The organism is Paenibacillus sp. sgz302190, from assembly GCF_059820445.1.
The window spans coordinates 63,075-110,106 of the sequence record NZ_JBZYAO010000024.1; the positions used below are offsets into that span (position 1 = coordinate 63,075).

Below are 47,032 nucleotides of genomic sequence, written 5' to 3' on the forward strand. Positions count from 1 at the left end.
CACAGAGGTCTCCGGCGCCGCTTTGACGCAAGGGTCGCCCGCTCCGAACGGCGACACCGCCACGGGCAGCCCCGCCTAAAGCGGCTGGCGGGCCTTGTCAGGCCCAGCCTGGCGCGCAGCATCCTCGCAGATGACTACGCGCCGGCCGCACAGAGGTCTCCGGCGCCGTCTTGCCGCAGGGATGCCCGCTCCGAACGACGCCACCGTCTCGGGCAGCTCCGCCTTCTGGCGGGCCTTGTCGGGCCCATGAGCCTGGCGCGCAGCAGCCTCGCAGATGACTGTGCGGCCGGCGGCACGGAGGTCTCCGGCCGCCTTGCCGCAGGGCCGCCCGCACCGGCCGGCGCCACCATCACGGGCAGCCCGCCCAAAGCGGTCGGCTGCCGAAATTACTTCGCCTCGTACCAGGTGAGGCCGAAATCGACGTCTGCCTGAAGCGGCACGTCCAGCTTGAGCGCGGAAGCCATCACTTCCGGCACGATCCGGCGCATCGTCTCCAGCTCTTCTTCCGGAACCTCGAAGACAAGTTCGTCATGCACCTGAAGGAGCATGCGGCTGCGCAGCCGCTCGTGCTTCAGGCGTTCCGCCATCTGTACCATGGCGAGCTTGATGATGTCCGCGGCCGAGCCTTGAATCGGCGAGTTCATCGCCGTGCGCTCCGCAAACGAGCGCAGGTTGAAGTTCGATGCCGCAATTTCCGGCAAATAGCGGCGGCGCTGCAGCAAAGTCGTGACATACCCGTCTCTGCGGGCATCTGCCACGATATCGTCCATATATTTGCGAACCCCCTGGAATACGGCAAAATATTGCTCGATAAAGCTGGCCGCTTCCTTCCGGGTAATGTCCAGGTTCTGGGACAGGCCATAATCGCTGATGCCGTAGACGATGCCGAAGTTGACCGCCTTGGCCTGGCGGCGCATGTTCGCGTCGACTTCGTTCTCCTGCACGCCGAATACGTCCATCGCCGTCTTCGTATGAATGTCCATGTTCTGAAGGAACGCTTCCTTCAGCTTCTCATCCTGCGAGATGTGCGCAAGCACCCGCAGCTCGATCTGCGAGTAATCCGCAGCCAAAATGTACCATCCCGGTTCGGAGGGGACGAATACTTTGCGGATTTTGCGGCCTTCCTCCATACGAATCGGAATGTTCTGGAGGTTCGGGTACTGGCTGCTGAGCCGCCCCGTAGCGGCAATCGTCTGCCGGTAATACGTATGCACTTTGCCGGTCTCCGGCCGCACCTCTTTAAGCAGCCCTTCGACGTACGTCGACTGCAGCTTCGCCAGCGAGCGGTAGTGCAAAATATGCTCTACGATCTCATGGTAGGGCGCAAGCTTTTCCAGCACCTCGGCGTCCGTCGAGTAGCCGGTTTTGGTCTTCTTCCAAGCCGGCAGCCCCAGCTTCTCGAACAAAATCTCGCCAAGCTGCTTCGGCGAATTGATGTTGAATTCGCAGGCCGCCAGCTCGTAGATGCGGGCCATGATGCCTTCGAGCTGCCCGGCCAGTTCCTCGCCGAGCTGCTTTAGGCCGTCGGCGTCGACCTCGATGCCGCGCAGCTCCATCTCCGCGAGCACGCCCGCGAGCGGCAGCTCCAGTTCGTAGAAGAGGCTGTGCATCTCGCTCTTCTCCAGCTCTTCCCGCAGCGCGGGCACCGCGCGGCGGATCGTGTCCGCTTTGCGGCACAGGTGCGCGCCAAGCGCAGGAAGCTCCGGCAGGCGAAACTTCACGCCTTTGCCGAACACCTCTTCATCGGCCTTGATGCCAGGCAGGCCGTATTTGCCCGCAAGGCCGCTCAAGGTGAGCGTCGACTCCGTAGGGTCGAGCAAATATGCGGCCAGCAGCACGTCGAAGTCCACCCCGCGGAGGCGGACTCCCTGCCAGGCCAGCGCCAGCTCCGCACGGTGCTGGTCGAACAACTGCTTCTTCTTCGTCTCGTCGGACAGCCAGTCTCTGACCGGCCCCGCTTCCTCGCTCATCAGCAGGCTGAACGGCACATACGCCAGCTTGCCGCTTTGTTCCATATAAACCGCCATCCCGGCCACATCCGATTGATGCGGGTTTTCGCCGATCACTTCTATATGAATGACGGCCGAATCGCCGAGCGCGGCTATGAGACCCGCAAGTCCGTCAGCCGTAACGATTTCCGTCTCCAAGCTTTCTTCGGCTTGCTCCGCCTCGCCGGCATTTGCCGAGAAATCCATTTTTTCCAGCAGCGATTTGAATTCCAGCTTGCGGAACATGCCCGCCAGAGCTTGTCCGTCGTAGCCTTCATAACGGAAGCCCGCCCATTCCGTAGCCATCGGCACTTCGCGGAAAATCGTCGCAAGCTCCTTGCTCATGATCGCATCCTGCGAATGCTCCTCGATCTTTTCCTTCATCTTGCCCTTCATATCGGCGCTATGGGCCAGCACTTCCTCAACGGAGCCGTATTCGTGAAGCAGCTTCAGCGCCGTCTTCTCGCCAACCCCCGGAATGCCGGGAATGTTGTCCGAGGCGTCGCCCATCAGCCCTTTCAGGTCGATGATCTGATTCGGCGTCAAGCCGTACTTTTCCATAATTTCTTGCGGATTGTAGCGCTCAACCTCGCTGATGCCCTTGCGCGTAATCGCGACCGTGACATGCTCGGAGGCAAGCTGCAGCATATCCTTGTCTCCCGACACGAGCAGCACCTTCTCGCCGTGCTCGTCGGCAATCCGCGTCAGCGTGCCGATAATGTCATCGGCCTCGTAGCCCTCCAGTTCAAACTGGGGGATTTGAAAAGCCCGCAGCAGCTCTTTAATGAGCGGAAACTGCTCGGAAAGTTCAGACGGGGTTTTGGCCCTGCCGCCTTTGTACTCGGTATATTCTTTATGGCGAAACGTCACCTTCCCCGCGTCAAACGCTACGAGAAAGTGGGTCGGCTTTTCTTCTTCAATCAGCTTCAGCAGCATGGTGGTGAAGCCGTACACGGCATTCGTGTGCAATCCGCTTGAGTTGCTGAGCAGCGGAAGGGCGTAAAAAGCCCTGTTGGCAATGCTGTTGCCATCGATAATGATCAACTTGTCCATAGTAGCCTCCCCGATTTCAGACATACTCTCTTCATCATAGCATAGGAAATAAAAATAAAAAAACAGTTATGCACATAAACATGTAATAGAAGCGAGTAAACGGGTCGCAAGGTCTTCAAAAGGAGGTTCTCCGCATGAGTCCTTTTTTTTCTCCAACCCGCAAAAAAGTCATTTTTTTCGATATGAACAATACGATTCTGGATCGCAGGCAGTGCTTCGACTCCGCGTTTTTGCAAGTGATGAACGAGTATACGGCAAGATGGGAACCGGAAGGCCACACATGGTCCGGCCAGGACGCGCTGCAAAGCTATAAGCTGGAATGGAGCAAGCATCGGAAGGCGCCCGTAAAAAGCCAGATTTCCGCCGAAGAGCTCCGGCTATTGTGCCTGAAAAAGGCGCTCCAGCCTTTTCCGGTTGCCGTAAACCCCGCTTTTACACGCGCTTTTTTCGATCAGGTCGAACAGCAGGAGGATACCTTTGTCGCTTTATTTCCCGGCGTCGAAGAAACGCTCGGCGTTTTGACCAAAAATTTCGAGCTGGCCATTATTAGCAACGGCAATTTGCGGCGTCTGCAAAACAATTTGCACAAACTGAAGCTTACTCAGTGGATCGGGCCGGACCGTCTGTTCAGTTCGGAGAAGGATGGGCCGCGCAAGCCTCATCCCGCGATTTTCGAAGCGGCTATGAAAACGGTGGGCACGACGCCCAATCAAAGCGTCATGGTCGGTAATTCGTGGCGCAACGACGTGGTGGGGGCAACCTCCTGCGGCATGGACGCCGTCTGGATTCATCCAGGCAGCGTGAAAAAAATATCGGAACGCCGGGTCGGCAAGCAAAAGGTTATCATTATCCGCTCTTTTAAACAGCTTCAGCATACGTTCTCGGAGCCGATACGGTGACCGGCATTCAGAGCGCTCAATTTATGCAGTGCATGCAATAAACGCTCCCTTGATGCGCCTTCGCTTTCTTCTTCAAAGCAGCCGCAGCTTGTGAAATCTGCTCGAGGGTCATCGCGGATTCACTGCTGCATACGACGAGTGAAAGCGAAAGCGTCACCCCATTGCTCGGAACCTGGGCGCCGCTGCGGTCCCACACGTATTCCCACGTCTCTCCCTCGTAGAACATCTGTACGCCCTGCTCGAACCGGCGAATCATTTCCTGGCACAGCGTCTCCGGTAGCATCGTAGAGGAAATAGCTATAAAATCGTCCCCGCCCACATGCCCGACAAAGTCGAGCGGCGTGCCGCATACCGCAATCGCCTGCTGCATGATGTCCGCCGTATATTGAATCAACTGATCCCCTCTTTGAAAGCCGAAGCGGTCGTTGAACCATTTGAAATAGTCCAAATCCGCGTAGACGACATGGAACGGCTTCTTTTCCATAATCCGCTTGTTCAGCTCCCGGTTGATCTGCAAATTTCCCGGCAGTCCGGTCAACGGATTGGCAATCCGCGCGGATTCCATGCGGACGCTCGTAATGCTTTCCAGAATGGAGCGGATGGAAGCCGTGCCCGCCATTTTTCCGCCGCTCGTAATAATGACGAGATCGTACAGGTTATGTATGGAACGCGAGGTCGCCATTTGCGAGACTTGCTCTACGGGCGTGAACTCGTCCACGATGAGCGGAGAATCGTCCATGATCTGATCGATGCTCCGGTTCCAGAACAACGAGAATCCGTACTGCCCCGCCAGCTGCTGAAACAGCCTGTCCCTCATCATCAGCCCGACCGGAACGGCTTCGCTTACGATAACGGCGCCTACGGCGTCCTGGTTTTTTTTCAAATAGTCGGCGACTTCGGAAATAAGCGCACGCTTGTCGAACACCTTCACCGGCGCGGCCAAATCGCCGATCGACCAGACCGCTGCGCCGCCTTGCAGCTTTCGGTGCTGCCAGATCAGCATCTGGTGGCTTTCCTCGACGGTAACGGGATCGGTGCCGGGCCTTCCGAGCAAATAGCCTTGACCGTAATGAATGCCCATCCGGGTTAGCTTGATCAGCTCGTCCATATGCTCGATGCCTTCGGCAATAAGCGAAATATTCATTTTCTGGGCGAAGGTGACGAACGTTTCTACGATATACTCCTTGACTTTATTTAAATGAATGTTCTCGATCAAAGAACGGTCGATTTTAATAAAATCCGGCTGCAGCTCCGCAATCGCCTGAAGGGACGAGTATCCGGCCCCGGCATCGTCGATCGCAATCCGATATCCCTGTTTGCGGTAATGCTCCAAAATCTTTTTGGCCAAAGTAAAATCCTCGATCGAGCTTCTCTCCGTAATTTCAAAAACGACATTGTTCGGCCGCAAGCCGTGGGCATGCAAAATCTCCATCGTTTTACCCGGAATAAATTGCGGGTCGTGCAGCACCTGAGACGAAATGTTAATAAATAAAAACTGCTCCGGCCGCAAAAAAGATCCCTGAATCGCCTTTTCTCTGGCCAGTTTTTCCAGAACATAGAGCTCGCCTTGTTGTTCGGCAAATTCAAACAGGTCCAGCGGCGATTGAAACGCACTTTCCCGCGGCCCCCGCGTCAACGCCTCGTACCCGGTAACTTCTCCGCTCTGCAGCGAGACAATCGGCTGGTACACCGAAAAAATGGACTGCCGCTCAATGATTTCGCGAAAATGCGCGAACATGTCTGACTGAACTTGCATCAACATCATCCCTTACCGACTCAACTTTTACCCCAAGTGTAACAAACCAAACGTCCAGACATGTTAAGCTTGTGTAAAATCATTGTAAATAGGTTTAATAATCTGTTTCAACATATTTTCTCACAGCCAAAAAGAGGGAATCTGCCCTTTTTCCCGAAAAAAGAAAGCAGGAGATTTTACAAAGCTGTGTTCATACCTTTTGGATTGTATAACCGAAAGAAGGAACTGAAATGGATGATCAAGTAAAAATCTTGGCGGTGGATGACCGCTACGAAAATTTGCTGGCTTTGACCGGCATACTTGCCTCTTCTGACTATGATCTGATTACGCTGCAATCCGGCGAAGAGGTTCTCAAATACTTGCTCAAGGAGCCGGCCCACAATGTGGCCGTAATCCTGCTGGACGTGCAAATGCCCGGCCTGAGCGGTTTTGAAACAGCCGAGTTGATCAAGCAGAAAAAGTCCTGCGAAGATGTGCCCATCATATTTTTGACAGCGATCAGCACTTCGATTGAACACGTATTAAGAGGTTATCATGCAGGCTCCATCGACTACGTTTTTAAACCCGTGCATCCTGATCTGCTTAAAATGAAAGTGGACGCTTTTGTCAAGCTTCACCGCTATCATCAAAAAATAAAATCCCAAAGCGAGCTGTTGAACCAGCGGGCGCTTGAACTGGAGGAGACGAACCACAAGCTCGCCAGAGCGGAAATGCTGCTCAAGCAGCAAAACGAGCTGCTGGAAAAACGCGTGGAAGAAAGAACCCGCGAACTCGTGGACGCGCATCAAAAATTGATGAAATCGCAAGAGCATTTTCAAAAAATGTTCAAAGCCTCTCCCTGCTTGATGGCGATCAGGCGTCTGTCCAATTACGAATATATCGATGTCAACGATACCTGGAAGCAGTACACGGGCTACGGGGAAGAAATCATCGGCACGTCCTTGAACTTGTTCGGGATGAGGGGCGATTCCGCCGAAAGCGAAGACGCCTGTGCGGAGCAGGTCGGCCACAATGCCAAAGTCAAGTACGAGACGAAAAACAAAGAAATCCGCAGCGCCGTGCTGTCCACGGAAATTATCGACATGGACGACGAAAAGTGTCTGCTGCAGGTAGCGATCGACATCACGGAAAACCTTCGATACGAGACCGAAATGGCCCGTCTGGCCCAGTTGAACCTCGTCGGGGAGATGGCCGCCGGGATCGCGCACGAAATCCGGAATCCGATGACGACCATCCGCGGCTTTCTGCAGCTGTTCCGGGACAGCAAAGGCACGATGGAAAAAGAATACATACATATCATGCTGGAAGAGCTCGATCGGGCTAACAAAATCATTACCGAATATTTATCGCTGGCCAAAAATAAACAAACGCACCAGCATACCGCACAGTTGAACCGCATTTTGGAAACGCTCTATCCGTTGATCCAGGCCGAAGCGGTCATGACCGGCAAGCATCTTCAGATCGAATACGGCGATTGCCCCGAGCTGCAATTGGACGATCAGGAAATCCGCCAGCTGATCCTGAACATGTGCATCAACGGGCTGGAAGCGATGGACGCGGGCGGAATGCTTTCCGTCGAAACGTACGCCGAAGCGCAAAGTGTCGTTTTAAAAATATCCGATCAAGGAAGCGGCATCAGGGAAGAAAATTTGGAAAAGCTCGGCAGGCCGTTTTTCACGACCAAAGACCACGGCACCGGATTGGGGCTGGCCGTCTGCTACAGCATCGCCGCCCGGCATCAGGCGCCTATCGAAGTGCAATCGAGCAGCCTGGGCACGACGTTTTTCATCCGCTTCGCGATCCCTTCCGCCGTCTTGGCGCAGTAACCCTTTGATCGGCCGTTCAGTGGTTCCCGGCGTGGGTGCAGCACTGCAGTTCCCGGCGCGCGTTGTGCATTGCAGTGATGCACGGCGGGGGGCATGAGATAACTCGACTGGCTGGGCTGTGAAGGGAACCTGGCTGCAGGCAGAAAGCCTGCAAAAGTGCAGGTTTTTGCCTGCTGATACGCTGGAAACGAAAAATTCCTGCAAATGTGCAGGCTTTTCGCCAAGCACAAGAGCTTAGATTCATTTTCTACGAAAATTCCTGTACATTCGCAGGCTTTCTTCGCTCAGAAACCAGGCATTCATACAAAAAGGGGAAGCTAGCGGCCCAAAGCCGTTAACTTCCCCTTTTTTCCACACCATCAGACGTTCAAATCTTTGCGCTTCCCGGTCACCATGTAGATGACACCTTCTCCGATGTTGGTCACATGGTCGGCAACTCGTTCCAGATAGTGCGCCACCATGATCAGATGAGCCAACTGACGGTTGCGGTTCAGGTCCGCATTCATCATGCTGATCAGCTCTTGCATAACCGTGCTGTACAGCTTGTCGACCTGGTCGTCCTTCTCCGCAAGAGCCGCTGCTCTGTGCACATTGCGCTCCGTGTAGGCGATCATGCTCTCCTGCAGCATTTCGATGGCGATATCGGCCATCTGCGGAATGACTTCGAGCGGTTTGACCAGCTCTTCGCCGGCAAAGCGAATCGTAATCTTCGCGATGTCGACGGCATGATCGGCGATCCGCTCCAGATCGGTCGCGATTTTAATCGCCGTGCCGATAATTCTCAAATCGCTGGCCATCGGCTGCTGCAATGCGGTCAACCGGAGGCACAGCTCGTCGATTCTTGTCAAGAAGTCATCGATAACATCGTCCCTCTTGATGATTTGCCCCGCCAGTTGTTCATCCAATCTGGCCAGTGAATCCACCGCCGAGCGGATCAAATGTTCCACACTGCTCCCCATTTGAAGCAGTTCATGCTGAAGCAGTTCCACCGACTGATGGAAACCCGGTCTCGTATCCATTTGTACACTCCCTTTCCCTTCTGTTAACCGAATCTTCCGGTAATGTAATCTTCCGTGCGCTGGTCGTTAGGACTTGTGAAAATTTTGTCCGTTTTGTCCGTTTCGATCAAATATCCGTTCAGGAAGAACGACGTCATGTCGGAAATCCTGGCGGCTTGCTGCATGTTGTGCGTTACAATGATGATTGTGTACTTGTCTTTCAGCGTCTGGGTCAGCTCTTCGACCTTAAGCGTGGAGATCGGGTCCAGCGCTGAAGTCGGCTCATCCATCAGCAGCACATCAGGCTCGACCGCCAGCAGACGGGCGATGCAAAGACGCTGCTGCTGACCGCCGGACAAGCCGAGCGCCGATTTGTTCAACCGGTCCTTGACTTCGTCCCAAAGCGCCGCTTGTATCAAGCTGCGCTCGACGATTTCATCCAGCACCGATTTTTTCTTCGTGCCGTGAATGCGCGGGCCGTAGGCGATGTTGTCGTAGATGCTCATCGGGAACGGATTCGGGCGCTGGAACACCATGCCGACCCGCTTGCGGAGCGAAACGACATCCGAATCCGAGCCATAGATGTTCAATCCGTCTACCGCGACGTTGCCTGTAATTCTGACGCTTTCGATCAAGTCGTTCATCCGGTTCAGCGTACGCAGGAAAGTCGACTTGCCGCAGCCGGAAGGGCCGATCAAAGCGGCGATCGTACCGGCCTCAATGCTTAGCTCTATATCATGCAGCGCATGGTTGTCCCCGTAAAACAAGTTTAATTTGTCCGCTTTGATTTTGGGCTTTGTCATTGTCGTTACCATTTATTTCCCTCCGGAAAGTCTTTTTTGTAAAATCCGACTTGGAATACCTACAAGCAAGTTGAAGACCAGCACGACGATGAGAAGCAACGCCGCACTGCCTTTGGCGATATCTTTCGCGTCAGGCACCAACGCTTCCGCACCGACATACCAGAGATGAACGGATAAAGTCTCGCCCATTTTCAGCGGATTGAAATCCGGGAAAAACCGCGACACCGACAAGCCTGCGGTGTAAATCAGAATGGCCGATTCCCCAAGCGCGCGGCCGGAAATGAGCGTAATGCCCGTAATCAGATTCGGCATTGCCGCAGGAATGAGCACCTTGCGGATCGCCTGCCATTTGGTCGAACCGAGCGCAAGGCTTGCTTCCCAGTACGAATCCGGCACCGTGCGGATCGCTTCTTCCGTCACGCGAACCATGACCGGCAAATTCAGCAGAGCGACGGTCGCCGCGCCGCCGATAATCGAAAATTTCAGCCCGAGCAAATTGGCGAACAGCAGGAAACCGAACAATCCGAAAACGATCGAAGGGACGGAAGCCAAAGCTTCGACCGAAATGCGTACGATGTCGGTAAAACTATTTTTTTGCGCATAAACAGCCAGATAAATCCCCGAGAACACTCCGATTGGAACCGAAATGATCAGGGAAAGGATCAAAATGTAGAAGGAGTTGAACAACTGCGGCCCAACGCCGCCGCCGGCTTTAATTTCCTCCGGCTTGCCGAAAATGAATTGCCAAGATAAATGAGGAATGCCGTCGCCAAGTATCCGTATCAGAAACCAGGCCAGAATGAGGATAATGACAATGCCCGAAGCCCAGAAGTAGACAGTGGCCAAACGATCCGTATTTCTGCTGTTCATTTAACTTCGCTCCTTTTAGCCACGATCCGGATAATAAGAATTAACAATAAGGAAATAATAAGCAGAAGCAGCGCCATCATATAGAGCGCGTTATTCCAGGTCGTTCCGTAGTTCGTGTTCCCCATGTCCTTGACAATCGCGGTTGTCAGCACCGTCGTCGAATCAAGCAATGACTTGGGCATTTGCGGCGAGTTCCCGATCACCATGAACACCGCCATCGTTTCGCCGATTGCGCGGCCCATGCCGAGAATGATGCCTGTCAAAATACCGGGTCTTGCCGCCGGAAGCAGCACGCGCCACATCGTTTGCCAGCGTGTCGCTCCGAGAGCCAGAGACGCTTCTTCCAACCGTCCGGGCAGCGAGCGGATCGCATCCTCGGAGATGGAAAGAATCGTAGGCATAATCATAATCGCCAAAATGATAGCCGCCGGCAAAATGCCGTACCCGACTCCACCGGTCAATTTCCCAAGCGCGGGCACGATAACTGTCATACCGATCAGACCGTATACGACAGACGGAATGCCGACGAACAAGTCCGTGGCAGGCCGCAAAATTTCGCGCATCCATTTCGGCGCGATTTTCGCCATAAACAGAGCCCCGGACAGCGCCAGCGGCACCGACAATACGACGGAAACGAGCGTCAGCAGCAGCGTGCTGTACAGAAAAGGCAGCGCTCCGAATTTGTTTTGCCCGGGCGTCCAATCGGTCGAAAAGAAGTACTCCAAAGGACTGACCCCTTGAAATGTTTTGAGCCCCTGCATCCCTACGAAAATAATGATGGAAAAAATAATGGCCGCTACGAGCGCGGCGCTCCCGACGAATACCCACCGCATCACGCTGTCTTGTCTATATTGTCCCTTCGTCCATTTGCTCGTCATCGGGCGGTTCCTCTCTTCCGCCGTGTTTGCCAGCTTGTCTGCCACCGTGTTCAATGGATAATCCCCCTTCTCCTGATTCACATTACACTCATCATAGGTGATGAGTGTCAATGCATCATCAATGAATTGTAAAGACAATGTAAAAATTATCGTCTCTTCTCGAGCAAAAAGAGCGCTGCAATAGCTGCAGCGCCCTGATGGTTTTTAAACGTTATTATTTGTTTCCAAGCAGATCGGCAGGCAAGAATTTCAGATCGCGAACTTGCTTGCTTTGGAAGTCTTTGCTTTTGATATAGTCGATGAAAGATTTAGCAGGTTCTTTAGCTTCGCCTTTTGTGTACATACGCTCAACACCGAACAGTTTGTAAGTGCCGTTTTTGATGTTGTCTTCGGAGAAAGCAACTCCGTCGATTTTCAACGCTTTAACCGTATCGTCGATGTAAGGAGTATCAACGTAGCCGATGGAAGCGGATTGGCCGGCTACCGCTGTTTTCATAGCACCGCTGTTTTCTTGCGTAATACCGTCTTTAGTGAATTCTTTGCCGTCAAGAATGATTTGTTGAACCAGTTTGCGGGAACCGGAGCTGTCAGGACGGTGAACAAGAACGATTTTCGCGTCTTTACCGCCTACATCTTTCCAGTTTGTGATTTTGCCCATATAGATGTCGGCAGCTTGCTGTTTAGTCAAGTTATCGACAGTTACATCTTTATTAACGATGAAAGCGAAAGGAGCAACTGCAACAAAGTTCTCTTTCAAGCCTTTGTCTTTGTACTCATCTCCAGGAGCCACGTCGGAGTTACCGATATCGGAAGTGCCGTCCGCTACGTTTTTGATACCTGTACCGGAACCGCCTGCTGTTACGTTGATCGTTACTTTCGGGTTTTTCTCCATGAACTCGGTAGCCGCTTGTTTCACAAGAGGAAGCAGGGCGCTGGAGCCGGATGCCGTAATTGTGCCGGAAAGCTCAGTTTTTGCTGGAGCCGGAGAATCGCTTGGTTTGGTAGAAGCGCTTGCGCTTGCACTTGGTGAAGGAGATGCAGCGTTTTGTGTAGTGTTTGTGTTGGCGCCGCAGCCTGCCAAAGCCCCCATTACTAAAATCGTAGAGAGTGAAAATGTAATTCCTTTTTTCGACATGAGCTTAAACATAGTCAGCATGTCCTCCTTTATTTTTATAAACCCTAATTGCAGTTAGACTCGAAGTCTGTTCTCTGTCCGTCGATCTAACCTTCTTACACATCGTAACAACAGATTGTAAATTAAAAACTCGCGAAACGTAAACGTAATGTAAAACTTTTATTTAACACTTCTTTAACACAGTTCGGCTTTTCGCTTAATAGATGATTATTAAAGTAGAAGCAATACATAGAAATTAGTCGAAAATTGTCAATTAAAAATGGAGGGAACGAAAATGAGGAAGTTAACGTTCAATATGACCATGCGCAGCAAATTGATCGTCAGCTTTAGCAGTATGCTTCTGATTTTTCTTACGGTCGCATTCTTCAATCTCTATCAGGTCGGTCAAATCAAACAGCACATGAACGATCAAAACGATAAAATACAGCTCAAAGTGATGGCGCTGGAGCTTAAAGAAATGGTGCAGGAGCTCAATATTATCGCTTCCGGTCTGGAGATTTCCAAGAAACCCGAATATATTTTAAAATACAACGCAAAGCGGCAGCCTTTTACCGATATGGTCAAAATGATCGGCGACACCGCCTCCACGCCGGAACAGCTAAAATGGCGAAGCCAGCTGATCCAGGCTTCCGTCGACTACATCAACAATTTCGATTCGGCGGCCCAAATGGTTCAGGGAAACGGCACGAATCCGGTAGATCTGCAAATCAATCTGCTGTATCTCTATAATGAATCGCAAGATTTGAAAGATAAAATTTTCGGTCTGGTCGACAATTTTTACACGACATACGCGGAATCCGCCGATAATGCGGTGAGCGAATCCACTTTGCTGCTGGATCAAACGGGTAAAGTGATGCTTATCGTAGCGTCCCTCGTGTTCGTTTTGACTTTGTTCATTGCGTTCATCATCATCCGCTCTTTCATGAATCCTATCACCCGCTTGCAAAAAGCGGTGGCCTTAATCGCCGAGGGAGACTTGAGCCATACGATCAACTCCGAGTCTCGGGATGAGCTTGGCCAATTGAGCCGCAGCTTCGACCATATGATCGTCCAAGTTCGTCAAATGCTGAGCGCCGCGAGCAAAATTGCCTCCTCCTTGACAGAGCATTCGCAATCGTCCCGTCATTTTTCGGAACTGACCGCATCGGCGAATATCGATATTTTAAAATCGATCCAAGACATTTCGGCAGGCGCTAACGAGCAAGCCTACAAAACGGAGCAAAGCTCGCAAATCATTGCCGAGCTGGACGCGGAAATCCGCGCGATCACGTCGTATACGGACGATATGAAGCGTTCCAGCGAAGAGGCTTCGGCCGGCACGCTGAACGGAACGGCGTCCGTTCGGGCGTTGAAAGCCTCCTCGGACCGATCCCAGGAGGTGCTGAGCAAAGTTGACGCAGCCATGCGGACTCTCGCGGCGAGCTCCAGACAGATCGGCGCGATCACGCAGTCGATTACGGAAATTTCGACGCAGACGAACGTGCTGTCGCTGAACGCTGCCATTGAAGCGGCCAGAGCCGGCGTTCACGGCCGTGGTTTTTCCGTTATCGCCGAAGAGGTGCGCCAGCTGTCCCAGCAAACGAACGACTCCTCCAAAACGATCAGCGGCATGATCCAGACGCTGCAGCAGCAAATCCGCGAGCTGCAAAGCAGCTTGAACGAAGCCAAGGAGCAGACGGAGGCGCAAAACAGCCGCGTGTCGGATACGCTCGACTCTTTTGTCGGCATCGAACAATCGATGAGCCATATTACGGGTCAGATCGAACAAATTCATGACAAAATCGAGCAGGTCCGCCTGAAAAACGATACGCTCATAGAGTCCGTTCAATTCGTCGCCGCCGTAGCGCAGGAAACCGCGGCAGGGGTGGAGGAAGTTCATTCGACCTCGATTCAGCAGGACGCCTCGATCCGTCAAATCGCCGACCAAGCGGATGACATTCACACTTTGGCCGCACAGCTGTTCACGGAAATCAGCAAATTTCAAATCGGAACCGAGGATGTGGAATTAGCTCAGGAAGGGCATCCCGAATCCGAACCCGGGAATGAGGCTGGACAAGCGAAGTTCCTTGAAGAAGCGGAATCGGCCGAAGAGGAGCCTGCTGATGCAGCTCCGGCGGAACAGCAGCTTGATGAGCAGGAACAGTCCCGGACACCGAACGGGGAACTGGAACAACAAGAGCAGCAGCAAAAACAAGAGCAACATGAAAAGCAAGAGAAGCTTGGCGAGGTGAGCGAAGCGGAGAAAAAATTGCTCGTTACCGTGTAGCTCTAGCGATCGCGGCGCGACGTAGTACTACTGCTGCGCCAACGAGAGTACACCAACAAAGACGCCTCCGTTCCACTATTACAGTGGTTCGGAGGCGTCTTTGGCCTTTTCTTTTATTGCTTGACCGTATTTTCTGTCGTTTTGAGATTACGGAGAATGCTGACTTCAACGCGCCGGTTCTTCGCTTTGCCTTCCGGCGTATCGTTGGATTCCACCGGATGGTATTCGCCGAATCCGACGGAACGGTACATGACAGGGTTCAAATTGCCGTTATTCAGCAGCACTTTCATAAAATTGACCGCGCGCTTGGCGCTCAAATCCCAGTTCGTTTCGAACTCCGGTTTATGTATCGGCACATTATCGGTATGTCCTGCGACTTCGACCTGGTAGTCCGTGTAGCCGCTCAGCATCTCGGACATGGAGACGGCAAGCGTTCTTGCCTCAGGCTTCACAGTAGCGGAACCGGAATCGAAAAGCGCCCGGTCGCTGATCGTAATCGTCAGCTTCTCGCTGTCCAGTTTCGTCTGCAGCTGGTCGGCCAAATTGTTGTCCTTAATAAAAGCGTCCACGCTCTTCTTAAGCTTCTCCAGATCCTCTTCTTCCTTCTTGAGGCGCTCCGCCAGCTTCCCGGCCTGCTTGTCTTCGGGCTTCGTCGGCGGATTCTGGTTGTTGTTGTTATTCTGGGTAGAGTTCGCAGCGTTATCGATCGGGATCAGGTTGGACATATTCATTGGTGCTGTTCCGCCAGTAAACGCGTTGTTCAAAGCTCTCATGATCGAATCGTATTTTTTGCTGTCCACTTGGCTGGAGGCGAACAAAATAATGAACAGCGCCAAGAGCAGCGTAAGCAAATCCGCATAGGGAATGAGCCAGGTTTCGTCAATATGCTCTTCGTGTTCTTCGTGCTTTTTCTTTTTGCTCACTGTGGAGTGGCCTCCTTCGCCCCCTCTTCATACTGCGCGCGCTCCGTGTTCGTCACAAAAATCATCATTTTTTGCTTCACGGAGTTCGCAGATACGCCGGATTGAATCGACAGCAAACCTTCCACGATCATCAACTTGATCTCGACTTCTTTTTTCGATTTACTTTTCAGCTTGTTCGCGAACGGGTGACAAACGACGTATCCGAGGAAGATACCGAACAAAGTTGCGACGAAAGCCGCGGAAATCAAGTGGCCCAGCTTCTCTACCTCGCTCAGGTTGCTAAGCGCCGCGATCAAGCCTACAACGGCGCCAAGAACGCCAAGCGTAGGCGCTGCCGCACCCGCCTGTGTAAAAATGCCCGCAAATCTTTTGTGTCTCGCTTCCATCTCGGCAATATCTTCAAGCAGCACGTCGCGGACAAAATCGGGATCGTTCCCGTCGATGATCAGACGCATACCCGTTTTCATAAAAGGATCGGAAAGCTCCTCGGCTTGTTTTTCCAGGGAAAGCAAGCCTTCACGGCGCGTAATGGAAACCCAGTTGATAAACGTTTCAATAAGCTCTTTTTTCGGCATTAACGGTTGTTCGGTAAAAATAATTTTCAATAATTTCGGAAATTTTTTCATATCTTCCATTGGAAACGATATAAAAAGCGTAGCTGCCGTTCCTCCGAAAATAATTAACGCAGCGGCGGGATTCAAAAGCGCCGACAGACTGGCCCCTTTTAACACCATGCCCACTCCGACCGCAAGAAACGCAAGAACGATACCGATTAACGATGATTTCTCCATCTTTGGTGCACCTCTCCATGTTTTCTACGTTTTCTTTGTAACAACTTTCCACTATGTACTGCACGAGCCGGGCCCGATTTCCCCCTCCAGAGCAACCTCCTCCATGCATCGTCATTTGTAAAGCTTCTAAAAATTCGACAAAATATGTATATAAACTTATGATAAAAACAATCAATATAAAACACAATACTTTTTTTGTCGAATAGTGTAAGGTAACCACGAATATGGAAGAATACATTCACAAAGCCCTTATACTTCTTTTATACTTAGATCATGCAAATCCCTGCTCAATTCGATATAGACGAGAGGAGTGAGCCATTTGGAGCACAGAAATTATGGCAAATCAGACAAACAATTCCCGATTCTCAGCTTTGGCGCCCAAAGAATCGTCGACGAACACAACTGCTCGGAGGAGGATGCAATCCGAATCGTAAACCGGGCCATCGATGAGGGGATCACTTATTTTGACACGGCGCCGAGCTATTCCGACGGACAGTCCGAAGAGCGGCTCGGCAAGGCACTGCAAGGACGCAGGCATGGAGTGTGGATCACGACCAAAACCCATGACCGCACGAGAGACGGCTCGTGGAGGCTGCTGGAGGCGAGCCTGAAGCGCCTGCAGACGGACAAGGTCGAGGAATGGCGGCTGCACAACATCATGACGATGGAAGAGCTGGAGCGATGCTTTGCCAAAGGGGGCGCGCTCGAAGCGCTGATCGAAGCGAGGGAGCAGGGAATCATCCGTTCGATTAGCATCAGCGGACATACGAACCCTGCCGTGCAGGCGGAAGCGATCGAGCGGTTCCCGTTCGACAGCGCGCTGGTGCCCCTCTCCGCCGCAGATCATTTCGTGTACAGCTATGCGCACGAGTTTCTCCCGAAAGCCGCGGACAAAGGAGTCGCCGTCATCGGCATGAAGGTGATGGCGCTCGGCAAGCTGGCGCCTTGGTACGAGCAGGCGCTCCGCTACACGTTCTCGCTGCCGATCGCGACGGCGATCGTGGGCATGGAATCCATGGAGCAGCTGGAGCAAAACCTGGCGATCGCCAGAAGCTTCGCGCCTATGTCCGACACGGAGAGGCTTGAATTTTTCAAAGAAATCATCCATCTGGCTTCGCCTGACGTTCTCCGCTGGAAAGCGAGCGAATGGATGTCCGGCGAGTGGTACGCCAGATAAATTTCCCGCACAAAGCAAAAGGGGCAACCGTTGAGGCAGCCCCTTTGTTCATTCCTCGAAAATCGTGCCCAGCAGCTGCCCCAATTCCTCCAGCGCCTGCGCTTCCTGCTCGCCGTCCGTTTCCAGCGTCACCTCATCGTTTTGCTCAATACCCAGCGTCAGCATGCTGAGCGAGCTTTTTCCGTTCACTTTCCGGCCGTTTTTCGTCACATTGACTTTGCAGGGGAAAGCACTCGCTTTTTGCACGAATACTTTCGTCGGCCGCGCGTGAAATCCGGATGGGTTTAATACGGTATAAGTTTGAGCAATCATTGCAAGCCACTCCTTGTTTTCTCGTTTACAAAAGATTGTATTTGCGCCTGGCTGCCCATGCTTAAAATTTGCTCCGCATAGTCCGCCCATTCATGGTAAGACGAAGCGCGGATCAGCGCTCTGGCCGGCAAAATCGAGCCCGCGCTCATGCTGAATTCATGCAGTCCAAGTCCGAGCAAAATCGGAATAGCCGTTTCGTCGCCGGCCATTTCTCCGCACATGCCGACCCATTTGCCTTCTTTTTCGGCCGCGCGGATCACCATGTTCACAAGGCGTAAAATGGCCGGATGGCAGGGTTGATATAAATAGGAGACCGTCTCGTTCATCCGATCCGCAGCCATCGTATATTGAATGAGATCGTTCGTTCCGATGCTGAAAAAATCCGCCTCTTTCGCCAAAACATCCGCGGCAAGCGCCGCCGCCGGCACTTCGATCATAATTCCGACCTCAATGCTATCGGATACCTTGACACCTTCCTGAACGAGCTTCTCCCGCTCTTCGTTCAGCAGTTTTTTCACTGCCTGCAGCTCCTCCACGACCGCGATCATCGGAAACATGATCTTCAGCTGGCCGAAAGAGCTGGCCCGCAGCAGCGCCCTGAGCTGGCTGCGGAACAAATCCGGCCGGTCGAGGCACAGGCGCACGGCCCGCAGCCCGAGAAAAGGATTGTTCTCTGCGGGAAGCTTCATGTATAGAAGCTCCTTGTCGCCGCCGATGTCGAGCGTGCGGATGACGACAGGCTTGTTGTTCATTTTTTCAAGAACATGCTTATATACCTGGAACTGCTCCTCTTCCGTCGGAAGAGCGCTGCGTCCCATATACAAAAATTCGGTGCGGAACAGCCCGATTCCTTCGGCTCCGTTGCCCAGCACCTTTTCCAGATCCTCGACGCTTCCGATGTTGGCGGCCAGCTCGACACGATGACCGTCACTGGAAACCGACGGCTGCTCCAGCAGTTTGCGCAGCTCCTGCCTGCGGCGGTCGTAAGCCTCTTTCCGCGCCCGATACGCATCCAGCTCCCGATCGCCCGGATCGACGATGAGCGTGCCTTCCAGCGCATCCATAATGACCGTCGTTCCGGTTTCAATATCGGCGGCGGCAGCTCCCGCCCCTACGATGGCCGGCACTTCCAGCGAGCGTGCCATGATCGCGGAATGCGACGTCCGGCTGCCGATTTCGGTAACGAAGCCAAGGACGAAGTCCAGATTCAGCTGCGCGGTATCCGACGGCGTCAAATCCTCGGCAATCACGATGCACGGCTCATGAATCCCTGACACGGCTGCGTATGCTTCTCCCCGGAGGTGGCTCATGATTCGGCCGGCAACGTCCCGCACATCGGCGGCGCGCTCTCTCAAGAGCTCGTTGTCCATAGAGCTGAGCACTTCGATAAAGCTGCCCGCGACTTCATGCAGCGCGAATTCCGCGTTGTCGCCGTAGCTCTCGATTTTGTCCAGGATCGCATCGATCAAATCAGGGTCTTCCAGCAGCAGCAGATGCGCTTCGAAAATTTCCGCTTTGGCCGCGCCCATGCGCTGCTCGGCCAGCGCCCTGATCTGCTCCAGCTCCTGCGCCGCTTCTTCAACGGCTTTCTGAAAACGCGCCTTTTCTAACGCAATATCCTCGGCTTTGCCCGGGGCGGGAACGTAATGCGAGCGATGCAGGCGGTAAGCCTTCGCTATGGCGATACCGGGGGATGCCGCGATGCCCGCGATTGATTGTGCTTTTAGGTTAGCCATGGCAAACTCCCCTTTCTCTGGAATGTACGGATTGTTTCAAGGATTCGTATTGCGCCACGATCATGCCGTGAAGCGGATGATCCTCGGGTATCGCAGTATATTTCGCGACGGTCGCGGCGATGCCTAGCTCCTTCAAGTCCGCTTGAATCGCCGCGGCTTCCGGATCGGCCGCATCGTCAAACAGCAGAGCGGCCGCCATCGCCTTGGTCAAATACACCGGCGTCAACCCGCGCTCGAACGCTTGCAATGCGGGGCGAACCAGGCGGTCGTTGGCCGACAGCTTGCGGATCGGCGATCTCCCGACCCGGGTAACCTCATCGGTCAAATAAGGATTAGTGAAACGCGCCAAAATTTGCCGGATGTACCGCTCGTGCTCGCTGCTGTCGAAGCCGTACTTTTGAACTAGCAGGGAGCCGGTCTCTTCCATCACCTGCTGCACCTGAGCGGCGATTTTGCCGTCCGCCATGGCATCCTGAATCGTCGCATATCCGTGAACGTAGCCGAGATATGCGGCGCAGCAGTGGCCGGTATTGACGGTGAACAATTTGCGCTCGATATAAGGCTCCAAATGCGCTGCGTAATGAACGCCGTCTATACGGCGGAAGCCTTCAAACAATTGGGATTCGTCGACCACCCATTCGTAGAACGGCTCGACCGTCACTTCCAGCGGATCTTCGTTATGCTGGAGAGGAACGATCCGGTCGACCGCGGCATCCGGAAACGCGATGCTTCGGCCCGCTTTTTCACGCGCCTCCCCGCTCAAATGGGCGTAGACGTGCTCCTTCAGCTGCGTGCTGCCGCCAATCGCATTCTCGCACGCGATTACCGCAAGCGGCGCCGAGCCGCGCTCCAGGCGCTTTTCAATACCTTTGGCGATGCCCTCCGCGATGTGCTTCAAAATGTTAACCCCAACCGCTGTCGTGACCAGATCGGCTTCAGCCACAGATTCGGCGACTTCTTCTATGTTTCTGCCGTTGATGGCGTCCACGTTATTGACGGTGAAGCGGTCCTGTGATTCGTTAGCCAGGCGGACCGTGTACGATTTTCTCTTGTGCAGAAAATCAACCACCGTCTCATTGACATCCGAAAAACGGACTTCATAGCCCGATTGTGACAAAAGCAGCCCGATAAAACCGCGGCCGATATTTCCGGCCCCAAAATGCAGCGCCCTCATGATTCCAACCCGCTCTCGAATATTTCGATCATTTCTTCCGGCGTCTTGGCCCGCATAATCCGTTCGACGTTCTCATCCTCGGAACAGATCATCGCGATGTTCGTCAATATTTCCAAATGCTCGTTGCCGGGAGCAGCGATGCCGATCACTAAAGTTGCCCGCTCGCCTTCGCCGAAATCAACGCCCTCCGGCAGCTGTACGATGGACAATCCCGTCGAGGCGATCAGCGATTTGGAATCCTGTGTGCCGTGAGGGATCGCCAAACCGTTGCCCATGTAGGTCGATAGCGTTTGTTCCCGCTCCAGCATTTTGTCGATATAGCCGCTGGAAGCGTGCCCCGCATCCACCAGCAGCTGTCCGGCCATCCGAATCGCTTCCCATTTATCGCTTGCTTTCGCGTTTAATTTGACTTTGTTCACGGATAAAATACTCATCGTACAGTTCTCCTTCTCCATCCGGTTATTTTTTATGTTCTAAGAAAACGGCTAATTCCTGCGATAAAAAATGTTTCAGTTCCCGCTTCGTTCCCTCTTTCAGAAGCTGAAGCATCTCCGGCATCAACAGATAAGAGCTGATCTCGCTCAGCACTTCCAAACTTTCTTTCGACAGCTCCCTCGGACCGAGCATCAGCAGCAATTGCCTGACTCCGGACGAAGTTCCCTGACCGACGACCAGTTCCTCGTGCAAGCGAAACAACGTTAATGAAGGTCTATATACGTGCTCGCTGCGGATATGAAACAGGGCGATGCCCGTATCGGGGATCACTTGACTGCTCTGCTTCTCCCTGTCCAGCAGCAGCCGGACAATCGTATCCGTTTCGTCGATAACCCCTGCTTGCCGTGCATAGCCGCATACAACCTGCAGCGTTTCCTGCAAGCTCCCGAACGACCGGTCGATCACATGAACGTCGAATTGATCGATGATCCCGACGATTTCATTCAAATATTGCTGGATGCGGTGCAGCCGTTCCGGAGAACCGGCCTCATTGGTAAGATCCGGCGCGGCCGGCTCATGTTTTTGCAGTGTCACGTTTTGAATGAACGACCGGAGCCGATCCTCCTCTTCCTGCGTAAGCAGCGGGCTCAGCTTAATATATTGTTCCTCATCCAAAGGCAGGTCTACGGTCGATATAATTAAGTCGTACTCCGTTTCGGGGATGCGCGCCGCCTCAAACCAGGAAGCATGCCCGATAATTTCGATTTGCGGTAATTCTTTCGTCAGACGGACCGCAAGCATTTTGGAGGTGCCGATCCCGCTCGTGCAAACCAAAATCGCTCTTACATCGCGTTTGAACTGCTTCAGCCTCTCGGCCGAGGCGCCGAAATGCATGACCAGAAAGCCGATTTCCTCATCCGGGACGGCAATGCCGGTTATCGTTTCGTCCACGGCCAGGCGGATCGTCGCAAAAAGAGCCTCGTAATCCCGCTTGATTTGCGCCAGCAGCGGATTGCGGATAATTGCGCCTTCGCGCAGTCTGCGCAGCGCCGATTCCAGATGGCTCAGAAGGCCGTCCTTTAACGACTTATCCTCACTGAAGCCGATTTCGGTTCGGCGCTCCATACTGCGTATGAGCTTCCACACCGTCTCCATCAAGCTGAGCTCTTTGGCCGGCAGCAGATCGTCGGGATGGCCCGCTTCCCGTGGCTCCAGGAGCGTAGCAAGATAGCGGGCCTCTGAAGCGGTAAACGTGACGGGAATAAGCTCCGAGAGCCGGTTCATGACGTACTGCTGCAGCCCGTTCGGATGAACCGGATTGGGCGCGGCCGCCGCCTCGATTAGCTTGCCCTGCCGGATGCGGGCGATGCCGATCGAGACATTCATCAGCAAATCGGTATATTCGTTTTCCGACAGAGCGCTTAGGCCCTTATCTTCCGCCTGCCAGAGAGCGGACTCGACATGGATGAAACCGTCCTTGCCGATAAGCTCCAAAAGCTTCTGTGCGATAGGCGAACGAACGCTCTCCGCAGTCCCGAACAATTCCGCGTCGTCCAAATAATTGCGGGCCAGCATGCCCATCAGCCGGCGTTTGTCGATTTCAGAGCCGCTCAGCTCGACGCCGTAGCCTCTGCGTCTGACAAGCGTGAGGTTGGACTTGGCAATCCAGCCGTCCAATTCGTCCAGGTCGTGCGTAATCGTCGGAATCGTTACGCTTAAGCCGTGAGCGAGAGCGAACAGCTTCACAGGTTCATCCTCTTGCAGCAGCATGCACAAAATCAAAATTTTCCGGTCCTGCGCCGAATATTCGACCGCCGTCCCGCCATGAAGCAAGCGCCGGAACGATTCCAACTGCCCGGCCTCGGCTTGCAGCTGAATGCCTTTGCCGGATTTTTTTTGCAGCGTCAATCCATGCTCCGCCACGATCCCCTCCAGCTCGGACAGCTCCCTGTGCACGGTTCTCGTGCTGACCCGGATTTCCGCGGCGATTTCGCCTGCCGTTATGTCCCCTTGCCGATTCAGCAGCAATTCAAGAATTTGACGATGCCTGTGCGACAGGCTCCTCATGTGAATTCTCCTTATTTACAAAATGGAGATAACGCCGGCAAATGAGCCAGCGTCAGACAAATTATTTCGATAATCTTTTTACCAGCTCATCGTATTCCGGGCTTTTCATAAAATTATCGATGGAAATATGCTCGGCCTGCGGAGATCGGCTGATCGCCCGGTCCGTCAAGGATTTGTGGGTAACGACGATGTCCGCATCGCCCGGTATTTCGCTGATCGCCGTGTTGATGACAGTAACATCGACGCCGGCTTCCTTCATTTTTTTGCGCAAAATGGATGCTCCCATCGCGCTCGATCCCATGCCCGCATCGCACGAAAATACGATTTTGCGCACTTCCGACGCCGGCTTAACGGCAGATGCCGATACGGGTGCTGCTGCGCCAGGCGAAGATACCGGAGCCTGCTTCATCTGCTTCATTTTCGCGGTAGCCTGATCCAGATCGTCTTCCTGCTCGGATTGCTTGCTGGTTTTGAGCAGCAGCGCCGCAACCAGGAAAGAAACGATCGTTGCCGTGATGACCCCTGTGAAAATCGGCAGCAGCCCACCTTTCGGCGCCATGGCGATATAGGCGAAAATGCTTCCAGGCGAAGGCGGAGCCACAAGACCGGCGGAGAACAGGGAGAACGTGAACGTTCCGGTTACGCCGCCTGCAATGGCAGCCAGGATCAGCCGCGGGTTCATCAAAATATATGGGAAATAAATTTCATGAATGCCGCCGAAAAAATGAATAATCGCTGCGCCCGGTGCGGAAAGCTTCGCCGCCCCCCGGCCGACCAGCCAATAGGCGAGCAAAATGCCAAGCCCCGGTCCCGGATTGGACTCCAGCATGAACAAAATCGACTTTCCTGTTTTGGACGCCTGCTCCAACGCGATCGGGCTAAGAACGCCGTGATTGATCGCATTATTCAGGAACAGCACTTTTCCCGGCTCGATCAAAACGTTCGCCAGCGGCAGCAGCCCTGCATTGACGAGCACCTGCACGCCGGCGGCGAGCGCTTTGCTGACGACCTGAACGGCCGGCCCCACGACCGAGTACGCCAGTACGGCCAAAATGCCGCCGATGATGCCGGAGGAGAAATTGTTCACGAGCATTTCAAAGCCGGAACGGATTTTTCCTTCGATGGATTTGTCGAACTGCTTGAGCACCCAAGCCGCAAACGGACCGACAATCATCGCACCCAAAAACATCGGGATGTCCGTGCCGATTACGACCCCCATCGTCGTCACTGCGCCGATAACGCCTCCGCGCGTCCCGTGCACCATCGTTCCTCCCGTATACCCGATCAGCAGAGGCAGCAAATAAGTAATCGTTGGCGAAACGAGTTTGGCCAAATATTCGTTTGGAATCCAGCCTGTCGGTATAAATAATGCCGTGATTAAACCCCAGGCGATAAATGCGCCGATATTCGGCATCACCATGCCGCTCAGAAAACGGCCGAAACGCTGAACGCCCACCCGGATTCCGCCGGAAGATGCGTGTTGTTTGGCAACTGTAGCATCCACTGGGATATCCCTCCTTTAAATAATTCATATTCTTTACCGTTCTTTTTCGGCAAAGTGATTGTGATCTAATCGTAATGCAATAGCGCTTACACGTTCAATCTAATCAAAATCCCTTTTCGTCAAGAACGATGTTGACATCATTTAAACTGAGCCCGCAATAGTATGCGCTTCTTCCTCTCCCGCATATTACGATTCCTGGATCGCGCCAAAGGCTCGTATCGGCTTGGAAAGCCGAAAACCTGGACAGTCAAGGGGCCGCAGCCGCTCTTCGCCAACCTTGCGCCTCTACTGCATGGATTGCGATTGCTGAAGTGGGCCACGTTACTCCTGCAACCGTTTGCGGTGCCGGAGTTTACTGCATCGGTTGCGGCGCTGAAGTGGGCCTTGCTTCTCTTGCTCAGCTTTGGCGCTGAAGTGGGCCTAACTTCTCTTGCATGGGTTGTGGCGTTGAAGTGAACCTCGCTTCTCTTGCTCAGCTTTTGGCACTGAAGTCGGCCTCGCTTCTCGCGCATCGGTTGCGTCGCTGAAGTGGGAGGGGACAAGGCGGCTTGACAGGGAAAAACCTGCGAAAGTGCAGGCTTTTTCAGTAGAAATGGTTCATTTTCGCGAAAAGCCTGCAATTGTGCAGGAATTTTTGATGAAAATGAATCCACACCCATGTTCACGGCGAAAAGCCTGCACAATTGCAGGAATTTGTCGTGGCCAGCGAATCCATCGAACAAAAACTGTACTTTTGCAGGCTTTTTCCCGCGACCGGGGTAAATGGTGCAACCGGGTAGGTTGTACGACCGACTCTGACGTGTGGGTTTCTGGGCAGTCTGGCTAGTGTTTATCTAGCGGTAACGGTTCGTTTGGAAGAAAAGCCTGCAATTGCGTGGAGATTGTACAGAAATTATCGGCAAAAATGTGGCCACGTTCATATATTCGCTGAAATTGCTGCACAATTGCGGATTGCCTCATTGCAAGCATCTCAACGAGCAATAAGAGGTACTAGCGGCAGCAAAAAACCAGCCTTCTTCCCCGTCGTATGGAGGAAAAAGACTGGTTTTCCGGCTGCGCCTTGGCCTACATTTATTTCACCAGCTCCGGCAGCAGCTCCGCCTACATATATTTCGCCAGCTCCGGCACCAAATTGGGAGGAACTTGCCCCTGCAAAGCTGCGACCAGATTTCGGGCGGCCAGCTGCGCCATGTCGAATCTTGTTTTGGTCGTGGCCGAACCGATGTGCGGCAAGGTGATCACATTCGGCAGCTTCAACAGCGGATGATCGGCATCGACCGGCTCGCGTTCAAAAACATCCAGCCCCGCGGCACGGATGCGTCCTTGCTGAAGCGCTTCAAGCAGCGCCTCTTCGTCCACGGTTTGCCCCCGGGAAGCGTTGATGAATATCGCGGTCTCCTTCATCCAGCCGAACTGCTCCTTGCCGATCATGCGGACGGTCGAATCGGTCAGCGGAGTCAGCATGACGATAAAATCCGCTGTTCTCAGCAGCTCTTCCAGGGGCGCATAGCGTACCCCGAGGCGCTCTTCGGCTTCTTTTTTCCGGCTGCGATTGTAGTAGGAGACATCCATGTCAAAACCGAATTTGGCGCGTTTGGCTACGGCCTCGCCGATTCTGCCCATCCCGATAATTCCGAGCGAAGCATGGTGCACGTCAATGCCGAACAAGCTTTCGTTGTCGCCGCGCTTCCAGTTCCCCTGCTTCACATACTGATCCAGCTCCGTAATTCTTCGCGCCGCCCCGAGCATGAGAGCCAGTACGAGATCTGCAACCGTATCGTCCAAAACGTGCGGCGTATGCGTTCCCATCACGTTCCGCTCCTTCATCGCCGCCAAATCGAAATGATTGTAGCCGACGCTGGAGCTGCTTACCACCCGCAGGCGCGGTGCCCGATCCAAAAGCTCGCGGTCAATACGGTTCCCCGACGTCAGCAAGCCGTCCGCTTGCGCAAGCTCTTCCAGCAGCCGCTGCCGCGGAATCGCTTCCGGCTGATCCCATATTTTATAATCGCAGTGTTCGGCGATGTACGTTTCCACTTCTTCGGGAATCGATCTTGCGATAAACACATACGGCTTCATAAACACCACTCCATTTTCGCAAAAATTGGTCAACCTCTCACTCGGCATATTCGCGCTCCTGCTGCTCCTCATCGGCAATACTCTGCAAATCCAAAGCTGTGATGCTGATGAGCGGATACGATTGATTCTCGGCGATTCGCAGCGCTTGCTGCTTCATATATTTGGGGGAACCTTCCGTATCTTCATCGTAAACAAGAAGCAGGCCGTCGGAATTCCGCAGCAAAAACTTGTCCCGCTCTTTAAACTGCCATGGTCCTTCATATTTGCTCTTGGTGACGCTGTTAACGTAGTCCGCACGACTTATAACGCGGCTGTATACGCTTTTCTTCTCATCGCTCCAATTTTCTTCCTGCTCGAGGAACGGCGTAATCACCGCCAGCTGCAAATTCGGGCAGCTCGCTTTCAATTCGATAACCGCTTCTGCAGCCCAAAGCTCTACACCCCAGCCGCCGCTGACAATTACCCATTCCAGCCCTTCGTCGACGAGCCCCAGGATCCGTTTTGCAATCGCTTTCTTAATAATTGCAATGCCCGGGTGTTTCAAGGAAAATATCCCCAATTCGGATGCCCTGTATCCGGTAATAAGCACCCTCTTCATCCGGCACACACCCCTTGTACGTTCTCTGTATCAGGTTAGCACAGATAAGGCCTGCCGCCAATACCGAACAAAACGGTGCCGCCCCAAAAGTCAATTGGTACTTTTTATGTCCCGCTCTGCCTTGAAGTTTCACCAAAAGAAAGAACCTCATTCTCCACTTGGTAGTGGAACTTGAGGTCCTTTGCTCGGTTTTCAGGCTGTTCCCGTACTTTGCGAACACTTCCCGGACAGCTGTTCTTGCTATACGTTATTCAAATTTCACAAGCTGGTCGACAGCAACCGGCTGCCCTGTCCGCAGCGAGATGTTGCCGGCGATGCCGGTCAATATGGACATCGCTCCGTCTACGTGCGAAGCCGCACGGTTAAAGCGGTCGTCGGACGGCTTGTCGAAAATGTCGCGCAGCAAAATCGGATCCCCGCCGCCATGGCCGCCTACGCCTTGTTCGATTTCAACTTCGTATGGCGCATCGAACATCGGGAATACCTTGATGTATTTTTCCTTAAGCGCTCCTTCATCTTCTTTGCGTCCGCCGGAGTTGACATACGATTGCTCCACGACCCGCATTTCGATTCTACCCTTGCTGCCGTTGAAATGAACGTTGAATCCCTCCCAAGGCAAGTAAGCGTTCAGCGAGTACGTCAAAATAGCTTTATTCTTGTAACGGACCATGACCCCCATCGTATCCTCGATGTTGATGCCGTCGCCGAATACGCTTTGGTCGCGCTGGTAGCCGTCTTCATGCTCCGCGTTCAGATATAGGCCCTTCAAATGCTCATTCTTGTCCAAATGAAGCGCAAATGGATCGTCCTTCGCAATTTCATTGCCTGTTGCGCGTTGATAGAATTGCGTAACGCCGCGTTTTTCCGCGTTTTCTTTGCCGTAGAACATCAACCCGCCCATGGCAAATACGGTTTGCGGGCTCGTACCCAGCCAAAAATTGACGAGGTCGAAATGATGCGTCGATTTATGCACGAGCAGCCCGCCGCTGTTGCGCTTGTCGCGATGCCATCTGCGGAAGTAGTCGGCGCCGTGGCGGGTGTTGAGCAGCCACTCGAAATGAACGGAATGAACATCGCCGATAACGCCATCCATAATCAGCTCGCGGATCTTGGTGTTATGCGGCGCATAGCGGTAATTGAACGTAACGCGAAGCTGGCGGCCCGTCCTTTCGATCGCGTCCAAAATTTCCTGGCATTTCTCCTCGTCGACCGTCATCGGCTTCTCGGAAATGACATCGCAGCCCAGCTCCATCGCTTTAATAATGTACGTATGGTGCGTCCGGTCCACAGAAGTGACGATGACAAAATCCGGCTTCTGCTCGCGAATCATATTCTCGAATTGATCCGCTTTATATGTCGGTACGGCGTTGTACCCGTATTTTTCGGTTAACAATTTGTTGGTGAAATCCATTCTCGTTTGATTGATATCGCAAATAGCAACAAGCTCGGACGTTTCCTGAAAATCTTTAACGATAGCCCCGTAGAAAAACTCGGCGCGTCCCCCTGTTCCAACCAACACATAGCGCTTCTTCATGTCTTAAGCTTACCCCTTTCGGTTTCGTATGACTCAAGAGTAATACAATATTTGCTCTGTTTCTAATCCGATCTTATCCAAACACTGATTTTCTTTGCATATTTTGCTATACTATTTGTATCCGGGAACATGATTAGCGGCAACCCTTCGAGAGGTGACTTCCCTTGTATGGTTTTGAGATCGAACGACTGCGCAGAGACAAGCGGTTCTCCATGCCGGTGAACCATTTTCACGACAATTACGAAATCTACTACTTGCTGTCAGGCAAAAGATATTACTTCATACGCGACCGCTCTTACTTGATCGAAGAGGGCCATCTCGTCTTTATCGACAAAAATGTGCTGCACAAAACCCACGACGTCGACGCGGCCCATCATGAGCGGATTTTGCTCAACTTCGGCGATCCGTGGATCGACGCCGCCTCCGCCAAGCGGGCTGCGGCCGTCGAGCTGCTGCTGGCCCCGTTTCGCGGCAAACAGCCGGTCATCCCCCTGCACGGCGCAAACCGTACTTTTGCGGAAACGGTGCTGTTCAGCCTGCTGAAGGAGCAGCAGCAAATGCTGCCGGGTTGGGAGCTTAACGGCAATGCGCTGCTGACGCAGCTGCTCGTTTTTTGCTCCAGGCTGGCGAGCGAAGCCGTGGCGGCGGCCGAACCGTCCCATGCGCCCAACGACAAAATCATCGAAATCATCGGCTACATCAACCAAAATTTCAAAACAAAGCTGTCCCTGTCACTCATTTCGGAAACGTTTTTCATCAGCCCGAGCTACTTCTGCCGCACTTTTAAAGAAACGAGCGGCTTCTCGTTCATCGAATACTTGAACACTATCCGGGTTCGCGAAGCGCAGCGGCTGCTGCGGGAAACTAGGCTCAAGGTGATCGATATCGCCGAGCAATCGGGGTTCGAGAGCATCGCGCATTTTGGCCGCGTCTTTAAGCAAGTCACCCAGCAGACGCCGCTGGAATGCCGCAAACTGATGCGCACGGCAAAATGAGAGGCGGCGCAACGGCCTGACGCCATGCGTGCGGCTTTCCCCAGCCGCACCGGGCGCCGCGGGACTATCCAAACCCGCCAACCGGCCTTTTCACGGTTGGCAAGGAAAAACCTGCGATTGTGCAGGTTTTTCAGCCGGAAGCGGCTCATTTTAGCAAAAAGCCTGCAATTGTGCAGGAATTTTCCGCGAAAATGAGCCTAAAACCATGTGCGCGGCGAAAAGCCTGCACAATTGCAGGAATTTGTCGTGGTCAGTGTATCAACCGGGCAAAAACTGTACTTTTGCAGGTTTTCTTCACGCAACCGGGCAGCCGCCCCCAAACCAAAAAAAGACCCGGATTCGCAGCACTGCGCGCCCAGGTCTTTCGCTTTTTAAAATCCAAAATATTGCTTGGCATTGTTGTAGGAAATATCCTGCACCAGCTGTTTCAACTGCTCCTCATCGTTCGGGAACTCGCCGTCTTCCACCCATTCCCCGATCATATTGCACAATATTCTCCGGAAATACTCGTGTCTCGTATACGATAAGAAGCTTCTGGAATCCGTCAGCATGCCAACGAAACGGCCGAGGAGCCCGTGATTCGCCAGCGTTTTCATCTGAAGCAGCATGCCGTCCTTCGTATCGTTGAACCACCAGGCCGAGCCCAGCTGGATTTTGCCGGCGATGCCGCCGCCCTGGAAGCTGCCCATGAGCGAAGCCAGAATGTCGTTATCCTTTTGATTCAGGGAATACAAAATCGTTCTCGGCAGCGTCTCGTTCAGCGCCAGCTCGGACAGCAGGCCGGTCAATGCACCGGCCACAGGGCTATCGTTGATCGAATCGTAGCCGGTATCCGGACCGAGCACCTTGAACATATGCCCGTTGTTGTTTCTCGACGCATTGATGTGATACTGCATCGCCCAATCCAATTTATGATAAATACCGCCCAGGAAAACAAGGGTATATGTTTTGAATTGTTTTTCCTCATGCAGGCTGACAGGAAGCCCTTTCATCGCATTTTGGAAAATAACCGCAGCTTCCTCCCGCGTAACCGGCGCGTATGGCACGTAATCGAGTGCGTGGTCGGACACTTTGCAGCCTACCGAATCAAAGAAACGGGCTCTGTTCTCAAGCGCCGCGAGGAAATCGTCATAGCTGCCGATCGCAATGCCGGACGCCTGCTCCAATTGGCGGACCCAAGGGACGAAGGTCGGTCTGTTGATTTCGAATCCTTTGTCGGGACGGAAAGAAGGCAGCACCTGCGTTTCGAAATCTTGAATCTCTTTGATTTTAATGTGGTATTCCAAAGAATCGACGGGATCGTCAGTCGTGCAAATAACCGTCACTTTGGACTTGGTGATCAAATCTCTCGCTCTAAGCTTGCCTTCCTGCAGCTTGGCGTTTGCTTTCTCCCAAATAGCGGGGGCATTTTGCGCGTTAAGAATTTCATGCACATCAAAATAACGCCGCAGCTCCATATGCGACCAGTGGTACAGCGGATTGCCGATCGCCATCGGCACCGTCGAAGCCCAGGCCAAGAAACGGTCGTAGTCGCTGGCTCCGCCTGTAATTTTCGCTTCCTCTACGCCGGCTGCCCGCATGAGCCGCCATTTGTAGTGATCCCCGTATAACCATGCTTCCGTAATATTGTTGAACTGCTTGTTTTCATAGATTTCTTTCGGACTGAGATGACAGTGGTAGTCGATGATCGGCAAATCCTTGGCGAAATCGTGAAACAGACGTACTGACGTTTCCGTGTTAAGCAAGAAATTGTCATCCAAAAATGTTTTCATGAATCTGGCTTCCACCTTTCTGAACCTGACTGCTACGCTATTTATTGTATCGGACTCATGCCCAAAAATCTTGTTCTTTTTTGCTCATCGCTTTTGAGAATATGCATATTTTGACTTGTGCGCCTGCCGCCGGCAACAAAAATAAGCTTCGCCGCGACGACCGTATGGCAGTCCGGCAAAGCTTATTTCGGCTGGGTTATGTATTAGAAACGCCTTTTCCCCATAATAAATTTCTTGTTTGCCTTCTTGGTCGTCACAGGCACGTGTTTGTAGCTGCGCACCATCTGCGTTTTGCATAACGGGCAAGCCGGAAGCTCTTCCGTCACGAACTCTTTGCGCACCCATGCTTTGCAGTCCGCTTGCTTGCATTTCCAAATTTCGATCTGCTCGAGGTCTTGCGTCTGTTGCTCTGTTGTTGAAGTTGCCATTTCTCTCTTAATCTCCCTGTTTCATTATCTAGACTACTTATTATTATACAGATTAAGAGGAATATCAAGTCTTGTTAAAAGATTGTTAAATTGCGGCTAGCTTCCGCACCCTCTAGAGGCCGTCAATTTCCCATTATTTTCGCGAACCGCTGCTTAAATAAACGGTTCAAATGAGGAAGCGTCACGTAATCGACACCGATTTTCCCGGCGTTGGCGCCAGCCGACAAGATAATAAAGCTAACCAGTATCATCCACGGGTTTAAGCTGACGACGCCGGCAAATATGTACATGAAGTTCATCAATAGACCGAAAAAGGCCGCTGCTGCAGTCAAACAACCGAGGATTAATCCCGCCCCGACCAGAAATTCTCCCCAAGGAACGATGATGTTGAACAGTTTGATATTTGGCAGGGCAAAATCTTTTAGGAACGACACATAATTGGGGTAAATCATCCCCTTTGTTGCGGAATCGACTATCGGCTTTGCTATAGCGCCCTGTATAAACCCGCTGGCGTCAAACGCCTGATCGGCGGTGAGCTTGCCCCAACCTGCCGCCAACCACTTCCACCCGACATACACTCGAACAAACATCAGCAATACGGCCGCATACTTGTTCTCTCTTACCCATTTCATCATCATTCATTCCACCTTTATTTTTTTTGGAGTCGAATTGATCTGCCTCCTATCATAGGTAACGACACAAAACCGACATCGGTTTGATCGGATTTCCGAATGAGGACATGGGTAATTGCAAAATGCTGCTAAAAGATCGGAATTCTCGCTTTATTGCCGTCGCTTGAATACAAAATCGCCTCGGAATTGAACAAATCGATTCTTTCCAGCGAGTTAATAAAGTTCATCATCGTAAGCTTGTTATTACGCAGCGCGTGAATGAGCGCAGGAATGAGTTTTTGGTCTGTTCCTATGAAGTACACCGAGATAGCTTTCATGTTAAACAAGATATTCATCTTTGCCAAAAAGATCATCTCCCAACTGCATAGTCACTTGTGTCAAGTGCTTCATTTTCAAAGAATAGCACGATTTTCATAGAGAGTCCGTCGATTGCCGTTGTCGTTTTCGCACTAGTTTTGAAGAATTGTTCCCTTCATATGAAAAACTGCTCCCGAGTTCATGTAGCTCGGGAGCAGTTGCTAAAGTTACTCTCGTCTCTCCTCCCGCACTGGCTTGACGTGCTGAGGAATACCACGATTAGTTATGGGGACGTACTCAACATCAAAAGATCCGCGGTATCCGAAAAGCGGTCCAAAAAATTTGTTGTTCACCTGCACATCAATTCGGAACTTCCCGGTCTCATCATCGTACCACTCGCAGACATCCGCATAACCGGAAAAGGTCATAGGAAACCGAAAGCCTAGAATACCTTCATAAAAAAATTGCTTCCCCGACCGTAACCCCATACCGCCATTCTCCGCAACAAACATATCAATCTCCACAGCCAAATGCTGGTGAGTGCCCAGATAATCTACAATTTTACGCCGTTTCTCACTGTAAATCATTGTGGCATCAAAACGTCTGATCCGATTCGGAAAATGGTACGTTCGAATCCAAGAAACAGTCTCTCGCCCAAAGGTATCCTTGTATGCATAGTTCTCGATTGAGAAGGGAATTTGCTTCCCACCCTGCGGAAAAAGGATATTTCGCCACGTACCAAGAGCCAGAAACGGCAGTGTAAACCATTTGCCATACCAAACATGTTCCATAATCCCTTTGCCGATAGACGCTATTTGATTCTCGCTTCCGAAGCCGAATCGCTTTTGGATCTGAGGGTGGAGCTTGGCGAAGTCATCACCGAGGATTTTTTCGTAGATCGATGTCATGCTTGTCTGTCCCTTTCACGTGAACTCCGAAGACACCTTCCAGCATTTGGAATTCCTGTTGCATTTAGCAAACTGATTATAGATAAAGCTATCATTGCCACATTCAGAGAAATTGGATTGAAAGGCGCTGCATAGGTCGCCGGATGCGCTGCCGCACTTAATCCCAGAAGAATCAAGACTAATATATTGGCCTTATGCAACCCCCTTCGCTTCTTTCCACTCAAAATAAGGAACAAGAGACCGAATCCGATTTCTCCTAATCCCATCAGCGTCAAGAAAAGTCTTCCATAATCAGCATTACCTATGGTGCTCCGCAAGATATCCATTTCCCCCGAATCCGGTACCAACAGTTTTGGCACAAGTCCTTGATACACCCAGATGATAAACAAGCTTACGGTCAAAATAACCTCCGTAATTGAACGCCTGATCAATACTAACGGGGGAGTCCCCTGCTCCAGCCATAGCCGCAAACAGTCAAAACTCCATGCCGTCGCCCAACCCATTACCGGTCGGAATAAGAGTCGATCGATCCATGTACCGAATGCGCCAAAACGAGTCCTGTAATCATATCTGGTTAAGAAGCGAATACCATCGGCTGTAGGCACATAACGCCAAAATCCGGCTCCTTCAATTATTAGCGAAACCGGATTCGATGAGCTGAATTTCAAGCTGGAGGTCATAATGCCGTCTTTCTCTTTGTTGCCTACCGATTCGCCTTCTCCCGCAATACTAATTCCAAAGCCGATATTGGTTTTATATAAAAAGCGCTGAGGCTCTTCTTCATAGGATTTTGGAATATATGTAATCTCTGAGAACCTTAAATCCCATTGTTGATGCAAATCTGGAGTCTGGGTATATGTCCACAATGTTTCCATCGGTACTTTCATAAGAATTTCTACGTAAATGGGTTTTCTTTTGGTCATGACTCCCTCCTGTTCTCTAATTTTTTCGATCTCCTAATATGAAGTGTTGCATAAACCATGGCTTAATGAGTGGTAAAACAGTATCCGGCTGCATGGCCTTTGTATGGTCCATATCAATTCCTTCAAGAACTTCTACATCCCAACCCAGATCGGTCAGTTCTTTCATATTCTTCTTCAACAAGCCCACGATGTCAACAGTAACATTTCCAAAATTCTCACCGTAAACGATCGTATCTTTCTCTCCTGCAAAAGCCAATTTCGGAAAATCCAGCTTGTGTTGAATGCTGCGATCATCAAAAGCGGCAAGGCACTGATACAGTGTAACAAATTGCTTCGTTACATGGGGATCTATTGTGACCGTCATGTTTTCCCAATCGGTCTCATTCGGATTCTGTGATCCTTCAGGCTGTGTAACTGCTGCACCTTGATTACTCAAAGCTTGTGTGTGTGTTTTGGCGGTCACAACCATCATTTCTTGATAAGGCCCTTCATAAGGCGGAAAACCGCCCATGACCAAGCTTTCCAGCCGATTTGACCTTATGGCCAACTGCAATCCCGCCAATGCAAGCCAAGAATAACCGTAGTAGCTAAAATACTCAACATTCATTTCATCGGCTATTTGGAGAAAATCATTTACAATATGTTCCGGTGTGAGATTTTCCGGGTTCGGATGTTGAAATAGATGTCCTTCATAATCGAAATATAAAACCTGAAACTCGTCAGCAAGTCCCTCGACAAAATGTTTCCCTAATTCAGGGTCTACTCCCCACAGCTTTAAGTTTTCCGCTTCCTGATTGTAAACAGATTTTTTAGCAATGGGCAGCATGATGATTGGACGGTCAGGAATTCCCGTTAAACCCGCTTCTATTTCGGAATGATTGTTTAACCGTATCATTTTTTTCAATGTACTCACTCCTTCAATGTTTATATAACAATCATATAACATTCATGCAATCTTTCGGTTTAGCGCTTCGTCTGCCTTGATTTCCCCTCTAAAATTCGATTCAATATTACTGAAGCACTTGAAGGTTTTACTTTAATATTTGGAGCGATATCGATAATGAACACGATTTATACACCTAAACAAATTGCCAAGAAACTGAATGTGAGTACGACTACTTTACGGAGATATGAAGATCAAGACTTGATTCCGGATGTGCCGAGGACGGTCAGCAACCGCAGATGCTATACATCCGTCCATGTACAAGCTTTTGTTACAATTCGGGCGTTGCTGCGAGGATTTGAGATTCCGGTTGCGTATGATGTGATGAGAAGGATGAAGAACCGGGATATCGAATATGCGCTTTGGCTTATCAATCAGCAGCAGCATAATATTCAAGCGGAAAAACTTAGGGTAGAGGAAGTTTTGCGCATGCTTCGAAATGCCGATTTTTCGAAATTCAGTCATTTGAATGTAACGGATTCAATGACAATTGGAGAAGTTGCCCAAATCGCCGGTGTCAGACCATCAGCCATTCGGCATTGGGAACAAGAGGGGTTAATTATTTCGGAGAGAAATAAACATAACGGGTACAGAGTCTTTACTCTTACGGAACTAAGAAAAATTATTCTCATTAGCAGTTTAAGGAAAACCGTATATTTTATTGATAATATGAAACAGCTTTTGAACGACTTGGAAATACAGCACTATGAACAAGTGGAACGGTCCTTCCAGCTTGCCCTGCAAAAATTGAACAGTCAATTAATGAAGCAGTTTTTGGCGATAGCTGAGCTTATGAAATATGTGGACTTCTATAAAAAGGATACCGAATAGCGTAAACCGACTCTTACTCCTACTTCTTTTTACGCCTACGAAACGGCTCTAGCCGCCTTATTCGTATGGTGCAGCAAGTGAAGATTGTATTTTGAAGCCGGACATGTTAAACTTTAGACAAAGAATAAACTACGCGAAGGAAGCACCTCGCTAAGCCCTTACTAAAGGGTTAAGCGAGGTGCTTTTTTTCGTAAAAAGGAGAGAACACTTATGCAGAATTTATTAAACACCATCTTCCGCATCAGAGCGTACATTGCCGGTACCGAACCCGGACGTGACGGAGAAGCGGCATGCAGTCTTGTCACTGTCATGTTTTTAGGTTTTGCCGCCCTGCAGCTTATTGCCGACTGGAGCCTCAAATCAGTTATGCCGCTCGGCGGCGCATTCATTTTATCCTGGTATTTACTAGACACGTATGCCAGACATCGAATCAACAAAGTTGCTCTCCTTATGACACTGTATCATTTTACGCAATTGTTATTGGATATCGTTCATTTACGATACAACATGAATCCGTCTGCATTAATCAGCTTTGTAAATCATGCGAGAAAAACGATTCGCTGCTACAGGAATATTCTTATTCTCGATGATTTGGAAACCAATCGTGTCATGGCTGCAAATTAAAAAGAATCAACGGCAGCAACAATCAGGGCGCAAAAAGACGCCCCATCCACTTGTACAGCGGTGCTGGAGGCGTCTTTTTTGTCAGGGACCGGCTTTACTAGCCGATGCTTTATCTGGCAAAGCCCTACATATTTATTTCCCAGGAAATGTCGGGCTTAGTCGAAATAAACCGCCTTACCCGTTCTCGCGGATTCGTAGATCGCCTCCAAAATTTCGGAGACGACGCAAGCTTGCTCCGGTGTGACGACAGGCTCGATATCTTTATCGATCGCTTCGATCCACAGGCGCATCTCCAGATCCTGCGCATTATCCACGGCGCCGTCGTAGAAAGCTACGCCGCCGGCGTTCAGCTCGACGTTCGTCGTGAACAGGCGGCTGTTCTTCTCGCCATTAATGCGCAGGCCGTCCTTCATGTCGGCGCCGCCCTCTGTGCCGCACAGCGTGCACTTCGCTTCGTCGACTTCAAGAGAGTTCAATGCCCAGCTGGATTCGAGCATGATTGTTGCGCCGTTTTGCATCGTAATCATGCCAAAAGCCGAATCCTCCACCGTGAACGTGGACGGGTCCCATGGTCCCCAGGCATTGGCCGCGTTTTCACGCTGGGACAGCTTATGGTAGGACGTACCAAGCACAACCTTCGGCTTGTAGTTGTTCATCATCCACAGCGTCAAATCCAGCGCATGGGTCCCGATATCGATCAGCGGACCTCCGCCCTGCTTCTCCTCATCGAGGAATACGCCCCATGTCGGAACGGCGCGGCGGCGAATGGCGTGCGCCTTGGCAAAATAAATTTCGCCCAGCTCGCCGTCGGCGCACAGCCCATGAAGATGCTGACTGTCGCTGCGGAAGCGGTTGTTGTAGCCGATCGTCAGCTTGCGGCCTGTTCGCTTCGCGGCTTCGACCATGCGGCGGGCGTCGGCCGCCGTCTTCGCCATCGGCTTCTCGCACATAACATGCTTGCCGGATTCCAGCGCGGCGATCGTGATGTCCGCATGGGAATCGTTAGGCGTGCAGACGTGCACGATGTCGATCGAGCCGTCCTGCAGCAGTTCGCGGTAATCCGCATAGACGCGGGCTTCGCCTTTGCCGTATTTGTTTGCCGCGTCATGCGCTCTTTCCGTGACAATATCGCAAAAAGCGACCATTTCCACATTGCCTAATTTGCTTAAGCTCGGCAGATGCTTGCCGTTCGCTATTCCTCCGCAGCCGATAATCGCAATTCGATACGTTTTGGACATTAACTTTTTCCTCCTTGTGCCCCAACAGAACTGTACATTCTTTTCTAATGAGCATTCACCTTGTACAATGAAAGTATAACAAACAGGCAAAAAAAGAAAATTTCGGATCTGGTGCAACTTGTATGCGATTTTGTCATACGGGGAAAAAAGGAGGCGCAAAAAGGGTGCTCATTCATGAAATTTCCCGAAAGCTCGGCATTACGGCCAGGGCGATACGCTTTTATGAGCAAAAAGGGCTGCTCTCGCCGTCCAAGCTGAAGGAAAACGGTTACCGCACCTATACCGAGCAGGACGCTTGGCGGCTCCAGACGATCATTTCGCTGCGCGAGGTCGGCATGCCGCTGCAAGATATTCGCCGGACGCTGGAAACCGCGGTGCCTAACGGCCAGGAAGAAGTGCTGCAAGCGCTGCAGCTGCAGCGGTCCTTGCTTTTCCAGCAGTGGACGGAAATGAAGCAGGTCATCGCCACGATGGACCAAATGATCGAGGCCGCCGAACACAATCAACAGCTGCCGACGGAGCAGCTGTACGAACTTGCCCGGCAAAGCAAAGCGGTGCGGGATTTGCGCAAAAGCTGGCGGGACCATTGGGACTTTGACGCCAAAGCCGTGAAATTCGACCAGCTTCTGGCCGACGGGACAGCCGCTCATCCCGGTCCCGGGCGGCGCGGCGGCGGCCGAGAGGCAGGAGCGGCGTACGAAACCGCGCTGCAGGCCATCGCAGCGTTCATCGCGCCGGCGCCGGGCGACAAAGGGCTGGACATCGGCACAGGCACGGGCAACCTGGCCGCGAAGCTGCAGCGCCTCGGCGCCCAAATGTCGGCCATCGACCAGTCAAAGCAGATGCTCAAGGTGTGCGGGCTCAAGCACCCCGAGATCGAAGTCAAGCTCGGCAACGCGCTCGCGATTCCTTATATGGACGGCCTGTTTGATTTTGCCGTCAGCAGCTTCGCCATGCACCACTTTACCGAGCAGCAAAGGCCGCTGGCCTGGGAAGAGATGCTGCGGGTCGTGCGGCCGGGCGGAAAAATATGCATTTGCGACTATATGCTCAAAGAGCCGTCCGAACAGCAGCAGTTTCTCCGCAAGCTGATCGATTCAGGGGCCGGCAAGCTGCCGATGATGCACAGCCAGGTCGAGCTGTATCCGGTGCTCTCCTCAGCCGCGAGCTGGTTTCGCGAACGCGGATGCCGCGTTGCGAGCGAGCCCGCGGGAGAAGGCGTATACGTGCTGTATGTGCAAAAATGAGCCTGGGCGGCTGCCAATCAGCATGCCCCAGGCTCATTATTTTTTTACCGTACCTGCGATCAGCTTGTAGCCGACGCCGCGAATCGAATCGATTTGCACCGATTGCTGGTTCATTTCGAGCTTTTTACGCAGCGAGCTGACGTGAACGTCAACCGTCCGCTGACCGCCGATGTAGTCGAAGCCCCAGACGATATTCATCAAATCGTCCCGCGTCACGACAACGCCTGGCCGCTGAACGAGATACAGCAGCACCTCGAACTCTTTGGGACGCAGCGGAATCGATTCCCCGTTCAAAATAACTTCGTATTTTTCCGGATAAATGAACAAATCTCCGGCTTGTATCACTTTATCGGCCGACTTTTGTTTGTCCGACAGCAGCTCGTCCGGCTGCGTTCTGCGCAGCACGGCGGATACGCGGGCGAGAAGCTCGGCTACGCCGAAAGGCTTCGTAATATAGTCGTCAGCCCCGTGCTTCAAACCTTGGACGACTTCGTCCTCCGCATTGCGGGCCGTTAAAATAACGACCGGCGTGCTGTTGCCCTTTTGTCTCAATTTGGTCAAAACTTCAAACCCGTTCAGGCCCGGAAGCATAATATCGAGAATAACGAGATCGTAATTTTGCTGCAAAGCCTCTTGTAGTCCGTCGCCACCATGATCGACAACCTTCGTATCATAACCTTCCTGCGATAAATTGTATGAGAGCAGTCTGGCTAAGGTAGGTTCATCTTCTATAACTAAAATTTTTTGAGCCATGGGATCCCCCGAATTTACAGTATTTTAACACTTTGCAATAATCTCATCGTAGCACCGTTTTGTAAAGAGAATGTAAACATTTTATTAATCCCGTGTAAATTAGTGGATGACAGGCAGTTCAATTGTAAATTTGGTGCCGATGCCGACTTCGCTCTCGACCCGGATCGTTCCTTTGTGCAGCTCCACCAAATGCTTGACGATGGACAGCCCGAGCCCGGTTCCGCCTGAACTTCTGGAGCGCGCTTTATCCACCCGGTAAAACCGCTCGAATATGCGCGGCAAATCCTTTTTCGGAATACCCATCCCGGTATCCGATACGATGACCCGCAGCCGCTCATAGTCGCCGAGGGCATTCATGTCCAGCGGTTCGACCCGCACTTTCACCTTGCCGCCATCCTGCGTGTAATTGATCCCGTTGGAGAGCAAATTAATAAATATTTGCCGCAGCCGGTCCTCATCCGCTTCCAAATAAATATCGTCCTGAACCTGCAGGCACAGCTCGATGTTCTTTTTCTCCGCTTCCGTACGCATCACGTTGATTGTCTTTTCCATAAATTCAACGACATGCACGGGCGAAAAATGCATCGGAATGCGCTTGGATTCGATTTTGGACAATTCCAGAATGTCTCCGATCAGACGGTTCAGCCGCTCGCTCTCATCGAAAATAATTCGCAAAAACGATTCCGCCGTCTCCTTATCGTTCAGCGCTCCCGCGAGCAGCGTTTCGGCAAAACCTTTTACTGCGGCAATCGGCGTCTTCAGCTCGTGGGACACGTTGGCTACGAACTCGCTGCGCATCCGCTCCAGCCGGCGCACTGCGGTGATGTCGTGAAGGACGATCAGGACGCCTGCCCATTCCTCGTCATCGTGAGAAATCGGGTTCAAGTTCAATTCAAGGATGCGTTCGGACGGATAATAAAAAATCATCTCGTCGCGGATAGGTTCCTTCGTTTCGATGCACTCTTGAATCAGCTTGGCGAACTCATACTGCTGCTTCGCCTCGCTATACCTTTTGCCCAGAAGCTCCTGCGCGGAAAAGCCGAGAATGTACTCGGCGGAAGGATTCAGCAGCACGATCCGCTCGTTCCGGTCAACCATCACGATGCCGCTCACCATGTTTTCCAAAACGCCCTGCAGCCGCCGCTCGTTCTCCTGAATGCGCTCCATCTGTTCCTGCAAGCTTTCGGACATCCGGTTGATCGCTTGCCCGAGCTGGCCGACCTCGTCTTTGCTTAAGGATGAGACGCGCGCCTGATAGTTCATATTCGTAATTTGCATCGCGACTTTGGTCATATTTTCAATCGGCCGGGTGATGTCCCGAGCGATCCGGTAGCTGATGATGCCTACTATAACAAACAGGATGCCCAATCCGGCGATTAGGAAATACCAAAGGTTGCGGATCGACGCATCGACCTGCTCCAGGCTCATCGCGATGCGCAAATATCCGGTTATCTCTTTGCCGTTTTTGACGGGGATAGCCGCGTACAGCATCTTTTCCTTGAGCGTACCGCTGTATCGGGTAATGTAGCCGACTTCGTTCGGCCCGCCGGCCTCGGCAATTTCAGGTCTGCTCAAATGGTTGTCCATCTGCTTCGGATCTTGATCGGAATCGCCCAGAACGAGCCCGTCGGCACGCACAAAGGTCAGTCTCGCATCCGTGCTCTGCTTGATTTTCAGCGCTTGGTCCGTATAGTAAGCTATCAGCTCGCTTTCGCTGCCGCTGTGCCTCCAATCGCCCGTAGCCAAAATCACCTGCAGTTCCCGCTTCATGTTGTCCTGCAGCGCTTCAATATGCGAATCTTCGAGCACTTTGGCCATAAACAGACCTGCAATCAGCATCGAAAATCCGATTAGTAAGATCAAAATCAAAGTCAGTTTGGCACGGAATTTCGTCATCCGCCGGTCCTCCATTCGACTGCCTGTTCAATGTTGGGTAAAAAGAAAAAGGGCTACTCTACATAGTATCCCTTTTCCCCGTGCCAAATCCAGTATTTTTTTTGTAAACCGGCGGTTATTTGAATACTGGCTCTTTCAAAAGCGACAGCTTCTCCAACGAGCTTTTTTCCACATCGGCATGCAAGCTGTTGCCGTGCGAATCCATCGTGACGATGGCGGCGAACCCTTGGGTTTGCAGATGCCACATCGCTTCCGGAATGCCGAACTCCATGAAGTCCACGCCTTCGACTTTCTTAAAACAACGTGCGTAGTACTGCGCGGCACCACCGATCGCATTCAAATACACGCCGCCGTGCTCTTTAAGTGCGGCCAGCGTCTTGGCTCCCATGCCGCCTTTTCCGATTACAGCGCGGATGCCGAACTTTTTAATAATATCGCCCTGGTAAGGCTCCTCGCGGATGCTCGTCGTCGGTCCGGCCGCTCTCACATGCCACTCGCCTGCCTGATCCTTGCTCATCACCGGTCCGCAGTGATAGATAGCGGCGCCGTTCAAATCGACCGGAGCGTCGTGATCCATCAAATATTTGTGCAGGGCGTCGCGTCCCGTATGCATCGTGCCGTTGATCACGACCACGTCGCCGACTTTCAGCGAGCGGATCTGCTCTTCGGAAATCGGCGTCGTCAGCACAATTTCGCGGCGCTCGGACTCGCTGTCGTCCTCTTCCTTGGCACCGGCTTCGAACGCTTCCTTGAAGGATACTTCCGTTCCACGCGGATACGACCAGCCTTTGATTTCGCCGCTGCCCGCATCAAGCACGACACCTTGACGGCGAAATGCCCAGCAGTTGTACGCGACGGATACGAAGAAGCTCGCCGGCAGACGGTTCGCCACTCCGACCTTGCAGCCAAGCAGCGTCACTTGACCGCCAAAGCCCATCGTGCCGATGCCGAGCGTGTTGGCGTTGTCCATCACGTATTCTTCCAGCTTGCGCAGGTCCGGATGCGGGTTCACGTCATCCACATGGCGGAACAATTGATGTTTCGCCAATTCGTAGCCGCTTGTGCGGTCGCCGCCGATGCCGACGCCGATGAAGCCTGCGCTGCAGCCCTGGCCTTGCGCCTGGTAGACCGCGTGCATAATGCATTTGCGGATACCGTCGAGGTCGCGTCCCGCTTTGCCCACTCCTTCAAGCTCGGCGGGCAGGCTGTACTGAATGTTTTTGTTTTCGCAGCCGCCTCCTTTCAGGATGAGCTTCACTTCAATGTCGTCTTTTTCCCATTGCTCAAAATGAATAACCGGCGTTCCGGGCCCGAGGTTGTCCCCCGTATTCGCACCCGTAAGCGAATCCACCGAGTTCGTGCGAAGCTTGCTGTCTTTCGTCGCCTGCGCCACCGCTTCAAGAATGTGCTTTTTCATGACGAGTTGGTTTGCTCCAACCGGACAGTGTATAATAAACGTGGGCATGCCCGTATCCTGGCAAATCGGGGACACGTTGCATTCCGCCATATGAATGTTATCCGCAATCCGGGACAATGAAAGCGCGGAACGGGTTCCGCCGTCTTCGCGCTGCTGAGCCGCTTGAACAGCACGCCGCACGTCGCCTGGAAGGTTCGTGGAAGTTTCGACAATCAAATCATAGACACTCTGGTAAAAATGCTGCATAACAAGAAAGGCTCCTCTCTGAAAACAAAATTATAATCATTATCATTTATTATAGCATACCGCGATAGGACAGTTCGACGTTCAATCCGAGAAAACAGGAGAATTCACCGCATGTTCAAAAAAATCGGAATTACCTTTCTGCTAGGCATCATAGGCATCAGCCTGCTGCTTGGCCCGCTTCACGCCGACAGAGCCGGACAAATCTATTATGAAGACCAAGTCGCCGTACTCATGTATCATCATATTCACGATACGGACACAAGCTCCAGCACGATTACGTCCGCGCTGTTTCAGAAACAGCTGCAATATTTGCTGAGCAAAGGCTATCATTTTATTTCGCTAAGCGAATTCAAAGCTTACATGGGAGGCGCCAGCGTCCCCTCCAACGCCGTGCTCGTCACCTTCGACGACGGCTACCAAAGCTTTTACACGTCAGCTCTGCCTCTATTAAAAAGCTTGCGCATTCCCGCCGTGAACTTCGTCATTACGACAGATTTGGCCAATCCGCTCGGTTCCTACATTCCTTCCATGTCGAAGGATCAGATCCGCGAGATGGTCCATGATACGAATTTCATCGATGTCGGCTGTCATACGGACAACCTTCACAACAAGCTGCCAAGCGGACAAGCCGCGCTCGTCGGAAGGACGAATACGGACGGGCAGCCGGAATCCGACGAAGCCTACAAGCAGCGGATTCTCAAAGATACGACTGCCTGCAAAGGCAAGCTGGATGCGCTGAGCGATACCCCGATCGACACGATGGCGTATCCGTTCGGCATCAACAGCGACCAGGCGGTGCAGCTCGTTCAGCAGGCGGGCATCCGCTACGCCTTCACGATTACGCCCGATATGGCGACGCGCAGCGCCGATCTGCTGCGCATCCCGCGGATCAACGCGGGCAGCCCCGGCATTACGCCGGAGCTGCTTCACCGCTCGATCCAGCGGCGCATCGTCGCGCAGCCGGGCACAGCCCCGCTGCGCGTGGACGCGGCTGCCGCCGCCGAGCAGCTCGGCGGCAGCGCGGTCCTTGACGGCGGAGCGCTTCTGCTCCGCCTGCGCGATCAGGCATTCACCCTGCGGGTGAATGCCGCGGAAGCGGCGCGCGGCGAGGAGCGCGTCCCGCTGCGCCAGCCAGTGCTGCGCGAGCACGGGCGGGTCACGATAGCGCTTGGCGACCTGCAAGCGCTGATCGGGCTGCCGCTCGTCTACACCCCCGTCACCGGCAAGGTGGCCGAACGGGTNCAGCCAGTGCTGCGCGAGCACGGGCGGGTCACGATAGCGCTTGGCGACCTGCAAGCGCTGATCGGGCTGCCGCTCGTCTACACCCCCGTCACCGGCAAGGTGGCCGAACGGGTGACGCCGAGCGTCAAACAACAAGAATGAGGAGCATGCAAGCATGACGACAAATAGCGATTTTTTTGCTTATTTATACCGCCTGCGATATATCGAGCGATGGAGTCTAATGCGCAATACGCTCAAAGAAAACGTAGCGGAGCATTCTTATCACGTTTCCATTCTTACCCATATGCTGTGCACTATCGCCAATGAAGTGTTCGGCCGGGACATTCCGGTCGGTCAGGCTATTTCCCTCGCCTTGTTCCACGATGCGACGGAAGTGATCACAGGCGACATTCCGACTCCGGTCAAGCATCATAACTCGGATATTCTGAGCAATTTCCGCCAAATCGAAGCGCTGGCCGCCGACAAGCTGCTCCAGACGATCCCCGACGCGCTGAAAACCGCGTATAAGCCGCTTATAACGGGGAAAGGCGAGAACACCGAGCTAAGCCGCTACGTCAAAGCCGCCGATTTGCTCGACGCTTACCTCAAATGCGTCACCGAGCTGTCGGCCGGCAACCGCGAATTCGGCACCGCCAAAAAACAAATCGAGCAAGCCATTCAACGAATGGACATGCCCGAAGTCGATTACTTTTTGCAGTATATGGCCCCTAGCCTGGAAAAAACGCTGGACGAACTATCCGAATAACTACAGGATGCTGCGGTTGAGCATGAAAAATACGGCAACGATGACGGCAATGGCCGCAATCCAGCTGTATGCTCTGATTTTTGCCGCATCCGATACTACGCTGGTTCCTGCCTTAGCTGCAGCGACCAGCTTTTTCATTCTCGAACCGAGCATGCCGGTTACGGCTCCGATGATCAGCAAAAGCACGACCGAAATGATCATCCAAGGCACCGATACGCCGGCCGAATGGATCATCGCACCGCCGGTAATAAACGATACGATCAAGGCAAACTGGCCCATGCGGTTAAAAAAAGAAAGCAAGCCGACAAAGCTCTCCTGTCCTGCTCCCGACAACGACGCCGCGCGTCCCGCTACAAAAGGAAACACGACATAAACCCCCAACAGCAAAGCACTAATCACGTGTAAAAAAATCATTACGCTGAACATTTGACGCCTCCACATCGTTTTGAAATGGTTTTCTTTAGTATAACCGAATTCAAACGATACGGACAAGGAAGCGTTCCTGCGTTTTGGCCTCTGTACACGCTCAAGTTCACGATATTTTCACAAGTGGGTGCCGCGTGAGGGCCCTTAGGTGGCGGCCGACCGCCGTCATGCAAGCGCAAGCTGTTGAAAAGCCTCCACCAGAGCCGGCCACGCAAACTGTTTAGCTTTTCGCGAAAATGCCTGCAAAAGTACAGGTTTTTGCTCCTTCATGCGCTTACTTCGCGCAATTCCTGCAATTGTGCAGGCTTTTTCCCGACATATGGGCTCAACATTCATTGTTGTCAAAAATTGCTGCACTTTTGCAGGCTTTTCGCCAAAATGAGCCATTTCCACGGAAAATTCCTGCACTTTTGCAGGTTTTCCCATCGGCCGACCTGCCAAGCCAAGCTGTCGCATGACCTTCCGTCATACAGCGACGTAACCCACGCATGTGGGGGCGCATGCGAGTGCGCTAGCGGGTACGCGAACGAGTGCGCGAGCGAGTGCTCAGGCGGGTACGCGAGCGAGTGCTCAGGCGGGTGCGCAGGCGGGTGCGCAGCGGGTGCGCTAGCGAGTGCGCAGGCGAGTGCGCAGGCGGGTGCGCAGCGGGTGCGCAGCGGGTGCGCAG

The 47,032-nt window shown here is 52.5% G+C and carries 41 protein-coding genes; 10 read left to right on the top strand and 31 right to left on the bottom strand.

The window, feature by feature from the left end:
- Nucleotides 1–386: 386 nt before the first annotated feature.
- Nucleotides 387–3,041, bottom strand: coding sequence for a DNA polymerase I (gene polA / locus AC6RNO_RS23775; protein WP_497106991.1), 2,655 nt, complete (start codon nucleotides 3,039–3,041; stop codon nucleotides 387–389).
- A 134-nt stretch (nucleotides 3,042–3,175) separates the two neighbouring features.
- Between polA and AC6RNO_RS23780 the strand changes: the two genes are divergently transcribed.
- Nucleotides 3,176–3,940 carry an HAD-IA family hydrolase gene (locus AC6RNO_RS23780; RefSeq protein WP_497106992.1) on the top strand — a complete coding sequence of 255 codons (765 nt, stop codon included), beginning with the start codon at nucleotides 3,176–3,178 and terminating at the stop codon, nucleotides 3,938–3,940.
- A 16-nt stretch (nucleotides 3,941–3,956) separates the two neighbouring features.
- Here the strand turns inward: AC6RNO_RS23780 and AC6RNO_RS23785 are convergent, their stop codons facing one another.
- Nucleotides 3,957–5,696: an EAL domain-containing protein gene (locus AC6RNO_RS23785; RefSeq protein WP_497106993.1), complete on the bottom strand. Its 1,740-nt coding sequence runs from the start codon at nucleotides 5,694–5,696 to the stop codon at nucleotides 3,957–3,959.
- A 230-nt stretch (nucleotides 5,697–5,926) separates the two neighbouring features.
- Here AC6RNO_RS23785 and AC6RNO_RS23790 point away from each other — a divergent pair, with 230 nt between their 5' ends.
- Nucleotides 5,927–7,522: a response regulator gene (locus AC6RNO_RS23790; RefSeq protein ID WP_497106994.1), complete on the top strand. Its 1,596-nt coding sequence runs from the start codon at nucleotides 5,927–5,929 to the stop codon at nucleotides 7,520–7,522.
- A gap of 359 nt (nucleotides 7,523–7,881) precedes the next feature.
- On the opposite strand, the gene phoU is transcribed toward AC6RNO_RS23790, so the two are convergent.
- The 5 genes from phoU to AC6RNO_RS23815 form a co-directional block, all read right to left on the bottom strand.
- On the bottom strand, nucleotides 7,882–8,541 hold the full coding sequence (gene phoU, locus AC6RNO_RS23795; protein WP_474679667.1) for a phosphate signaling complex protein PhoU: 660 nt from the start codon (nucleotides 8,539–8,541) through the stop codon (nucleotides 7,882–7,884).
- 23 nt (nucleotides 8,542–8,564) lie between these two features.
- Entirely contained in the window at nucleotides 8,565–9,335 is a 771-nt protein-coding gene (gene pstB, locus AC6RNO_RS23800) for a phosphate ABC transporter ATP-binding protein PstB (RefSeq protein ID WP_488437741.1), read from the bottom strand.
- A complete protein-coding gene (gene pstA / locus AC6RNO_RS23805) occupies nucleotides 9,336–10,193 on the bottom strand; it encodes a phosphate ABC transporter permease PstA (RefSeq protein WP_497106995.1) in 858 nt (285 codons plus the stop codon).
- Entirely contained in the window at nucleotides 10,190–11,125 is a 936-nt protein-coding gene (gene pstC / locus AC6RNO_RS23810; RefSeq protein WP_497106996.1) for a phosphate ABC transporter permease subunit PstC, read from the bottom strand. Before pstC ends, pstA begins: the two co-directional genes overlap by 4 nt.
- 160 nt (nucleotides 11,126–11,285) lie before the next feature.
- Complete coding sequence (locus AC6RNO_RS23815; RefSeq protein ID WP_497106997.1) at nucleotides 11,286–12,218, bottom strand: phosphate ABC transporter substrate-binding protein PstS family protein; 933 nt, start codon at nucleotides 12,216–12,218, stop codon at nucleotides 11,286–11,288.
- Between the two features lie 262 nt (nucleotides 12,219–12,480).
- Between AC6RNO_RS23815 and AC6RNO_RS23820 the strand changes: the two genes are divergently transcribed.
- The gene (locus AC6RNO_RS23820) at nucleotides 12,481–14,472 is read left to right on the top strand and encodes a methyl-accepting chemotaxis protein (protein ID WP_497106998.1); all 1,992 of its coding nucleotides are present in this window, start codon (nucleotides 12,481–12,483) and stop codon (nucleotides 14,470–14,472) included.
- 113 nt (nucleotides 14,473–14,585) lie between these two features.
- On the opposite strand, the gene motB is transcribed toward AC6RNO_RS23820, so the two are convergent.
- Nucleotides 14,586–15,395, bottom strand: a complete 810-nt coding sequence (motB, locus tag AC6RNO_RS23825) for a flagellar motor protein MotB (RefSeq protein ID WP_474679673.1) — start codon at nucleotides 15,393–15,395, stop codon at nucleotides 14,586–14,588.
- Entirely contained in the window at nucleotides 15,392–16,186 is a 795-nt protein-coding gene (gene motA / locus AC6RNO_RS23830; RefSeq protein WP_474679674.1) for a flagellar motor stator protein MotA, read from the bottom strand. The genes motB and motA overlap by 4 nt, the downstream gene beginning before the upstream one ends.
- Before the next feature lie 319 nt (nucleotides 16,187–16,505).
- Here motA and AC6RNO_RS23835 point away from each other — a divergent pair, with 319 nt between their 5' ends.
- Nucleotides 16,506–17,363, top strand: coding sequence for an aldo/keto reductase (locus tag AC6RNO_RS23835; RefSeq protein ID WP_497106999.1), 858 nt, complete (start codon nucleotides 16,506–16,508; stop codon nucleotides 17,361–17,363).
- Nucleotides 17,364–17,411: 48 nt separating this feature from the next.
- Here AC6RNO_RS23835 and AC6RNO_RS23840 read toward each other — a convergent pair whose 3' ends face one another.
- The 9 genes from AC6RNO_RS23840 to AC6RNO_RS23880 form a co-directional block, all read right to left on the bottom strand.
- The gene (locus AC6RNO_RS23840) at nucleotides 17,412–17,675 is read right to left on the bottom strand and encodes an HPr family phosphocarrier protein (protein ID WP_474679676.1); all 264 of its coding nucleotides are present in this window, start codon (nucleotides 17,673–17,675) and stop codon (nucleotides 17,412–17,414) included.
- Nucleotides 17,672–19,411, bottom strand: a complete 1,740-nt coding sequence (ptsP, locus tag AC6RNO_RS23845; protein ID WP_497107000.1) for a phosphoenolpyruvate--protein phosphotransferase — start codon at nucleotides 19,409–19,411, stop codon at nucleotides 17,672–17,674. The genes AC6RNO_RS23840 and ptsP overlap by 4 nt, the downstream gene beginning before the upstream one ends.
- Entirely contained in the window at nucleotides 19,404–20,585 is a 1,182-nt protein-coding gene (locus AC6RNO_RS23850; RefSeq protein WP_497107001.1) for a mannitol-1-phosphate 5-dehydrogenase, read from the bottom strand. Before AC6RNO_RS23850 ends, ptsP begins: the two co-directional genes overlap by 8 nt.
- The gene (locus AC6RNO_RS23855) at nucleotides 20,582–21,019 is read right to left on the bottom strand and encodes a PTS mannitol transporter subunit IIA (protein WP_474679679.1); all 438 of its coding nucleotides are present in this window, start codon (nucleotides 21,017–21,019) and stop codon (nucleotides 20,582–20,584) included. The genes AC6RNO_RS23850 and AC6RNO_RS23855 overlap by 4 nt, the downstream gene beginning before the upstream one ends.
- Nucleotides 21,020–21,044: 25 nt before the next feature.
- The gene (locus AC6RNO_RS23860) at nucleotides 21,045–23,087 is read right to left on the bottom strand and encodes a PRD domain-containing protein (protein ID WP_497107002.1); all 2,043 of its coding nucleotides are present in this window, start codon (nucleotides 23,085–23,087) and stop codon (nucleotides 21,045–21,047) included.
- A gap of 61 nt (nucleotides 23,088–23,148) precedes the next feature.
- The gene (locus AC6RNO_RS23865) at nucleotides 23,149–24,591 is read right to left on the bottom strand and encodes a PTS mannitol transporter subunit IIBC (RefSeq protein ID WP_474679681.1); all 1,443 of its coding nucleotides are present in this window, start codon (nucleotides 24,589–24,591) and stop codon (nucleotides 23,149–23,151) included.
- A 1,101-nt stretch (nucleotides 24,592–25,692) separates the two neighbouring features.
- Nucleotides 25,693–26,670: an NAD(P)-dependent oxidoreductase gene (locus AC6RNO_RS23870; RefSeq protein ID WP_497107003.1), complete on the bottom strand. Its 978-nt coding sequence runs from the start codon at nucleotides 26,668–26,670 to the stop codon at nucleotides 25,693–25,695.
- Between the two features lie 37 nt (nucleotides 26,671–26,707).
- Entirely contained in the window at nucleotides 26,708–27,268 is a 561-nt protein-coding gene (locus tag AC6RNO_RS23875; RefSeq protein ID WP_474679683.1) for an SLOG family protein, read from the bottom strand.
- 247 nt (nucleotides 27,269–27,515) lie between these two features.
- Entirely contained in the window at nucleotides 27,516–28,802 is a 1,287-nt protein-coding gene (locus AC6RNO_RS23880; RefSeq protein ID WP_497107004.1) for a Gfo/Idh/MocA family oxidoreductase, read from the bottom strand.
- A 164-nt stretch (nucleotides 28,803–28,966) separates the two neighbouring features.
- Between AC6RNO_RS23880 and AC6RNO_RS23885 the strand changes: the two genes are divergently transcribed.
- Nucleotides 28,967–29,797, top strand: a complete 831-nt coding sequence (locus AC6RNO_RS23885; RefSeq protein WP_497107005.1) for a helix-turn-helix domain-containing protein — start codon at nucleotides 28,967–28,969, stop codon at nucleotides 29,795–29,797.
- Between the two features lie 371 nt (nucleotides 29,798–30,168).
- Here AC6RNO_RS23885 and uxaC read toward each other — a convergent pair whose 3' ends face one another.
- The 7 genes from uxaC to AC6RNO_RS23920 all read right to left on the bottom strand — a co-directional run bounded on the left by uxaC (nucleotide 30,169) and on the right by AC6RNO_RS23920 (nucleotide 35,661).
- Entirely contained in the window at nucleotides 30,169–31,569 is a 1,401-nt protein-coding gene (uxaC, locus tag AC6RNO_RS23890; protein ID WP_488437728.1) for a glucuronate isomerase, read from the bottom strand.
- A gap of 203 nt (nucleotides 31,570–31,772) precedes the next feature.
- Nucleotides 31,773–31,997 carry a cold-inducible protein YdjO-related protein gene (locus AC6RNO_RS23895; protein ID WP_474679688.1) on the bottom strand — a complete coding sequence of 75 codons (225 nt, stop codon included), beginning with the start codon at nucleotides 31,995–31,997 and terminating at the stop codon, nucleotides 31,773–31,775.
- Between the two features lie 122 nt (nucleotides 31,998–32,119).
- The gene (locus AC6RNO_RS23900) at nucleotides 32,120–32,635 is read right to left on the bottom strand and encodes a DoxX family membrane protein (RefSeq protein ID WP_474679689.1); all 516 of its coding nucleotides are present in this window, start codon (nucleotides 32,633–32,635) and stop codon (nucleotides 32,120–32,122) included.
- A 122-nt stretch (nucleotides 32,636–32,757) separates the two neighbouring features.
- Nucleotides 32,758–32,973, bottom strand: coding sequence for a hypothetical protein (locus tag AC6RNO_RS23905; RefSeq protein WP_474679690.1), 216 nt, complete (start codon nucleotides 32,971–32,973; stop codon nucleotides 32,758–32,760).
- A 180-nt stretch (nucleotides 32,974–33,153) separates the two neighbouring features.
- Complete coding sequence (locus AC6RNO_RS23910; protein WP_488437727.1) at nucleotides 33,154–33,834, bottom strand: DUF4166 domain-containing protein; 681 nt, start codon at nucleotides 33,832–33,834, stop codon at nucleotides 33,154–33,156.
- Nucleotides 33,831–34,757, bottom strand: coding sequence for a DoxX-like family protein (locus AC6RNO_RS23915; RefSeq protein WP_497107006.1), 927 nt, complete (start codon nucleotides 34,755–34,757; stop codon nucleotides 33,831–33,833). Before AC6RNO_RS23915 ends, AC6RNO_RS23910 begins: the two co-directional genes overlap by 4 nt.
- Nucleotides 34,758–34,773: 16 nt before the next feature.
- Entirely contained in the window at nucleotides 34,774–35,661 is an 888-nt protein-coding gene (locus AC6RNO_RS23920) for an alpha/beta fold hydrolase (RefSeq protein WP_497107007.1), read from the bottom strand.
- A 156-nt stretch (nucleotides 35,662–35,817) separates the two neighbouring features.
- On the opposite strand from AC6RNO_RS23920, the gene AC6RNO_RS23925 reads away from it, so the two are divergent.
- Together AC6RNO_RS23925 and AC6RNO_RS23930 are read left to right on the top strand one after the other, a co-directional pair.
- Nucleotides 35,818–36,531 (top strand): MerR family DNA-binding transcriptional regulator, encoded by a 714-nt coding sequence (locus tag AC6RNO_RS23925; RefSeq protein WP_474679694.1) that lies wholly within the window; start codon nucleotides 35,818–35,820, stop codon nucleotides 36,529–36,531.
- Between the two features lie 210 nt (nucleotides 36,532–36,741).
- The gene (locus tag AC6RNO_RS23930; RefSeq protein ID WP_474679695.1) at nucleotides 36,742–37,155 is read left to right on the top strand and encodes a hypothetical protein; all 414 of its coding nucleotides are present in this window, start codon (nucleotides 36,742–36,744) and stop codon (nucleotides 37,153–37,155) included.
- Nucleotides 37,156–37,310: 155 nt separating this feature from the next.
- On the opposite strand, the gene AC6RNO_RS23935 is transcribed toward AC6RNO_RS23930, so the two are convergent.
- Nucleotides 37,311–38,393, bottom strand: a complete 1,083-nt coding sequence (locus AC6RNO_RS23935) for a Gfo/Idh/MocA family protein (protein ID WP_474679696.1) — start codon at nucleotides 38,391–38,393, stop codon at nucleotides 37,311–37,313.
- A 164-nt stretch (nucleotides 38,394–38,557) separates the two neighbouring features.
- Between AC6RNO_RS23935 and AC6RNO_RS23940 the strand changes: the two genes are divergently transcribed.
- Entirely contained in the window at nucleotides 38,558–39,640 is a 1,083-nt protein-coding gene (locus AC6RNO_RS23940) for a MerR family transcriptional regulator (protein ID WP_497107008.1), read from the top strand.
- A gap of 36 nt (nucleotides 39,641–39,676) precedes the next feature.
- On the opposite strand, the gene AC6RNO_RS23945 is transcribed toward AC6RNO_RS23940, so the two are convergent.
- From AC6RNO_RS23945 to AC6RNO_RS23955, 3 genes are all read right to left on the bottom strand, one after another.
- Nucleotides 39,677–40,393, bottom strand: coding sequence for a response regulator transcription factor (locus AC6RNO_RS23945; RefSeq protein ID WP_474679698.1), 717 nt, complete (start codon nucleotides 40,391–40,393; stop codon nucleotides 39,677–39,679).
- Nucleotides 40,394–40,492: 99 nt separating this feature from the next.
- Nucleotides 40,493–42,289, bottom strand: a complete 1,797-nt coding sequence (gene pnpS, locus AC6RNO_RS23950) for a two-component system histidine kinase PnpS (RefSeq protein ID WP_474679699.1) — start codon at nucleotides 42,287–42,289, stop codon at nucleotides 40,493–40,495.
- 115 nt (nucleotides 42,290–42,404) lie between these two features.
- Nucleotides 42,405–43,952, bottom strand: a complete 1,548-nt coding sequence (locus tag AC6RNO_RS23955) for a fumarate hydratase (RefSeq protein WP_474679700.1) — start codon at nucleotides 43,950–43,952, stop codon at nucleotides 42,405–42,407.
- A 360-nt stretch (nucleotides 43,953–44,312) separates the two neighbouring features.
- Between AC6RNO_RS23955 and AC6RNO_RS23960 the strand changes: the two genes are divergently transcribed.
- Both AC6RNO_RS23960 and yfbR read left to right on the top strand, forming a co-directional pair.
- A complete protein-coding gene (locus AC6RNO_RS23960; protein ID WP_497107010.1) occupies nucleotides 44,313–45,335 on the top strand; it encodes a polysaccharide deacetylase family protein in 1,023 nt (340 codons plus the stop codon).
- 13 nt (nucleotides 45,336–45,348) lie between these two features.
- Nucleotides 45,349–45,939, top strand: a complete 591-nt coding sequence (gene yfbR / locus AC6RNO_RS23965) for a 5'-deoxynucleotidase (RefSeq protein ID WP_474679702.1) — start codon at nucleotides 45,349–45,351, stop codon at nucleotides 45,937–45,939.
- Here the strand turns inward: yfbR and AC6RNO_RS23970 are convergent, their stop codons facing one another.
- Together AC6RNO_RS23970 and AC6RNO_RS23975 are read right to left on the bottom strand one after the other, a co-directional pair.
- Complete coding sequence (locus tag AC6RNO_RS23970; protein WP_474679703.1) at nucleotides 45,940–46,365, bottom strand: hypothetical protein; 426 nt, start codon at nucleotides 46,363–46,365, stop codon at nucleotides 45,940–45,942. It abuts the gene before it with no gap.
- Nucleotides 46,366–46,530: 165 nt separating this feature from the next.
- Nucleotides 46,531–46,791 carry a hypothetical protein gene (locus AC6RNO_RS23975; RefSeq protein WP_474679704.1) on the bottom strand — a complete coding sequence of 87 codons (261 nt, stop codon included), beginning with the start codon at nucleotides 46,789–46,791 and terminating at the stop codon, nucleotides 46,531–46,533.
- Nucleotides 46,792–47,032 lie beyond the last annotated feature (241 nt).

What these genes read in the sequence shown, in the direction of transcription:
- polA (WP_497106991.1), bottom strand. Translation starts at nt 3,041, where the DNA reads ATGGACAAGTTGATCATTATCGATGGCAACAGCATTGCCAACAGGGCT.
- AC6RNO_RS23780 (WP_497106992.1), top strand. Translation starts at nt 3,176, where the DNA reads ATGAGTCCTTTTTTTTCTCCAACCCGCAAAAAAGTCATTTTTTTCGAT.
- AC6RNO_RS23785 (WP_497106993.1), bottom strand. Translation starts at nt 5,696, where the DNA reads ATGCAAGTTCAGTCAGACATGTTCGCGCATTTTCGCGAAATCATTGAG.
- AC6RNO_RS23790 (WP_497106994.1), top strand. Translation starts at nt 5,927, where the DNA reads ATGGATGATCAAGTAAAAATCTTGGCGGTGGATGACCGCTACGAAAAT.
- phoU (WP_474679667.1), bottom strand. Translation starts at nt 8,541, where the DNA reads ATGGATACGAGACCGGGTTTCCATCAGTCGGTGGAACTGCTTCAGCAT.
- pstB (WP_488437741.1), bottom strand. Translation starts at nt 9,335, where the DNA reads ATGGTAACGACAATGACAAAGCCCAAAATCAAAGCGGACAAATTAAAC.
- pstA (WP_497106995.1), bottom strand. Translation starts at nt 10,193, where the DNA reads ATGAACAGCAGAAATACGGATCGTTTGGCCACTGTCTACTTCTGGGCT.
- AC6RNO_RS23815 (WP_497106997.1), bottom strand. Translation starts at nt 12,218, where the DNA reads ATGTTTAAGCTCATGTCGAAAAAAGGAATTACATTTTCACTCTCTACG.
- AC6RNO_RS23820 (WP_497106998.1), top strand. Translation starts at nt 12,481, where the DNA reads ATGAGGAAGTTAACGTTCAATATGACCATGCGCAGCAAATTGATCGTC.
- motA (WP_474679674.1), bottom strand. Translation starts at nt 16,186, where the DNA reads ATGGAGAAATCATCGTTAATCGGTATCGTTCTTGCGTTTCTTGCGGTC.
- AC6RNO_RS23840 (WP_474679676.1), bottom strand. Translation starts at nt 17,675, where the DNA reads ATGATTGCTCAAACTTATACCGTATTAAACCCATCCGGATTTCACGCG.
- ptsP (WP_497107000.1), bottom strand. Translation starts at nt 19,411, where the DNA reads ATGGCTAACCTAAAAGCACAATCAATCGCGGGCATCGCGGCATCCCCC.
- AC6RNO_RS23850 (WP_497107001.1), bottom strand. Translation starts at nt 20,585, where the DNA reads ATGAGGGCGCTGCATTTTGGGGCCGGAAATATCGGCCGCGGTTTTATC.
- AC6RNO_RS23855 (WP_474679679.1), bottom strand. Translation starts at nt 21,019, where the DNA reads ATGAGTATTTTATCCGTGAACAAAGTCAAATTAAACGCGAAAGCAAGC.
- AC6RNO_RS23860 (WP_497107002.1), bottom strand. Translation starts at nt 23,087, where the DNA reads ATGAGGAGCCTGTCGCACAGGCATCGTCAAATTCTTGAATTGCTGCTG.
- AC6RNO_RS23870 (WP_497107003.1), bottom strand. Translation starts at nt 26,670, where the DNA reads ATGAAGCCGTATGTGTTTATCGCAAGATCGATTCCCGAAGAAGTGGAA.
- AC6RNO_RS23875 (WP_474679683.1), bottom strand. Translation starts at nt 27,268, where the DNA reads ATGAAGAGGGTGCTTATTACCGGATACAGGGCATCCGAATTGGGGATA.
- AC6RNO_RS23880 (WP_497107004.1), bottom strand. Translation starts at nt 28,802, where the DNA reads ATGAAGAAGCGCTATGTGTTGGTTGGAACAGGGGGACGCGCCGAGTTT.
- uxaC (WP_488437728.1), bottom strand. Translation starts at nt 31,569, where the DNA reads ATGAAAACATTTTTGGATGACAATTTCTTGCTTAACACGGAAACGTCA.
- AC6RNO_RS23895 (WP_474679688.1), bottom strand. Translation starts at nt 31,997, where the DNA reads ATGGCAACTTCAACAACAGAGCAACAGACGCAAGACCTCGAGCAGATC.
- AC6RNO_RS23900 (WP_474679689.1), bottom strand. Translation starts at nt 32,635, where the DNA reads ATGATGATGAAATGGGTAAGAGAGAACAAGTATGCGGCCGTATTGCTG.
- AC6RNO_RS23910 (WP_488437727.1), bottom strand. Translation starts at nt 33,834, where the DNA reads ATGACATCGATCTACGAAAAAATCCTCGGTGATGACTTCGCCAAGCTC.
- AC6RNO_RS23915 (WP_497107006.1), bottom strand. Translation starts at nt 34,757, where the DNA reads ATGACCAAAAGAAAACCCATTTACGTAGAAATTCTTATGAAAGTACCG.
- AC6RNO_RS23925 (WP_474679694.1), top strand. Translation starts at nt 35,818, where the DNA reads ATGAACACGATTTATACACCTAAACAAATTGCCAAGAAACTGAATGTG.
- AC6RNO_RS23930 (WP_474679695.1), top strand. Translation starts at nt 36,742, where the DNA reads ATGCAGAATTTATTAAACACCATCTTCCGCATCAGAGCGTACATTGCC.
- AC6RNO_RS23935 (WP_474679696.1), bottom strand. Translation starts at nt 38,393, where the DNA reads ATGTCCAAAACGTATCGAATTGCGATTATCGGCTGCGGAGGAATAGCG.
- AC6RNO_RS23945 (WP_474679698.1), bottom strand. Translation starts at nt 40,393, where the DNA reads ATGGCTCAAAAAATTTTAGTTATAGAAGATGAACCTACCTTAGCCAGA.
- pnpS (WP_474679699.1), bottom strand. Translation starts at nt 42,289, where the DNA reads ATGACGAAATTCCGTGCCAAACTGACTTTGATTTTGATCTTACTAATC.
- AC6RNO_RS23955 (WP_474679700.1), bottom strand. Translation starts at nt 43,952, where the DNA reads ATGCAGCATTTTTACCAGAGTGTCTATGATTTGATTGTCGAAACTTCC.
- yfbR (WP_474679702.1), top strand. Translation starts at nt 45,349, where the DNA reads ATGACGACAAATAGCGATTTTTTTGCTTATTTATACCGCCTGCGATAT.
- AC6RNO_RS23970 (WP_474679703.1), bottom strand. Translation starts at nt 46,365, where the DNA reads ATGTTCAGCGTAATGATTTTTTTACACGTGATTAGTGCTTTGCTGTTG.
- AC6RNO_RS23975 (WP_474679704.1), bottom strand. Translation starts at nt 46,791, where the DNA reads ATGGGAAAACCTGCAAAAGTGCAGGAATTTTCCGTGGAAATGGCTCAT.